This window comes from Thermomonospora echinospora (assembly GCF_900108175.1).
Lineage (GTDB): Bacteria > Actinomycetota > Actinomycetes > Streptosporangiales > Streptosporangiaceae > Thermomonospora > Thermomonospora echinospora.
The window spans coordinates 56,017-113,687 of record NZ_FNVO01000019.1; the positions used below are offsets into that span (position 1 = coordinate 56,017).

General features: G+C 72.2%; 39 protein-coding genes, 1 pseudogene and 1 other annotated feature (2 of these 41 only partly in view). Of the genes and pseudogenes, 13 read left to right on the plus strand and 27 right to left on the minus strand.

The window, feature by feature from the left end; all coding sequences use genetic code 11:
* The 6 genes in view from C4U03_RS30800 to C4U03_RS30825 are tightly spaced (at most 16 nt apart) and all read right to left on the minus strand, a layout consistent with a single transcriptional unit that may run on beyond the window.
* Positions 1-594 carry the 5' portion of a hydroxymethylglutaryl-CoA synthase family protein gene (locus tag C4U03_RS30800; RefSeq protein ID WP_103942819.1) on the minus strand. Its footprint begins 813 nt before the window's first position, so 594 of the gene's 1,407 nt are visible here — the first part of the coding sequence; its start codon is at positions 592-594; the stop codon falls past the left edge of the window.
* Positions 595-610: 16 nt separating this feature from the next.
* Positions 611-1,402: an ATP-binding cassette domain-containing protein gene (locus C4U03_RS30805; RefSeq protein ID WP_103942821.1), complete on the minus strand. Its 792-nt coding sequence runs from the start codon at positions 1,400-1,402 to the stop codon at positions 611-613.
* Positions 1,399-2,301, minus strand: a complete 903-nt coding sequence (locus C4U03_RS30810) for an ABC transporter permease (protein WP_103942823.1) — start codon at positions 2,299-2,301, stop codon at positions 1,399-1,401. The genes C4U03_RS30805 and C4U03_RS30810 overlap by 4 nt, the downstream gene beginning before the upstream one ends.
* Before the next feature lie 7 nt (positions 2,302-2,308).
* Positions 2,309-3,232 (minus strand): ABC transporter permease, encoded by a 924-nt coding sequence (locus tag C4U03_RS30815; protein ID WP_160147145.1) that lies wholly within the window; start codon positions 3,230-3,232, stop codon positions 2,309-2,311.
* Positions 3,229-4,062 carry an ABC transporter ATP-binding protein gene (locus C4U03_RS30820; protein ID WP_103942972.1) on the minus strand — a complete coding sequence of 278 codons (834 nt, stop codon included), beginning with the start codon at positions 4,060-4,062 and terminating at the stop codon, positions 3,229-3,231. The genes C4U03_RS30815 and C4U03_RS30820 overlap by 4 nt, the downstream gene beginning before the upstream one ends.
* An 11-nt stretch (positions 4,063-4,073) precedes the next feature.
* Positions 4,074-5,573 (minus strand): ABC transporter substrate-binding protein, encoded by a 1,500-nt coding sequence (locus tag C4U03_RS30825; protein WP_160147146.1) that lies wholly within the window; start codon positions 5,571-5,573, stop codon positions 4,074-4,076.
* A gap of 221 nt (positions 5,574-5,794) precedes the next feature.
* On the opposite strand from C4U03_RS30825, the gene C4U03_RS30830 reads away from it, so the two are divergent.
* Genes C4U03_RS30830 through C4U03_RS30840 form a run of 3 tightly spaced genes read left to right on the plus strand, consistent with a single transcriptional unit; the run spans position 5,795 to position 7,859 of the window.
* Complete coding sequence (locus C4U03_RS30830) at positions 5,795-6,532, plus strand: enoyl-CoA hydratase/isomerase family protein (protein ID WP_103942827.1); 738 nt, start codon at positions 5,795-5,797, stop codon at positions 6,530-6,532.
* Positions 6,529-7,347 carry a VOC family protein gene (locus C4U03_RS30835; protein ID WP_103942829.1) on the plus strand — a complete coding sequence of 273 codons (819 nt, stop codon included), beginning with the start codon at positions 6,529-6,531 and terminating at the stop codon, positions 7,345-7,347. Before C4U03_RS30830 ends, C4U03_RS30835 begins: the two co-directional genes overlap by 4 nt.
* Entirely contained in the window at positions 7,347-7,859 is a 513-nt protein-coding gene (locus C4U03_RS30840) for a flavin reductase family protein (protein ID WP_268817556.1), read from the plus strand. Before C4U03_RS30835 ends, C4U03_RS30840 begins: the two co-directional genes overlap by 1 nt.
* A gap of 150 nt (positions 7,860-8,009) precedes the next feature.
* Here C4U03_RS30840 and C4U03_RS30845 read toward each other — a convergent pair whose 3' ends face one another.
* From C4U03_RS30845 to C4U03_RS30865, 5 genes are read right to left on the minus strand one after another with little or no spacing between them, the layout of a single operon-like run.
* The gene (locus tag C4U03_RS30845) at positions 8,010-8,717 is read right to left on the minus strand and encodes a TetR/AcrR family transcriptional regulator (protein ID WP_103942832.1); all 708 of its coding nucleotides are present in this window, start codon (positions 8,715-8,717) and stop codon (positions 8,010-8,012) included.
* Positions 8,718-8,738: 21 nt separating this feature from the next.
* Entirely contained in the window at positions 8,739-9,224 is a 486-nt protein-coding gene (locus C4U03_RS30850) for a MaoC family dehydratase (protein WP_103942834.1), read from the minus strand.
* 55 nt (positions 9,225-9,279) lie between these two features.
* The gene (locus C4U03_RS30855) at positions 9,280-10,020 is read right to left on the minus strand and encodes an enoyl-CoA hydratase/isomerase family protein (RefSeq protein WP_103942837.1); all 741 of its coding nucleotides are present in this window, start codon (positions 10,018-10,020) and stop codon (positions 9,280-9,282) included.
* Positions 10,017-10,967 carry a zinc-binding dehydrogenase gene (locus tag C4U03_RS30860; RefSeq protein ID WP_103942839.1) on the minus strand — a complete coding sequence of 317 codons (951 nt, stop codon included), beginning with the start codon at positions 10,965-10,967 and terminating at the stop codon, positions 10,017-10,019. The genes C4U03_RS30855 and C4U03_RS30860 overlap by 4 nt, the downstream gene beginning before the upstream one ends.
* Before the next feature lie 19 nt (positions 10,968-10,986).
* On the minus strand, positions 10,987-11,742 hold the full coding sequence (locus C4U03_RS30865; protein ID WP_103942841.1) for a nitroreductase family protein: 756 nt from the start codon (positions 11,740-11,742) through the stop codon (positions 10,987-10,989).
* A 240-nt stretch (positions 11,743-11,982) separates the two neighbouring features.
* On the opposite strand from C4U03_RS30865, the gene C4U03_RS30870 reads away from it, so the two are divergent.
* Positions 11,983-13,308, plus strand: a complete 1,326-nt coding sequence (locus C4U03_RS30870; RefSeq protein WP_235018251.1) for a lipase/acyltransferase domain-containing protein — start codon at positions 11,983-11,985, stop codon at positions 13,306-13,308.
* A gap of 206 nt (positions 13,309-13,514) precedes the next feature.
* Here the strand turns inward: C4U03_RS30870 and C4U03_RS42160 are convergent.
* A pseudogene (locus C4U03_RS42160) lies at positions 13,515-13,726 on the minus strand (IS3 family transposase); the annotation flags it as partial.
* Positions 13,545-13,658, minus strand: a sequence feature (AL1L pseudoknot). Its footprint overlaps the pseudogene before it by 114 nt.
* Positions 13,727-13,986: 260 nt before the next feature.
* Here C4U03_RS42160 and C4U03_RS30880 point away from each other — a divergent pair.
* From C4U03_RS30880 to C4U03_RS30900, 5 genes are read left to right on the plus strand one after another with little or no spacing between them, the layout of a single operon-like run.
* Positions 13,987-14,637 (plus strand): FAD-dependent oxidoreductase, encoded by a 651-nt coding sequence (locus C4U03_RS30880; RefSeq protein ID WP_103942845.1) that lies wholly within the window; start codon positions 13,987-13,989, stop codon positions 14,635-14,637.
* Complete coding sequence (locus C4U03_RS30885; protein WP_103942847.1) at positions 14,634-15,782, plus strand: methyltransferase; 1,149 nt, start codon at positions 14,634-14,636, stop codon at positions 15,780-15,782. The genes C4U03_RS30880 and C4U03_RS30885 overlap by 4 nt, the downstream gene beginning before the upstream one ends.
* A gap of 19 nt (positions 15,783-15,801) precedes the next feature.
* Positions 15,802-17,793 (plus strand): phosphopantetheine-binding protein, encoded by a 1,992-nt coding sequence (locus C4U03_RS30890; protein ID WP_103942848.1) that lies wholly within the window; start codon positions 15,802-15,804, stop codon positions 17,791-17,793.
* The gene (locus tag C4U03_RS30895; protein WP_103942850.1) at positions 17,790-18,869 is read left to right on the plus strand and encodes a saccharopine dehydrogenase NADP-binding domain-containing protein; all 1,080 of its coding nucleotides are present in this window, start codon (positions 17,790-17,792) and stop codon (positions 18,867-18,869) included. Before C4U03_RS30890 ends, C4U03_RS30895 begins: the two co-directional genes overlap by 4 nt.
* Before the next feature lie 39 nt (positions 18,870-18,908).
* A complete protein-coding gene (locus C4U03_RS30900; protein WP_103942852.1) occupies positions 18,909-19,658 on the plus strand; it encodes a class I SAM-dependent methyltransferase in 750 nt (249 codons plus the stop codon).
* A gap of 2 nt (positions 19,659-19,660) precedes the next feature.
* On the opposite strand, the gene C4U03_RS30905 is transcribed toward C4U03_RS30900, so the two are convergent.
* Entirely contained in the window at positions 19,661-20,416 is a 756-nt protein-coding gene (locus C4U03_RS30905) for a thioesterase II family protein (RefSeq protein ID WP_103942854.1), read from the minus strand.
* A 45-nt stretch (positions 20,417-20,461) separates the two neighbouring features.
* Here C4U03_RS30905 and C4U03_RS30910 point away from each other — a divergent pair, with 45 nt between their 5' ends.
* On the plus strand, positions 20,462-21,421 hold the full coding sequence (locus C4U03_RS30910; protein WP_235018252.1) for an NAD(P)/FAD-dependent oxidoreductase: 960 nt from the start codon (positions 20,462-20,464) through the stop codon (positions 21,419-21,421).
* Between the two features lie 45 nt (positions 21,422-21,466).
* Here C4U03_RS30910 and C4U03_RS30915 read toward each other — a convergent pair whose 3' ends face one another.
* The 6 genes from C4U03_RS30915 to C4U03_RS30945 are packed head-to-tail and all read right to left on the minus strand — an operon-like array spanning position 21,467 to position 39,429.
* Positions 21,467-24,184, minus strand: coding sequence for a class I SAM-dependent methyltransferase (locus tag C4U03_RS30915; protein ID WP_103942856.1), 2,718 nt, complete (start codon positions 24,182-24,184; stop codon positions 21,467-21,469).
* Positions 24,174-26,417: an ATP-binding cassette domain-containing protein gene (locus tag C4U03_RS42165; protein WP_235018253.1), complete on the minus strand. Its 2,244-nt coding sequence runs from the start codon at positions 26,415-26,417 to the stop codon at positions 24,174-24,176. The genes C4U03_RS30915 and C4U03_RS42165 overlap by 11 nt, the downstream gene beginning before the upstream one ends.
* A complete protein-coding gene (locus tag C4U03_RS30930; protein WP_103942858.1) occupies positions 26,414-27,358 on the minus strand; it encodes an ABC transporter permease in 945 nt (314 codons plus the stop codon). Before C4U03_RS30930 ends, C4U03_RS42165 begins: the two co-directional genes overlap by 4 nt.
* Positions 27,358-28,872, minus strand: a complete 1,515-nt coding sequence (locus C4U03_RS30935; RefSeq protein ID WP_200827587.1) for an ABC transporter substrate-binding protein — start codon at positions 28,870-28,872, stop codon at positions 27,358-27,360. The genes C4U03_RS30930 and C4U03_RS30935 overlap by 1 nt, the downstream gene beginning before the upstream one ends.
* Before the next feature lie 28 nt (positions 28,873-28,900).
* Positions 28,901-35,425: a type I polyketide synthase gene (locus tag C4U03_RS30940; protein WP_103942862.1), complete on the minus strand. Its 6,525-nt coding sequence runs from the start codon at positions 35,423-35,425 to the stop codon at positions 28,901-28,903.
* Positions 35,422-39,429: a non-ribosomal peptide synthetase gene (locus C4U03_RS30945; protein ID WP_103942864.1), complete on the minus strand. Its 4,008-nt coding sequence runs from the start codon at positions 39,427-39,429 to the stop codon at positions 35,422-35,424. Before C4U03_RS30945 ends, C4U03_RS30940 begins: the two co-directional genes overlap by 4 nt.
* A 470-nt stretch (positions 39,430-39,899) precedes the next feature.
* Between C4U03_RS30945 and C4U03_RS30950 the strand changes: the two genes are divergently transcribed.
* Positions 39,900-40,895 (plus strand): metal ABC transporter substrate-binding protein, encoded by a 996-nt coding sequence (locus C4U03_RS30950; protein WP_103942867.1) that lies wholly within the window; start codon positions 39,900-39,902, stop codon positions 40,893-40,895.
* Between the two features lie 126 nt (positions 40,896-41,021).
* Positions 41,022-41,606, plus strand: coding sequence for an acyl-CoA dehydrogenase family protein (locus tag C4U03_RS30955; RefSeq protein ID WP_235018254.1), 585 nt, complete (start codon positions 41,022-41,024; stop codon positions 41,604-41,606).
* A 30-nt stretch (positions 41,607-41,636) separates the two neighbouring features.
* Here C4U03_RS30955 and C4U03_RS30960 read toward each other — a convergent pair whose 3' ends face one another.
* The 3 genes from C4U03_RS30960 to C4U03_RS30970 form a co-directional block, all read right to left on the minus strand.
* Positions 41,637-42,071: a hypothetical protein gene (locus C4U03_RS30960; protein WP_103942871.1), complete on the minus strand. Its 435-nt coding sequence runs from the start codon at positions 42,069-42,071 to the stop codon at positions 41,637-41,639.
* Positions 42,072-42,094: 23 nt separating this feature from the next.
* A complete protein-coding gene (locus tag C4U03_RS30965) occupies positions 42,095-42,682 on the minus strand; it encodes an RNA polymerase sigma factor (RefSeq protein ID WP_103942873.1) in 588 nt (195 codons plus the stop codon).
* Between the two features lie 65 nt (positions 42,683-42,747).
* Entirely contained in the window at positions 42,748-44,091 is a 1,344-nt protein-coding gene (locus tag C4U03_RS30970; RefSeq protein ID WP_103942874.1) for a S8 family serine peptidase, read from the minus strand.
* Positions 44,092-44,194: 103 nt separating this feature from the next.
* Between C4U03_RS30970 and C4U03_RS42660 the strand changes: the two genes are divergently transcribed.
* Positions 44,195-46,786, plus strand: coding sequence for a CHAT domain-containing protein (locus tag C4U03_RS42660; protein WP_200827588.1), 2,592 nt, complete (start codon positions 44,195-44,197; stop codon positions 46,784-46,786).
* A 13-nt stretch (positions 46,787-46,799) separates the two neighbouring features.
* On the opposite strand, the gene C4U03_RS30980 is transcribed toward C4U03_RS42660, so the two are convergent.
* The 5 genes from C4U03_RS30980 to C4U03_RS31005 form a co-directional block, all read right to left on the minus strand.
* The gene (locus C4U03_RS30980) at positions 46,800-49,433 is read right to left on the minus strand and encodes a helix-turn-helix transcriptional regulator (RefSeq protein ID WP_160147148.1); all 2,634 of its coding nucleotides are present in this window, start codon (positions 49,431-49,433) and stop codon (positions 46,800-46,802) included.
* Positions 49,434-49,578: 145 nt separating this feature from the next.
* Entirely contained in the window at positions 49,579-50,517 is a 939-nt protein-coding gene (locus C4U03_RS30990; RefSeq protein ID WP_103942881.1) for a hypothetical protein, read from the minus strand.
* Positions 50,514-53,435, minus strand: a complete 2,922-nt coding sequence (locus C4U03_RS30995; RefSeq protein ID WP_103942884.1) for an OmpA family protein — start codon at positions 53,433-53,435, stop codon at positions 50,514-50,516. The genes C4U03_RS30990 and C4U03_RS30995 overlap by 4 nt, the downstream gene beginning before the upstream one ends.
* 15 nt (positions 53,436-53,450) lie before the next feature.
* Positions 53,451-55,673 (minus strand): hypothetical protein, encoded by a 2,223-nt coding sequence (locus C4U03_RS31000; RefSeq protein WP_103942886.1) that lies wholly within the window; start codon positions 55,671-55,673, stop codon positions 53,451-53,453.
* Positions 55,674-55,683: 10 nt separating this feature from the next.
* Positions 55,684-57,671: the 3' portion of a hypothetical protein gene (locus C4U03_RS31005; RefSeq protein ID WP_103942888.1), read on the minus strand. 181 nt of this gene lie beyond the right edge of the window; the window shows 1,988 of its 2,169 coding nt (coding positions 182-2,169); its start codon lies beyond the right edge, outside the window — the gene reads right to left on this strand; its stop codon occupies positions 55,684-55,686.

The following is a 57,671-nucleotide window of genomic DNA, read 5'->3' on the forward strand; positions in this document are numbered from 1 at the left end:
CGCCCGGTGCGCCGCCTCCTTTGCGCTCGCGACCAGGATCTCAGCGGTGAACCGCTCGTCCCAGACGTGGTCGTGCCGCTCTCCGGAGAGCCGCCACCGGTCCAGCACCTCGGTGGTCCGGCCTGCGCGGGACAGCAGGACGGCCGCGGCGTCACCGGCGGTGAACGCGGCGGCGGCGTCGCCCTGCGCGAGTTCGTCGGGCGCGCCGGGCCGGGTCGTGCGAACGTCGGAGAGCGCGACGGCGGCGCCGGCCCGGATCACCAGGTCGAGCGCGGTCGCGCCCGCCCGGTGGCCGCGCAGGTCGGCGGCGGCCACGCCGGGGTCCAGGCCGAGGGCCTCATGCACGATCCCCGCCGAGGTCTTGCCTTCGTAGGGCGCGTTGGTCGTCGCGAGGAGGATCTGGTGACCGGCGGGTGTGTCGGCGGCGATCCCACGGAGCGCCTCGACCGCCATCGTCACGGTGTCCTCATCGAACGCGGCGACGCTGCGCGCCGGACCCCCGGCACGCGGCCCGGCACCGTCGAGACTGTTGCCGGCCAGTACGTATGCGGGCAGGTACGCCGCGTACGCGCCGATGCCGTTCTGTTCGGGCATGAGTGGGTCGTGCCTCCTAGCTCCAGGTAGGGATGGCTCTGAGCAGCCGCTGGGTGTAGTCCTGCCGGGGCCGGTCGAGCACTTCCATGGCGGGGCCCTGCTCGACCACACGGCCGCTGTTCATGACCGCGATGCGGTCGCACAGGTCGCTGGCCAGCATCAGGTCGTGGGTGACGAACAGGAGCCCGATGCCGAGCTCGTCGACAAGGGATCGAAAGAGTTCGACGACCTTGGTCTGAGTGGTCACGTCGAGTGCCGTGGTGCACTCGTCGGCGATGACCAACGACGGTCGGGTGACCACCGCGAGGCCGATGGCGACCCGCTGGCGGAGACCTCCGGACAGCTGGTGCGGGTAGCTGTCGAGGACGCGCTTCGCATCGGTGATCCGCATTTGTTCGAGCACCTCGACCGAGCGGCGCTCGATGTCGTTCCTGCTGATGCCGCGCACATGCCGACGAAGGACCTCCGCGAGGTGGGCCCGCACCTTCATGAGCGGGTTGAGCGAGCGGGACGCGTCCTGGAAGACCATTCCGACGGCGGTGCCGCGGACCCGGCCGGTACGGTCGACGCCCGGCGCGATGATCTGTTCTCCCGCAAGAGAGATCGATCCCCCGTCCACGCGGACGTTCTTCTCAAGGAGCCCTACGACGGACCGGGCCAAGGTGGTCTTGCCGGAGCCGGACTCACCGACGACCCCGACGACCTCACCACGCCCGATATCCAGGTCGACGTCCTCCAGCAGCCGGAGGTCACCATGCGAGAGACGGGCCGTGATGGACAGACCCGAGATGTTGACAAGCTCCGTCATCGGCGTCGCTTTCGTGGGTCGTGGTGGGTGAGCAGTGCATCACCGAGGAGGTTGACCAACAGGACCAGGACGGTGATGGCGAGTCCTGGGAAGAACGCGATCCACCACGCCTGGCTCAGCTCGTCCTGGCCTGACGCGAGCATGGAGCCCCAGCTGGCCTTGGGCGGCACGACACCGAGGCCGAGAAAACTGAGTGCGCTCTCGACGAGAATCGCGGTGCCGACCTGAAGCGTTCCCAGGGCAACGATCGTCCCGGCGAGGTTCGGCAGTACGTGCCGGAACACGATCCGGGCCTCTGAGGCTCCGACGGCGCGCAGCCCGAGGATGAACTGCCGTTCGCGGACGGCCAGGGTCGTGGCGCGCGTCACGCGGGCGCAGGCGGCCCATCCGGTGAGCGCCAGGACGAGGAACAGCACCGGCAGCGAGCTGCCGCGGTTGGAGATGATCGCCAGGGCGATGAGGATGAACGGCAGTGCGAGCTGGGCGTCGATGAGGATGGAGATCACCTTGTCGACCCAGCCGCGGAAGTAGCCCGCGAGAAGACCGATCAGGACCCCGGGGCCGATCGCGACCAGTGCGCCGACCAGGCCGATCATGATCGTCAACCGGCCACTGGTCACCAGTTCCGTGAGGACGTCCTGGCCCCGCTTGTCGGTGCCGAGGGGGTGCTCCCAGGTGCCGCCGGACAGGAACGCAGGTGGCTGTCGTGTCCTCGTGAGATCCTGTCCCTCCTCCGGGAGGAGACCGGTCACCGGGAGGACGAAGACGAGGGCCGCGATCACCAACAGCGGCATGGCCAGCCAGAACACCGAGGTGCGGGCGCGCCGGGGCTTCCGGGCCTTGGGGGCCTTGGGAGCCTCTCCCTTGGACGTACGGGAGTCGAGTTCGAGCCGACTCATCGTGGTCTCACCTCACCCTCGGGTCGACGACGGAGTGGATGACATCGACGAGCAGGTTCAAGAGAACGAAGACGACGGCGCCGAACACCACGATGGCCTGGACCAGCGGAAAGTCGCGGAACTGGATCGCCTGGAGGGCGAGCTGCCCCAGGCCCGGCCACGAGTAGACGTACTCGACCGCAACGGCGCCGGACAGCAGGATCCCGGTCTGCAGGACGACGATGGTCAGCACCGGCATCAGGGCATTCTTGAAGGCGTGCCTCCACACGACGCGCGTCCGGCTGATCCCGCGTGCGCGGGCGGAGTCGATGAACGGCTCGGCGAGTGCCTCGCTCATGGACGCCCGCGTCAGCCGCGCGATGTGCGCCATCGGATACAGCGACATCGTCAGGCTCGGCAGGATGAGGTGGCGTGGGGTTCCGGACTGGCCGGCCGGAAGCCACCCCAGTTTCACGGCGAAGAGGACGACGAGCATCATGCCGAGCCAGAAGACCGGAATGGACTGGCCGAGCAGGGCGACCGTGGACGCCGCCCGGTCCCACCAGGTGCCCTCGCGGGTCGCCGCGAGGACGCCCAGCGGGACACCGATGATGATCGCGATGGCCATGCCGGCCGCGACCAGTTGGAGGGTGTAGGGCACCCGGTCGAAGATCAACGTGGTGTTGGCCTGGTAGAACTGCAGCGATTCGCCCAGATTCCCGGTGAAGACGCCCGTGATGTAGTCGAAGTACTGCGTGAGCAGCGGCCGGTCGAGTCCGAGCTGCTGCCGGAGCGCCTCGCGCTGTTCGGGCGGGGCCGTGGGGCCGAGGATGTTCGCCGTCGGGTCTCCCGAGAGCCTGCCGAGCGCGAACGCCATCGTGAGGGCGATGAACAGCGACGCGAAGAGGGCCCCGACGCGGGCGGCGACGCGCCGAAGACGGGCGGCCTTCATCGGCGGGCCCTCCATCGCCCTCCGGGCATCGCGGCGAGAAGCTCGCGCGTGTAGTCATCGGCGGGGCTCGTGAAAACGGTCTCGCAGGGACCGGACTCCACGACCCGTCCGTGCCGCATGACATGGGCCGTGTCGCAGACGGCCCGGACGACCGCGAGGTCGTGACTGATCATGAGCATGGCGGCTCCTGTGCTCTCCCGTACTTCTCGAAGGAGTTCCAGCACGTCGGCTTGGACGGAGACGTCGAGTCCCGACGTGGGTTCGTCGGCGACGATGAGCCGGGGACGCATGAGCAGGGCGCGCGCGATACAGACCCGTTGCGCCTGGCCACCGCTGAGCTGGTGCGGGTACCGGTCGAGCAGGTCCGGGGAGAGCCGGACGCGTTCGAGGAGCCCGGCATCGTCGATCCATGCGGTGCGCTCCCGCTGCAGCCCGCGCAACTCCCGGAGTCCTGAACGGACGGATTGTCGCGAGTCCAGCGACCCATGCGGATCCTGGAACACGATTTGGACTTCCCGACGCAGTTCCCGGAGCCTGCGCCGACCGATCGCGTCCAGCGAGTGCCCCAGGAGTTCGATCTCGCCGCCGCTGCGGGGCCCCAGCCCCGTGGCAGCCATCGCAAGGGTGGTCTTACCGGAGCCGGACTCACCGACGACGGCGGCGCTCTCTCCCGCACCGATGCGCAGACAGACACCGTCGACGGCCCGGAAGACCTCGCCCGTAGTGCGGTTCCGATGCTCGACCACGAGCCCGTCGACGGCGAGGACCGGTACGTCCTCGGGGATGCCGGGTCCCCGGCCGGCACCGGCCGGGGACCCCCTTTTCAGCATCTCGGCCATCGTCAGCGCGTCGCGTTCGTGAAGTCGACGCTGTTCAGCGGCCCGTAGACGACACCGTCGACTCCGGAACCGAGCCCATAGCTGTAGATCTGCTTGTACAGCGGGATGTAGCAGTGCTTCTGCACGACCCCGATGGTGTTGAGCTCGTCGTAAATGCCCTGCGCCGCTTCGGTGCCCTTCTGCTCCAGCGCCTTGGCCACCAGCTTGTCGATCTCCGGGTCCGGGCAGTTGCCGGTGATCGAGACCGACTTCATGAAACCGCTGGCGAAGAAGTCGGGCACGGCCACGTTCGGAACCGCGCCGAAGATGAACAAGCCGTTGAGCTGGCGGCCGGCCACCTGCTTGACCAGTGTTCCGTAGTCGAGGGGCTGGTACTTCACCTTGAACCCCGCCTGCTCGAGGCTCGCGCCGACGGCCTCGGCGACCTCCTTCATGTTGGTGTACTGGGCGGGAGGGTAGGTGACGTTGATCGCCGGGGCCGACGAGCCGACGAGCTGCTTTGCCTGGTCAAGGTCGGCGGTGACCTTGGCCGTGGGCTGAGTCCCGGGCTTGACGTTGAGCAGGCCGCTGTCAGCGACGGCCTTGCCGCCGAAGATGCCCTGAACGATCTCGTCGCGGTTGATGGCCAGAGCGGCGGCCTCCCGCAGCTTGGCGTTGTCGAAGGGCGGCTTGGTCGTTTCGAGGAATCCGGTGATCTTCATGGCGGACTCGGTGCTGACGACCTTGAACCCGGCCTTCTTCGCCTGGTCCGCCTGGGCCGGTGGCAGGTCGAAGGAGACGTCGACGCTCTTGCTCTGCAGGAGTGCGAGACGCTGGGAGGCCTCGGTCGCCCAGGTGAAGGTCACCCCGGTGTTGGCCGGCTTCTCGCCCCAGTAGTCCGGGTTCGCCTTGACCGAGATCTCCCGGCCGGGCTTCGAACCGGCGAACAGGTACGGTCCGGTGCCGACGGGGGCGGCGGAGAAGCCCTCGGGCCCCTTCTCCTTGTAGTACTTCGGCGGGACCAGGTACACGTTGGTGAGCAGGTTCGGAATGTTGTACTGCGGACGCTTGGTCGTCACCACGACGGTCGTGTCGTCCGGGGCCTCGACCGAGGTGACGTTCGCGAAGTAGGTCTTCAGAATCGAAGTGTCGGCGTCGCGCGTGAGCAGCAGCGTGTCGACGACCGCGGAGGCGTCCGCCGCCTCACCGTTGCTGAACTTGATGCCCGAGCGCATCGTGAACGTCCACTTGGTCGGGGACGTCCGGGTCCAGTCGGTGATGATCCCGGTGCGCTCGGGCTCCAGGTTCGAGTCGGTGTTGATGAGCGGCTCGACCACGGTGGCCCAGACGACCTGCGCCGAGCGCGCGCCGGCGATCGGGTCCAGAGTGGCCGGCTGAGCATTGAGAAGCGCTCGGATGTCGGAAGTGTCCGACGAGCCGGCGCTCGAATCCCCTCCGCAACCGGCGACGCCCACCGCCATCACCGCCGCGGCCGCCACACCCGCCAGTCTCCGAAGAGTCAAGCCATTCTTGATCATTTGGATCCTCCACAGCGTCAGACTGTCCGCAGCGTCGGGCTGACAGCACTCGTGCGTCGCTCAGACCCAAGCCCGTGACGCTCGCCACAAAGTACCGACCAGCCGGTATCAAGTCAATGGCTCCACCAGGGGCATGCCGGATGCACCCGTCCAGGGCTCCAAGGTCAAGGCGTTACTTCATACCGACCGGCATGTATGATTGATTCATGTCGATCACAGTGACGGATGAGCACGGGGGGCGGGTCGCCAGGGTGACCTTCGACAACTCCGCGCGGGGGAACAGCTTCGACCTCCCCCTGTTGCGGGAGTTGACCGAAGCCCTGGAGACCGCAGCCGCGGGCCCATCCCGCGTCCTGATCCGCCTGGACATGGCCGGGAGGCACTTCTGCGGCGGTTGGGACACCTCCTCGTTCGAAGACCTGGCGAACGAGTCCGCAGAGACCGTGGCGAACCGTCTCCGCACCGGCGACGAACTACTCGACCGGATCAGACGCCTGCCCACCCCGGTGGTGGCGGCCGTCCGCGGCCAGGTCATCGGCTTCGGCGTCGGCCTGCTGAGCGCCCTGCATCTTCCCGTGGCGGACGCAGCGACCCGCGTCTCCCTGCCCGAGGCGCGGTTCGGGCTCGCTCCGGCCGGCGTGGGCCACGTGGTGACCCAGGCGTTGCCACGCGCGCAGGCCTACGCACTGCTGAGCGGGCTCACGACGGCGACCGGCCGTCAGCTGTTCTCCTGGGGCCTGGTCGCCCAGGTCGTGGACACGACCGACGACCTCGACGCGGCCGTCGCCAAGATGATCGACGGGCTTCTTGCAGTGCCGGGCGACACACTCCGCGCGGTCGTCGAGGTCGTCGAGTCGAGCCTGGAGACCGGCCTTCCCGACCATGCCTACGAAACGTCCGCGCGGACCATAGTCAGCGCCGGGCAGAAGGGAGACGCGCCGTGACGGATCCCACGTTCCGGCCGGGGGAAGCGGTCTGGGTCGAGTTGTGCACGCCCCGGCCCGAGAAGGCGGAGGACTTCTACCGCGCACTCCTCGGCTGGTCAGTGCGGCATGAACGACTCGGCGACTCGACGTACCGGATGTGCAGCGTCGACGGGCGTGATGTCGCCGGGATCTCCGAGGGGGCCCTTCACGGCGGACGGCCGCGCGGCTGGCTCACCTACTTCGCCATCGACGACGTCCACGGGGCGGCGCACAAGGCGGCCGCCCTAGGCGGCGAGCTGGTGACGGCACCGTGGTACCTGCCGGCGGCCGGGACCGGGGCGACGGTGATAGATCCTTTCGGCGCCGCCTTCGGCCTGTATCAGGGAGAGGCCCGCGCGGGCGTCCAGATGCTCAACCTCCCTGGGGCGCTCTGCTGGAACGAACTGAATACAGGCGAGCCACAGAAGTCGGTGTCGTACTACCAGTCACTGTTCCAATACGGAACCGAATCGCGCAGTGACACACCGACCGGGCAGCCCTACACGGTCCTGACACTCGGCGACGTCCCCGTGGCGGGCGTGCTGGAACTGGACAACAAGTGGCCGAATCTCGTGCCGTCGAAGTGGCTCCCCTATTTCAGTGTCACATCGCTCGACGAGGCGGTCGCCCGGACGAGCGAGCTCGGAGGCGTCCCGACCGTAGGGCCGATCGACGGCCCGAACGGCCGTCTGCACTTGGTGAAGGACCCGGGAGGGCACACGGTGTGCCTGATCCAACTCGAAAACGGCCTGCGACCCGACTACGTCTCTTCCCCCCAGGCGGTGACCCGATGATGACAGAACCGTTGTTCGAATCCACCCAGTTCCGCCGCGTGTGCGGCCAGTTCCCCACCGGCGTGACAGCGGTGACCGCCATGACCGCCGACGGGAGGCTGGCGGCGCTGACGGTGAACTCCTTCACCTCGGTTTCACTCGACCCCGCGAAGGTGCTGTTCTGCCTGGCGAACTCGTCATCGAGCTTCCAGACCCTGACAGAGGCGAAGCGCATCGCGATCCATATCCTGAACCAGGACCAGGAGGACGTCGCCCGGCGGTTCGCGACGTCGGGGCTCACCGGGGCGGAGAGGCTGGACGGTGTCAGGTGGATTCCCGGCCCGGACGGAATCCCCCTACTGCCGGGCACTCCGGCCATCCTCGCCGGACACCGCGACGAGATCATCACGAGCGGCGACCACGCGATCATCCTGGTGAGCGTGGACCACGTACACCTGAAGCCGACCGACACGCCGGCCCTGTCGTTCTACCAGGGCCGCTTCACCACACCGGTCGTCACCACGACAGAGTGACACCGGAACGCCCCGACTCCACCCGCCGCGTCGCCCGATCCCACTCACACCACGCACGCGCGGACCCACTGCCGGACGTATCCACACGGACGCGCCCCAGCCCCAGCGTGTGGTCCCCTTAAGGGTCCCCGCGTGCGGGGACCACCCGCCTCACTCGGTGAGGAGTCCCACGAGGACCAGCTCGCAGAACTGATCCGCGACCTCGTCGATCCCAAGGCTGCCGTCAGGATTGAACCACTGGAAAGCCGAGGCGCACAGGCCGAAGATGCCGAACGTGATGATGCGATCGTTCATCTCCCGGCGGAACGCACCGCCGTCGATGCCGCGCTGAACGGTCTCGTGGAAGATGGCCTCGAGCGTGTCCCGCTTTTCGGTGACCGACCGGAGCCGGTCCCCGGTAAGGTGCCGCCTATCCTGGTAGAAGATCGCGACATGCGCCCGATAGGTGGAGATCCCGGCGAGGCTGAGGCGGATGAGGGCGCGAAGCTGCTCGACGGGATCCAGACCTCTTTCAACGATCTCCCGGGCCGCCTCGATCTGGGTGTCGAGGTACTCATTCTGGATATGCCAGAGCAAGTCCTCCTTGCTCCGGAAGTGATGGTAGAACGCGCCCTTGGTGAGGTTGGCGCCCACAACGATCTGCTTGAGTGTGGTGCGGTCGAAACCTTCCCGCTCGAACAGGTGGAGCGCGCTGTCGATGATCTCCCGGCGGGTTCGCTGCGGATCGTAGCCGTCAGACCATCTCCAGCCGGCGTCAGCGCTCCGGGAGGTCGTGATCTCCTCCGCCGGCGCGTCCGGAGCCTTCTCTCCAGCGGCCGCGTCCTTCTCCGCCGCCGTGACTGCGGCATCTCCTGCCATTCGCACCCCTCACAGTGTCGGTCACGGATAGTAACGGAACAGGATCTCCGCCACACAGCACGTGGTGGCGTCGTTCGCGAACTCCACGACCACGGACGCCTTGGCCTGAACTCCTTCGGATCCGTCGTCTCCGACGGAGATCCGCTCGGCCGAGGTGAGCGTGGCGACACCCTGGATTTCAGTGCCCGGTGGAAGCGGCTTGACGAACCGTACTCGGTCGAGCCCGTAGTTGACGCCCATCGAGAAACTCTCAATGGTGAGAATGTCCTCAAGAAGCCGGGGGACGAGCGCCAGCGTCAGGAAGCCATGGACGATGGTGCCGCCGAAAGGACCGGCCTTGGCCCTCTCGACGTCAACGTGGATCCACTGGTGGTCCCCCGTGACGTCGGCGAACCGATCGATCTCTTCCTGAGTCACCACCCGCACTTCACTGGCACCGAGTTCCCTGCCGACCAGGTCGAGCAGCTCGTGCGGCTCTCGAAGGATGGTTCGCTGGGGCGTCCGCATGGTGGTGGATACTCCATTCCGACTGGTCGTAATGTAATTCTACGGCAGCGACGCCTCAGCGCAGTCGCTGCGCGGCCTCATGGCTTGTGATCTGAGCGGCGATGTGCTCTCGGAGTGTGCCGGTCTCGCGTGCCCAGGCACTGTCGTCGCCGACGGGCCGAGCGACCTTGAGCATCCGAGCGACCGCAGGGGCTTCGAGGGCCGCGATACTCCGCGCGATCGCGGCGACGTGATCGTCGAGTTCGGAGTCGGCGACCACTTCACTGACGAGGCCACGGAGTGCGGCCTCGTCAGCGGACCAGGTTTCACCGGTGATCAGGAGCCTCCGTGCGAGGGCCGGGCCCACGGCCGAGGGCAGCATGGCGCTGGAGCCCCATCCGGGTACCTGGCCGACCGCCACATGGCGATCCCCGAGGCGTGCGCTTCGGGCGGCAACGGCGATGTCACAGGCAAGGAGGAGTTCGAGTCCACCGCCATACGCGGCTCCGTTGACAGCGGCGATGGTGGGCTTCTCGGCCGAGCGGAGCCGCCGGGCGAGGTCTCGTCCACGGTCGAGGAACTCCCACAGCGCGGACGGATTCCCTAGCAGGCTCCTGCCCTCGGTCAGGTCGGCTCCGGCACAGAAACTGCTGCCCGTACCGGTGAGGACGAGGACCCGGACCCCGGGTTCGACGGCCCGGTCGAGCCAGTTCTCAAGGCCGGCCATGACCTCGGAGCTACAGGCGTTGCCGGCCTCGGGGCGATCGATACGGGCCCAGAGCGCCGACTCGCGGCGGTCGATGACGACGGGGCTCATCGGACGACCGCGCAGAGCTTGCCGAAGGCGTCTCCGCCGAGCATTCGCTTCGCCAGGACCCGGATGTCGTCGAGCCCGACAGTGCTGTCGATCGTGGGCCGGATCCGGTGCCGTTCGATGAAGTCGACCAGGGCTGCGAACTCCTCGCGCGTTCCCATGGTCGACCCTTGTACGGTGATCTCACGGGCGAACAACCGGGCGAGGTTCAGCGGCGTGGTGAATCCGGTCGACGCACCGCAGACGACGATCGTGCCGCCGGCCCTGGTGGACATCACCGAGTGGTCGAAGGTGGCCGGGCCAACGGATTCGATGACGATGTCCGCGAGTTCGGGTACGCGTTCTCCCGTCGGGAGAGCGACGTCCGCTCCCACCTCGAGCGCGCGCTCGCGCTTCGCCGCAGAGCGCGAGGTGACGATGACGGAGGCCCCGGCCGCCTTCGCGAGTGCGATGACCGCAGTGGACACTCCCCCTCCGGCACCCTGGACGAGGACGGTCTGGCCAGCCCGGATCCGAGCCTTTGTAAACAACATCCGGTAGGCGGTGAGCCAGGCCGTGGGGATGGCGGCGGCCTCTTCCCACGTCAGGTGGGCAGGCTTCGGCACGACGCCGCCGGCGGGCACGACCGCCTGTTCGGCGAGCAGTCCGTACCCGCGATCGCTGAGGAGAACGGAGTGGGCGAGGCTTCTTCCCTGCGTCGGGAGTACCGGATAGACAAGGACCTCTTGGCCCTCGCAGATGCCGGCTCCATCGCTGCCGATGACGTGAGCCGCTCCGCCGGGAACGGTTGCGACGCCCTGAAGCATCCAGAGGTCGTGCATGTTGAGCGCACCAGCGTAGATGTCGACGCGGGACCAGCCATCGGGCACCTCGGGGAGGTCGAGATCCCCGACTTCGATGGCGTTGACGGGATCTTCGGCCAAGGGAGTGGTGAAGTAGGCGGCTCTCATGCGGCGGTCCTGAACTTCGTCATTGAGACTCCTCCCCGGTGACCCGGTCGAATGGTTTGTCCTCGTAGGGAAACCGCTCTCCCCACCCATCGAGATAGGCGACCTGGTTCACGGGTCTGCGCGACGCGGCCTTGAACCCGGTGCCCTTGGTGTAAGCGACCGGAAGCATGGCGATCTGGAGGACGCCATCGGGGATCCCGAGGATCTCCGCCGCCTGCCGGGCGTGGTGCAGGTGCAGCGTGGTGATCACGGTTCCGAGTCCACGGGCGCGCAGGGCCAGGTTGAACTGCCAGACCGCCGGATAGATCGATCCGTAGAGCGCGGAGCCGGTGCCCGAAGCGCCCTCGGCGGGATCAGGACGTGTGGCGCACGGGATGACGAGGTAGGGAGCCCGGCCGATGGTGCGGGCCAGGTGGTCGGCTCCGCGAAGGATACGCCGGGTGCGATCGCTGACCTGCCCGTCCGCGCCGACTCCGCCGAGGCGGCCCTTGACCTCCTGGGCCTCTGCTCCCGCGGCGCTGTGGAGCGGTTTGCAGACGTACTCCTCGTATGCGGCGAGATAGAGCTCGGCAAGCTCGGCCTTGCGTTCGGTGTCGCCGACCACGACCCAACGCCAGTCCTCCGCGTTTCCCCCCGTGGGCGCCTGGAGGGCGAGTTGGAGGCACTCCCCGATCACGCCGACAGGCACGTGCCTGTCGTAGTCGAGGCGAAGCCTGACTGCCCGCGTGGTGGTGAGGACGTGATTGAGGTCGGTGAACGGAAGCCCGCTGCTCATGTCCCTGGATCTCCGATACACATCACTACCATCTTTTCATACCAGCTGGCCGGAATCTACTGGCCATGGTGACGCTGTGGGTGACGCCGTGGGGGCGGAGGCGGTTGTGACAGGTCACAGTGCGGCCGTGGAGACCGTTGGGAGCCCTTGACCCGAGGGTGAGGTGATCGGAAGCTGATCGGGACTCCGGCCCGGAACCACCCCGACGCTACGCGTCCCGGTCAGAGAGGCCCAGACGTGATGTTCCGACGACTAGCCGCCGCAGTGGCGGCTGTTCTCCTCGTCTCCACCATGGTGGCGGGCGCCGCGCAGGCGGCGCCGCCCCAGCGGCACCGTCCAGTGATCTTCGTCCACGGGTTCAGCGGGTCCGGTGCCCAGTTCGAGACGCAGGCGCGGCGGCTGGCCTCCAACGGCTACCCGGCCGACCTCATCGAGGCCCACGAGTACGACTCGCTGTTCGCGGAGAACACGCGGGAGGAGGTCTACGCGGGGCTTGACGCGCGGATCGCGCGGCTGCGCGCCAAGGCGGGGACGGACAAGGTCGACCTGTTCGCCCACTCGCTCGGCACCACCCTCATGCAGGCGTACCTGCGCAGCTCGCCCGCGCGAGCGGCGACCGTCGCGCACTATGTCAACCTGGACGGCGCGTCCTCGGCCGACCAGCCGGGCGGGGTGCCCACCCTGGCCATTTGGGGCGAAGGGCCCACGACACGGGCGGTCGGCGGGGCACGCAACGTCTACCTCTCCGATCAGGCCCACACCCAGACGGTGACCTCCCCCGAGACCTTCACCGAGGCCTACCGGTTCCTCACCGGGCAGTCGCCGCGCACCACCGCGATCGTCCCGCAGCCTCCGGGGCACACCCGGCTGTCCGGACGCGCCGTGCTGTTCCCCGCCAACGTCGGTGCCGAGGGCGCCAGCCTGGAGGTCTACCGGGTGGACCCGCGTACCGGCCAGCGCAAGACCCGTAAGCCCGAGGCGACCTTCAAGATCGCTGGGGACGGGTCCTGGGGGCCGTTCAAGGCCAATGGGAGCGCCTACTACGAGTTCGCGGTCGTGTGGGGCAATGTGTCCACCCACCACCTGTACTTCCAGCCGTTCCTGCGTTCGGACAACTTCGTCCGGCTGCTGACCAGCCGTCCCGGCGAGGGGCTCGCGTCCCAGGTCGAGACCGGTGACCACCACTCCGCCCTGACGATCAACCGGCAGAAGGAATGGTGGGGCGACCAGGGCGCCGCGGGCGACTCGCTGCGGATCAACGGGCAGGAGGTCCTGAACGCCGCCAACACTCCGCGGACCAAGCGCGCGATCGGCATCTTCGCCTACGACGCCGGGGTGGACGGCGTCACCGACCTGACCGCGCCGATCCCCGTGTTCGCCGCGCAGCCGTTCATCACCGGAATCGACTTCTTCATGCCGGCGAGCACGAAGAGCTCGATCTCCCTGGTGTCCCAGCAGCGCGGGGGCGGTGGCCGCACCGACACGTTGACGGTCCCGGCCTGGCCGTCAAGCCAAGACCGCATCTCGGTGCAGTTCAACGACCACCTCCAAGCGTCACAGGGCTGACCCATCGGTCGTCTTCCAGGACCTGCGGAAGCGCGAGCGCCACGAACACCGGCGGGTCCTGGAAGACGGCGGTGTGCTCGATTTCGGACCTCCCCGGCGATGTCGGAGGCTCAGATCGTTGGTTCTCAGCCGGCCCGGGCCTTCCCACACCTGCCAGATCTCCTTCTTCAACTCTTCGTCACGCACCGCACGAGCCGATGGTTCCAGCCGCGTTTCTTCGCCGCCCAATACGTCGACGGCGCAACATCCAGCACACCGCAGATCGGCTCCACACCGAACCGGTCCCGGTGAGCATCGATGAACTCGACCAGCGCTGCAGTCTCGGGTCGAGTTCCCGGGCAAAATACGCGGACGCCGCTTTCCGGATCTCGTTCGCCCGCCGCAGCACGGCGTTCTCCCGCCGCAGCCGCTTGAGTTCGGCCGACTCCTGACTGGTCGTTCCAGGCCGTGCGCCGGCGTCGACCTCGGCCTTGCGCCCCCGGCTGCGCACCGTCTCGGCGTGACCGATGCCGAGCTTGGCCGCCGGTGGTCCGGGGGCGTCGTTCGCGCGTGTCTCCCGATCCAGGTGGTTCAGTATGGAAATGGTTATCATTAACATCTATCGTGATGGGTGGCGGGACCTCGCGACAGGCGCGTACATGTCCCGTTCGCCGCCTGTGAGCACCGGTGAGGAGCGCCATGAAGCGTGGACGGCATGCGGCCGTGATCGGCTGTGGGATCTCGGGACTGACGGCGGCGGCCGTGTCGGCCAGGTGCTTCGAGCGGGTGACCGTCGTGGAGCGCAACGTCCTTCCCGAGGGGCCCGGTTTCCGGTCCGAGGTGCCCCAGAGCCGCCACCTGCACTCGCTCATGGGAGCGAGGCAGCGGGCGCTGGACGAACTGCTGCCGGGGTTCACCGAGGAGCTGTACGAGGCGGGCGCGGTGCCGCTGCGCACCACGTACGACCACCTGTGGCTGAGCCCGGCGGGCTGGTGCAGCCGGTTCCATCCGCCCTCCCATGTCGTGCCCTCGGCGACCAGGGAACCGATCGAGTGGATCGTGCGGCGCCGCGTCGCCCAGATCCCCCAGGTGAGCCTGCGCGAGGGGCGGCAGGTGCGGGATCTGACGGTCGACTCCGGGCGTACACGCGTAACGGGTGTACGGGCCTCCGCCGGCGGCTCGGAGGAGGAGATCCCGGCGGACCTGGTGGTGGACGCCTCCGGCCGCAGGTCACGCATCCCGCAGTGGCTAGCCGCCATGACGGCCCAGGCCCTGGGGACGCTGCTGGCGGAGCGCGGCGGTGACGTCGAGGACTGCGCCGTGATCTCGACCGGCCCGGCCGACCGATGATGCCCCGGACGCACCCTGGTACCCCCGCCGAGACCGCGCACCGCGCCGGGCTCACGGTGCTCGGTCCCGCCGACCTGACGTCCCTGCCACAGCAGGTCCGGCGGCTTGACCTGGCGGTGCTGACCGGCATCGCCGCCTTCCTGGACGCCGCCACCTCACTGCACAGCCCCGAACCCCTGGCCCCCGAGGACGCCGCCCGCCAGGCCGGGGCCGCCCCACGGCACGCCTGGATCCTCGGTCACTGGCTCCGCGCGCTGGCCGACGAGGGATGGGTCACCCGGTGCGACGACGGCGCCTTCCACAGCCTGCGCAGGTTCCGGCGCGCCGAGCTCGTCGCCGCCCGGGAGGACGTCGACCAGGCACGCCGCTCACTGGGCTACCCGGCCGAGCTGACCCGCTACCTGCTCGACTCGCTACGTCATCTGCCCGGGCTGCTGCGGGACGAGATCAGCGCGCAGGCGCTGCTGTTCCCCGATGGGGACCTCCAAGTCGCGGGCGCCGCCTACCGTCACAACATCATCAACGCCTACCTGAACGCGGCGGCGGTGGAGAGCGTCCACCGGCTGCCGCGAACGGATGCGGCCACCGGCAGAGTGCTGGAGCTGGGGGCGGGCACCGGTTCCCTCACCGCCGACCTGCTGCCCGTGCTGGCCAGGCGCACCACCGAGTACCTGTTCACCGATCTGTCGCCGTTCTTCCTGCATCCAGCCCGCCGACGCTTCGCTGCGCACCCGTTCGTCCGCTACGAGACGCTGGGTCTGGACGACGATCTGACGGCGCGGTACGGGGCGGCGGCGTTCGACCTGGTAATCGCCGTCAATGCGGCGCACAACACCGTCCACGCCGGCGCCCTGCTGGAACGCGTCGCCGGTCTGCTGGCTCCCGGCGGCACGCTGCTGCTCATCGAGACCTGCCACGAGCACCATCAGTCGCTCGTGTCCATGCCGTTCCTGCTGTCGGCCCGTCCAGGCGCCCCGCGCACCGAACGGCTGGATCACCGGGCGGGCACGTCGCGCACCTACCTGACCCGGCAGGAGTGGCTGGACGCGTTCACCACCGCCGGTCTGCGTCCCCTGCTGGACCTGCCGTCCCCCGGCCATCCCCTGGCCGCTTTCTCACAACTTCTGCTCATCGCCCAACGCTGAAGCCCGATCGGAGAAGCCGATGACTCCTTCCTCCTCCAGTCCCGATGTCACCGACTCCATCGAGGCCGAGCTGAGCCGCATCTGGGGTGAACTGCTCGACCTCGATCCCGCCGGCATCCCGCCCGACACCGGCTTCCTGCGCCTGGGCGGTGACTCGGTCCTGGCCGTACGGATGTCGGCGATGGTCCGCAAACGGCTGGCGGTCGAGCTGGCGCTGTCGGACGTGACGGTGGAGATCACCCTCGACCACCTGGCGGACCTGGTCCGGCGGCGGGCGTCCGGCGAAGGGGCGGCCCGCGCGCTGCCGGTGGAGATCGAACGCCGTCCCGACCCGTCCGCGTCGTTCCCTCTCATGCCCCTCCAGCAGGGCTACTTCGTGGGGCAGCACGACGGGTGGGAGCTGTCCTATGACTCGGCGCACTTCTACGGCGACGTCGGTCTCGTCGGCGTGGACGGCGACGAGGCCGCCGACGCGCTGGAGGACGCGCTGACGCGGCTGGCCCTGCACCAGCCCATGCTGCGCGCCCGCATCACCCCGGAGGGAGAGCAGTACGTCCTGCCGCCCGACTCCCCCGGAGCGATCCCCCGGCCCCGCGTGTACGACCTCCGCGAGGCCGCCCCGGACGAGGTGGAGGCTCATCTGCGGGCCGTCCGGAACGAGATGAGGACCACCGGGCCGAATCCACTCGACGGCCCTGGCCTGGACATCCGGCTCAGCCTGCTGCCGGGCGACCGCGGGCGGTTGCACACGGCGATGAGCCTGCTGACGCTGGACGGCTGGTCGGCGACGCTGCTCAACCGGGAGCTGCTCACGCTGGCGGCCGACTGGAACGCCGTGCTGGCCCCCCTGGGCGTGGACTTCGGCGACTATGTGACCTCGCTGGGCCGGTTGCGTGACACCGAGGCGTACGCCGCCGACCGGGACTGGTGGTGGGAGCGGCTCGACGGCGCGCCCGCCCCGCCCGCACTGCCGCTGCACACCGACCCCCGCGACGTGCGGCCCACCACCATGGGGACCCGGGAGGACCGGCTGGCGGCGGAACGCTGGACGGCCCTCCGCGAACGCTGTGCCGCCCATGGGGTCACGCCGTCGGCCGCCATGGTGACGGCCTTCGGCGTGGTGCTCGCCCGCTGGGCCGGGCACCGGCGGATGCTGCTGAACTCCCTGCAGCTCAACAGGCTGCCGCTGCACCCCGACATCCACCGGGTCATCGGGGCGTTCGCCACCACCATGCTGCTGCCGGTGGAGCTGGAGCGGGGCCGCACGTTCACCGAGTTGGCCGGCGACGTGCAGCGGACCTTCACCGAGCATGCCGCCCACAACCTGGTCTCCGGGGTGGAGGTTTCGCGTGAGCTGGCCCGGCGTCGCGGCACCACCCGGCCGATCGGGCCCGTGGTCTTTCAGAGCACCCTCGGCATGGACGCCGCGATGGGTGAGCGGCAGGCCGAGTCCGCGGGACCACTGGGCGAGCTGGTCTTCGACGACTTCCATCACCAGCTGCGCACCCCGCAGGTGGCGCTAGAGGTGCGCTTTTACGAGGTGCGCGAGGAGATGGCGATCGTCTTCTCCCTGGTGGAGGAGCTGTTCGACGCCGACCAGGTGGACGCCGCCTTCACCGACCTGCTGACGCTGATCGGGTCCCTGGCCGATGGCCCGGGCTGGGACCGGGTGGTCGAGTTGCCCGCTGTCGGCGACCCCGAGGGCGCCACCGGTGACCTGTCGCTGGACCGGCTGCCCGAACGCGGCGCCGACCAGCAGGAGGGCCCGCCGGCCGACGAGCTGGAACAGCGGATCTGCGAGCTGTGGGAGGAGATCCTGGGGGTGCCGGTGCTGGACCGTGCCACCGGCTTCTTCTCCCTCGGCGGCGACTCGCTGCTGGCGGTCCGCGCCCTGGCCAGGATCGCCAAGGAGGTCGGCACCGCGCCGAGCGTCCGTGAGTTCCTCGACGCTCCGACGGTGGCCGGGCTGGCGGCGGCGGTCCGCGCCAGGCTGGAGGGTTCGCGGCGATGACCGTGATCGGAGTCCTCGGCGGCTCGGGCACCGTGGGCCGGGTCGTCGTGGACCGGCTGACCGAATACGGGCTGGGCCGGCTGCGCGTCGGCGGGCGCGACCTGGACCGGGCGGCGGCCGTCTGCCGGGCGTTCCCCCAGGCCACGGCGGAGCCCATGCGCGTGGACCTGCATGATCCTCAAAACCTGCGCGAATTCTGCACCGGCTGTGATGTCGTGGTGAACTGCGCCGGCCCGTCCTACCAAGTGCTGGACGCGGTGGCGCGGGTCGCGCTGGCGGCCGGAGCGCACTACGTCGACGCCGCCGGGGACCTGGCGGCCATCGACGCGCTGGAGTCCGCTCCCCCGCCGGAGCTGGATGAACGCGCCGCGGTGTTCTCCGCCGGGCTGATGCCGGGACTGTCCGGGCTACTGCCCCGCCTGCTGGCGACCGGTCCGCTGGCGCGCCTGGACGTCTATGTGGGAGGTGCCGCCCGCATCGGCGAGCTGTCGGCCGTGGACGCGCTGCTCACGCGCGGCCCGCAGTTCGGCACCGCCCTGGCGGTCTGGCGGGACGGCCGGATCGTACCGGGCGCCCTGGCCCCGCTGCGCGCGGTGACCCTGCCCGGGTTCCGGGGACGGGTGCACGCCTGGCCGTTCCTGTCGGTCGAGACGGCCCGGCTGGCCGCCGACCTGGGCGTCGGCGAGTTGCGCAACTACACGGTCTACGTCACCGAGGCCATCCCTCGGGCGCTGGCCGCCGCGTGGGCGGACGGCGGGCCGGCAGAACGCCACGTCCCCGCGGTGGTGGCGGCGGCGGACGCCGACATCGCCGCGACCGGCCCCTACTACACGCTGCTCTTCCAGGCCGTACCCGCTCCCGGGCAGCCGGCCGGGCCTGATCGGCCCCGCCGGCTGCTCCTGCAGACGCCCGACTCCTACGCGCTGAGCGGCGTCGTCGCGGCGATCACCGTGGGCGAGCTGCTGGAGGGCCGGATCAAGCCCGGGGCCCGGGCGGCGGCCGAGTGCCTGGACGCCGCCGACGTGTTCGCCAGGTTGACCGGTGACCCCCTGGTGACCGCGGCCGAACTGCACTGAACGAAACCGCCGGTACGAGACCTCGCTGGAAGGACATCGATGACCACGACCGAAGCCGACCGCGCCGACCAGGGGCTCGGCTATGCCGTCAACGCCCCCTACTACGACCTGATCTTTCCCGAGCAGGTACGGGACTTCCTGGCCGCCGCGCTGCGCCTGCTGCCGGAAGATGCCCGCGCGGTCGCCGAGATCGGCCCGGGCACGGGCCAGTTCACCGAGATCCTGGCGGGGATGCTGGGGCCGGAGGCGGAGATCTTCGCGATCGAGCCGGCCCGGGTGATGCGCGCGGCCCTGGTGACCCGGCTGGCCCGGCTGCCGGAGGCGGCCCGCAAGGTCACCGTGCTGCTCGAGGACGCCTTGACCGCGCAGATGGATGTCCCTTTGGACGGCGTGGTGCTGTTCAACCTGATCATGCACTTCTCCCCGGCCGACCGGCCTGCGCTGTGGAAGAAGTGGGCTGAGGCACTGCGGCCCGGCGGTGTGCTGCTGGTCGAGTCACAGTTCCCCCAGACGGCGGTCGCCGTCCCGCCCTCCGTGGTGCCCGGGCGGAGCCTGGGGCGTCACCGCTACGAGACCCTCTCGCGGGCGGAGACGGTCGGCGAGGACCTGATCCGGTGGGTGATGACCTACCGGACCCTGCGCGGCGACGTGGTGATGAGGGAGGAGACCGCCGAGTTCGACTGCCATGTCGTCTCCGACGAGACGTTGGCGGCCGAGCTGACGGCCGCCGGACTGGAGCCCCATCCGGACGCACCGGAGGGCGTCCAGGTCTGGCGACGCCCTCGGTGAGGTCAGCGGGCGGCGGACCCGTCCAGGACCCGCCGCAGTGTCGCGAGGACCGCATCACGCTGTGGCACCAGGTAGAAGTGGTCTCCGGGAAAGACCCGGACCTCTGCGGGGCCATGGGTGGCCCACCGCCACCGGCCGGCCTCGGCGACGGTCAGATCGGGGTCGCGGTCGCCGAGCAGCACCGTGACCGGGCATGCCAGCGGGGGCCGGCGCCGCGGCCGGTAGGTCTCGATCAGCCCGTAGTCCTCACGCACGTACCGCAGGATCACCGAGCGCAGCCCGGCGTCCCGCAGGACCTCCGGGGCGGTGCCGCCGAGGCGGGCCAGCTCGGCGGCCAGCCCGTCGTCGTCGAGCAGGTGCACCCGCCCGCCCCGTTCGTCGTGCGGAGCCTCCCGGCCGGAGACCAGCAGGTGAACGGGGGCGGGCCTGCCCCGGCCGAGCAGCTCGTGCGCCAGCTCGTAGGCCACTGTCGCGCCCATGCTGTGCCCGAACAGTGCGTAGGGGCGGCCGGTCAGTGGTTCGACGTCGTCGGCGAGTCCGCGGACCAGGTCGTGCAGGTCGCCGGGGAAAGGGTCGCCGAAACGGTCCTCCCTGCCCGGGTACTGAACGGCGACCAGCTCGGCCCAGGCCGGCAGCGCCCCCGCCCAGCCGGCGAAGAAGCTGGCCCCGCCGCCACCGTGGGGCAGGCAGATCAGCCGCAGCGCGGCCTGCGGGCGCGGATCGAAGCGACGCAGCCACGAACCGGAGGAAACCGGCATGGAGAACCCTCCTCAAATAATTGAACGTGATAATCATTTTCACACATGGCGGAACGGATCCGACGGGAGTGGGCGACGATGTACGACATGATCGTGGTGGGCGGCGGGCCCGCCGGCCTGAGCGCGGCGCTGGTCTTCGGGCGGCAGCGGCGCCGGGTGCTGGTGGTCGACGGGGGCAGGGTGCGCAATGCCCCGGCCACCGAGATGCACATGTATCTGAGCCGGGACGGGTTCCCGCCCGCGCGGCTGCTGGAGCTGGGCCGGGCGGAGCTGGCCGCCTACCCGTCCGTGGAGATCCGGCCCGGCACCGCGCGATCGGCGCGGGGCAAGAAGGACGACTTCGAGGTCGAGCTGGACGACGGCACGGTCGAGCGGGCCCGGCGGCTGGTGCTGGCCACCGGGCAGGTGGACGAGCCCTACCCGATCGAGGGACTGCGCGAGCGGTTCGGCCGCGGCGTCTATCACTGCCCCTTCTGCCACGGCTGGGAGACGCGCGACCGCTCCCTGGCCGTGCTCACCCGTGAGCCGATGGAGGCCATGCTCGCCCTGTACGTGGCCGACCGGTTCAGCGACGACGTGGTGCTGTGCACCCACGGGCCACTGGAGTTGCCCGCCGAGATCGCCGCCAAGCTGGACGAACGCGGCGTCCGCGTGATCGACGCCCCGGTGGCCCGGGTGACCGGCGAGCCGGGCGCCCTGGAACTGCACTTCACCGACGGCACCACCCTGGTCCGCCAGGACGTCTACCACCGGGCGCCCACCCGGCAGCACTCGGCGCTGGCCGCCGAGCTCGGCTGCGAGCTCAACGACGACGGCACCGTCCGGGTCAACGAGATGCAGGAGACCACGGTGCCCGGCGTGGCGGCGACCGGGGACACCGCCAAACTGCCGGCCGTCCCGGACGCCGTCACACTCGTCTCGCAGGGCGCCGCCGACGGGGTGCGCGCCGCGGTGTGGATGGAGGGCGACCTGTTCCGCTCCGACCTCGGCCTCTCCCCCTCCTGAGGCCAGGGCGACCGGGACGCCCGGCGGGGCGTCCCGGTCGCAGTCTCAGTCCCGGCGGGCGACGAACAGGTGCAGGCCGGTCGCCACGAGCGGGTGATCGTCACCCGGCAGGGTGGACAGCGGCCGCAGGCCCGCCCGGGTCAGCTCCGTCAGCCATTCGTCCCGGGTGAGGAAGACCCGGTCGTCGGCGTTCCTCAGGTCGGCGGGGTGCAGGCGTCGCTCGCCGGGCCGTGGCGACATGAGGAACTGCATCGAGGCCAGGATGGCGCCCATCTCCCGGCACGTCTCCACGAAGACAAACAGGGCTCCCGGCGCCAGCAGCCCCCGCAGGCCGCAGAGCACGTCCCGGACGTGACGAGCGTTGTGCAGCACGTTCGCCGACAGCACCACGTCCTGGGAGCCGGGTGGCACGCCCTGGGCCGCGGGATCGGCGTTGATGTCGAAGAAGGCGAAACCGACCCCCGGCCGATCACCGAAACGTTCACGGCCCAGCGACAGGAAATAGCGGGACACATCGGTGTAGAGATAGTCGGCGTCGTGGCCGTCCAGGGCCCGCAGCGCTTCCACGGTCGTGCCGCCGACACCGGCCCCCAGTTCCAGCACCCGCAGCCGCCGCCCGGCGCGTTCGGCCGTCCACCGCAGGGTCTCCCCCACGGCGGCGTTGAGGTACCGGTTGACGGTGTTCTCCCGGTATGCGCCGTCGGCCGTGCCCAGGTCGTCGTCGGCGAACAGCAACGCCTGCACCGCCACCTCGTCGCGCAGCAGCTCCGGCAGCCGTGTCGTGGCCGTCAGCAGGAAACGGGTGGTCTCCATCGGATAGCCGATCCGCGCACCGTCGGCCTCCAGTCCCCGGCCGGCGGCGATGACCTCGTTCCGCCGCACCGGGCGCAGCCCGTGGAACCGGCCTGTCGCATCGCGGGCCAGCAGCCCCTCCCGGACGAGCGCGCCGAGCCAGCGGCGCAGGATCCAGCGATGCCGGTCGGCCACGCCCAGCGCGTCGGCCACCTCCTCGCAGGTACGCCCGGTGTCGTCTCCTGTCAGCCCGGCCGGACGCAACGTGACCGCCATCGCCAGCAGTGCGGTCCTGTCCAGCCGGTCCAGGAACTCCGGAATCCGTGCGGCGTCCGCGTCCGCGACCGCCTCGGACGCCCGCTTCCCAACTCGCCCGGTCATCGCTGCGATGTCCTCGGCCTCGGCGTTCTCTCGGCGGCCGTCCGCGATGACGGTTCCTCCGGCGGCGGGCTTTGGCCCGGCCGATCCGTCACCGGCGCGATCTTCTCCGGGAGTGGACCTCGCCGCGTCCCGCTCGCCGTCACCGTGCGGTCCGTCGACAGGACCATGCGCGTCACCGGTCGATGACGACGCGTCGGTCCGGGCGGTGTCCGACCCGGAGGCGTCCTCCGACAGGTCGATCCGGAGGGGAATGTCGCGGGCGGCGGGCAGGGAGCGGCGCAGGACGGCGCGGGCGACCTCCTGAAGCCTGCGGCCGGTGAACGCGATGAACGGGTCGTGCGCCGTTCCGTTCACGGCCGTCATCTCCTCCACCGGGCGGGCCGCCGACTCGGCCGGGATGACGACGCCGAGCATCGCCGGATCACCGGGGTCGGCCACCACGGCGGCGCGGGCACCGGCGACGGCGCACAGCCGGGACGCCGGAACCGCGTCTGGGCTGTCCCCTGCCAGGAGGGCGTTGGGGATGCCGTGGACGTGCACGGGCCCACCGGGCAGCAGGGCCGCCAGCGCGCCCAGACGGTCACCGCCGGGCAGGGAGGTCCAGGCGATCTGCTTCACGGCAGGTGACGGGCCGGCGTCGACGTGCAGCACCGCGTCGAAGCGGTAGCGGGTGAGTTCGGTGTCGCCCGTCATGGTCTTGGGGTGCACGCTCATCCGGACCGTCCGGCTCGACCGGCGGGCGATGCCGTCGGCCAGCCGGGCCAGCAGCGGCGGGTCGAACAGCAGCTCCTCATCCCGGATGGCGCGGTCGGTGGCGCGTCGCTCCAGCTCGGCGTCCCCGGCGGCGGGGTCGGCGGACTTCTCCACCCACCGGGCATAGGAAGCCAGCAGCCGGGAGTCGCGGACGTCACCGATGATCACCGTTCCGCCGGAGGCGACCAGGCCGATCGCGTCCTCCAGCACGGCCCTCAGGTACCCCACACCGGGGAAGCACTGCGTGACCGAGTTCAGCAGCACGCAGTCGGGGCGGCCGTCCGGTGCGCCGACCTCCGCCAGGGCTGCGCGGACCTCCGGTGCCGTCCCCTCGTGCGCCGCCGCCCGCACGAAGGCGGTCCCCGGATGGGCACCGGCTCGCAACGCGGTGACGGCGGCCGCCGCCACGTCGGTCCCCACATACCCCCGGACCCGGTCGCGCAGCCGGTACATCAGCAGCCCGGTGCCGCAGCCGAGCTCCAGGATCCATCGCGGCCCGGTGCTGAGCACCAGTTCGACCGTGTGCTCGATCCATTCGCGCATGTGCTCGACCGGCAGTGGGCGGCCGGTGTCGGAGGCGCGCCACCCCGACAGGTCGAGTTCCGAGTCGTGCCGTGCGTCCGCCCGGGTGTAGGTCCAGTCGTAGACCTCCCCCCAGTGCTCCAGGTACTCGGTGACGAGGCCACCGGGCTCGGACCGGACGGCCAGCGCGGACGGGTCGGGCCGGACCCGCAGTGAGCCGTCGGGATCCGGTGCCGCCGCACCGATCCAGGGATGGGCGGCCAGCCGCCCGGCCGCTTCGGCGAGCAGGGACGGGGTCGGCGGGTCAGTGTGCACGGGTGCGGTCCTCCGTTCGTGCGGGATCCAGGGACGGCTGGTGACCGGCCAGGTGGAGCACCCGGTCGGCGCAGGCCGCGACCCTGCGGTCATGGGTCACCATCAGCACCGCCAGACCGTCGCCGCGCAGTTCCTCCAGCAGGCGCAGCAGCCCGGCGGCAGCGGTGTCGTCCAGTGCGGAGGTGATCTCGTCGGCGAGCAGCACGGTGGGGCCAACCGCCAGCGCCCGGGCGAGCGCCACCCGCTGGCGCTGCCCGCCGGACAGCTCGCCCGGCAGGCGGGCGGCCAGCGCGGGATCGAGCCCCACCCGCCGCAGCAGCCCGGGAACCCGGGCGTGCGCCTGCTCCCGGGACAGCCCGCCCAGCACCTGCGGCGGCCGCGCGAGAGCCGTTCCCACGCGGTGGGCCGGGTTGAGCGCCCCGGCCGGATCCTGGCCGACGAGCTGAGCGTCCCGGAGCGCCTCGCGCGGGCGTTCACCCAGCGGCCAGGCGAGCGGGAGTCCGTGCAGCCACAGCTCGCCCGCCTCGGGCGGGTGCAGTCCCGCCAGGGCGCGCAGCAGCGTGCTCTTACCGGCGCCCGACGGGCCCAGGACGGCCACCAGTTCACCGGGCCGCAGGCTCAGCCCGGCATCCGCGAGCAGCGTTTCGCCGCCCTGGGCCAGCCGCAGTCCCCGCACCCGGAGAACGGGTTCGCCCCGGTCCGCCCCGGTCGCGGCCGGGCCAGGGGCGCCTGGCTCGGCCGGATCCGGCGTGCCGATCGTCAGGACGCGGTCGGCGACACGGACCACGAACCCCTCGTCATGGGAGATCACGAGCGTGACCGACCGGCCGTCGCCCCGGCGGCGTTCGATCGCCCGGACGACCAGGTCGAGGGCGTCGGGATCGAGCCCGCTGGTGGGCTCGTCCAGCACCAGCAGGCCGGGGTCGCCCAGGAGGGTGCGCGCCAGCGCGACCCGCTGCGCCTGCCCTCCCGACAGCTCATGGGGGCGGCGCCGCCACAGCCGGTCGGCGTCCAAGCCGAGGTCCGTCAGCACGGCCCGTGCCTCGGCCGGCGAACGCCGATGCCCTTCCAGAACCAGGGCGCCGACACCGAGCAGCGGGTTCAGGGAGCCGGCGGGGTCCTGGTCCAGCAGGCCGACGTGCGCACGTCGCCATCGCCGCGCGTCCTGGCCGGGACGCACCCGGGTCCCGCGCCAGGCGACGGTGCCGCCTGTCCGGCGCAACCCGGGTCCGAGAACGTCGAGCACCGCCCGGACCGTCGTGGTCTTGCCGCCGCCGGAGGGCCCCACGATCGCGACGACCTCCCCCGGCCAGGCCCGCAGAAAGACGTCCTCGACGATCGCCCACCCGCCGTCGTCGGTGACCGTGAGCCCCGTGACCTTCAGCACGGCCCCGTCACCGGCCCGCGTGTCCACGATGGTCCCGACCGCGGACATGCGGTCGCTCTTACGGGAACGAGGCGGGACGGTGAACGCCGACGACAGCAGCACGGCCGCCAAGGCAAGGACGGTCAGCGCAGTGGCCGGGGCCACCAGTGCGGCGGGGTTGAGGGCCGCTCCGGCGAGGTTCTCCCGGAGCATCAGTCCCCAGTCCGGAGCGGGCGGTTGCGGCCCCTGGCCGAGCATCCCGAAGGCGGCGGACAGCTGCAACGCCAGGACGAACCGCAGCACCATGTCGGCCGACGCCAACCCCGCCAGCGACGGCAGTACCTCCCGCACGACGATGGCGGCAGTCGACTCGCCCCGGCAGCGGGCCGCCTCCACATAGCCCGCACGGCGGGCCTGCCGGACCAGGTCGCGCACCAGCCGCAGCCCGAGCGGAGCTCCGCCGCACACGGTGCCCGCGACCACGGCGGCGGGCGTGGGCAGGGCGACGGCCAGCACCAGCGCCAGCAGCAGGAACGGCAGCGCGAGCAGCAGGTCGGCCGCCGCCGTCAGCCACCGCCCGGTACGGCCGCCCGCCCATCCGGCGGTCAGCCCCCCGGCCAGGCCGGCGAGGCCGGCCACGACGGCGGCGGCCAGCGCGGTCAGGGTGAGGTCCCGGCCACCGGCCAGCACCCGGGACAGCACGTCTCGCCCGGCCGCGTCGGTGCCCAGCGGGGCACCCGCACCGGGCGGCGTCCACGGCGCACCGATCGAGGCGGCCGGATCGTGCGGGGCGAGCGCACCGCCCGCTACCGCCGCGGCCAGGGTCAGGACGACCAGGGCTACTGCGGCCCCTCTGCACCGGTTCACGATCGTCCCCGAGCGTAGGGGTCGGTCAGCGCGCCCAGCGCGTCGGCGACGGCCGTCCCGGCGAGCACCGCCACGGCGGCGAGCACCGCCACCGCCTGCACCACCGGGGTGTCGCGCGTGCCGATTGAGCTGACCAGCAGTTCGCCCAGCCCGGCGTAGCCGAACATCATCTCCACCACGGCGGCGGCCGCCAGCAGCGCGCCCGCCGTCAGGGCCAGCACCCGTGCGGTGGGCGCCAGCAGGAACGGCGCCACATGCCGGGCCGCCACCCGATGCCGCGGCAACCCGCGCGCCACCGCGTCCCGCACGTGCGGTCTGCGCACGGTGTCGGCGACCGCGCCGCCGAGGAGACCTGCGCCGAACGCGGCGGCGGGGGCCGCCAGCGCCAGCGACGGCAGCACCAGTGGCCGGGGGTCGGCCAGCGGCGAGCCCTCGGCCGGCAGCAGCGACACCGGCGGCAGCCAGCCCAGGACCGCGGAGAACACCACCACCAGCCCGGCCGCGAACACCACCTGCGGCACCGCGGCGACACCGGTGGCCAGCGCCGCCAGCGGACCGCGCCACCGCGGTGAGGCCGTGCCGACCAGCCAGGCCGACAGCAGCATCAGCGGAACGGCCACCGCGAGTGCGCAGCCGGTCAGGGTGAGCGTCGCGGGCAGCCGTTCGGCCACCATCGCCGCCACCGGCCGATCGGTGACCAGCGAGGTGCCCGCGTCACCGTGGCATAGCCCCGCCAGCCACGACAGGTAGCGCCGCCAGGCGGGACGGTCCAGCCCGAGCCCCTCCCGCATCTGCGCGAGCTGCTCGGCCGTGGCCCTTCCCCCGGTACGACTCTCGGCCGCGTCCGACGGCAGCAGCTCCGTCGCGCCGAACACCAGTGCCGACACCGCGACGAACAGGAGCAGCGCTCGCAGCATCGCGACCACCAGGGCACGTGCCATCACCCGCCCAGCCGGACCCGCTCGATGAAGGCGCTGTCGAACCCGGGCCCGTCGGGCAACCCGGAAACTTGCGCGGAGGTCAGGTCCAGGCCGTCCCCGACGCCCCACACCACGTACCCGCCCTCGTCGCGCAGCTCGCGCTGCAGCGTGCCAAGGGCCCGCCGCCGTTCTGCCTCGTCCCTGATCGCCATCGCCTTCCAGTGAGCGGCGTCCCAGTCGGGCCGCTTCCAGGCGGTCTCGTTGGTGGGGGCGTCACCGAGCAGGGATACGCGGGCTACGTCGATGAACGGGATGCCACCGAAGAAGCCGGTGTAGAAGTCCCGCTGCGCGAACACCTTCGTCCAGTAGGTGTCCGGCGGTTCGTTGGTCACCCGCACCGTGATCCCGGCCTGGCCGAGCTGCCGGGCGAACAGGGTCGCGGCGGTGTCCATCCCCGGGTAGGAGGTGGTGGTGGCCAGCTTCAGTTCCAGCCCGTCGCCGTGCCCGGCCTGCCTGAGCAGTTCCTTGGCGCGGGCCAGGTCCCTGGTCCGCTGCGGCACGTCGGCGGGGCTGGAGGGGTCGGCGGGGGTCAGCAGGTCGTTGCCGACCTTCCCGTAGCCGAGGAACACCTTGTCGACCAGTTCCCGGCGGTCGGCGGCGAGCTTGATCGCCTCACGAACGCGGGGGTCGTCGAACGGTTCGCGGTCCAGCCGCATGACGAATGGGTACATGGTGACGGCGGGCCGGTGGACGATCTTGAGGTTCCGGTCGCCGGAGACCTGGCGGACCGTGGCGGGATTGACGCTGGAGGCCACGTCGGCCTGCCCGGAGATGACCGCCTGGGCGCGGGCCTGCGGGTCCGGCACGGCGCGGATCTCGATCCGCCGCGTCGGCGGCTTGGCGCCCCACCACCGGTCATTGCGTTCCAGGACGGCGTTCTGGGCGTTGCCGCCGACCATCCGGTACGGGCCCGAGCCGACCACCGGCTTGTCGAAGGCGGTGGTGCCCTCGGGGATCACGAAGGTCATCGACTCCAGCGCGCGCGGCACCTCGGCGTACGGCCGGGTGGTGACGAGTTCGAGGGTGTGGTCGCCGACCACGCGGGCGGCGTCCATGTCGAACATCTGCAGCCGGCCGAAGTTCTCGGCGGCCTTGGCGTGGATGCGGCGCAGCGAGAACAGCGCGTCGGCCGCCCGCACGGGCCGCCCGTCGGTGAAGGTCACGCCCTGGCGCAGCCGGATCGTCCAGGTGGTGAGCTTCTCGTCGGGCTCGAAGGAGGTCGCCAGCCTCGGCTCGGTGACGCCGTTCGGTCCCGGCTTGGCCAGCACGTCGTACAGCAGGGCGAAGCGCGTCAGGTCGGACTGGTTGCCGATGCCGCCGTGCGGGTCGTGAATCGCGGTGGCCGGGGCGCCGACCGCGACGTACCGCAGGGTCTGGCCGGCCGGTGACGCGGCGTCGCCGTCACCGCCGCATCCGGCCGCCAGCAGGACGAGGCCGAGACACAGCGCGCCGAAGCGCACGGGCAGGGGGTTCATGGGGTTCATCCGTTTCTGTCTTCGCCGGTCAGTACCGGGTGAGCAGGTGGTTGATCAGTTCGGCGAGCGGGCGGACGGCGGGCGGGCGCAGCAGGCCGTAGTGGTCGGCATCCAGGCCGTGGACCTCCAGCGGACCGGCCAGATGGCGGCTCCAGTCCAGGTCGGGCCGGCCCGGTGGGGTGTCGTCCACCCCCATCCCCACGCCGGAGTTGCGCGAAGCCCTCCGTTCGGCGCGCACCAGCAAGGTGGCGGTCGTCTCGTCGGCGAGACGGCGGGGAGTGTGCTCCCCCAGGCCGCGCAGGTGGCGGGCGAAGACGGCGACCCGTTCACGCGGGTCCTCACCCCGGCCCAGCAGGCGGTGCTCGCGCATCCGCGCGGCGACCTCCTCCCAGCGCCGGTCGGCGGGCAGTGCGCGCAGGGCGGCACGGCCCTCCTCGGTGCCGACGCCGAGGTCGAGACCCAGGTACGCCTCGAACGCGCCGAGCAGCCGGACGATCGCCTCGGCCTCCTGGTCGTCGGGCAGCGGCCTGATATAGGTCGGGTCGTTGGAGTCCAGCATCAGCAGCAGCCCGGCCGAGGCGCCCTCCTCGTACAGCCGGCAGGCCACCTCCTGGCCGAGACTGCCGCCCATCGACCAGCCGCCGAGCAGATAGGGGCCGTGCGGGCGGTGCCGCCGGATCACCTCCCCGTAAAGGCGGGCCAGGCCGGGCAGGTCTTCGGGTGCCGGCGTCCCGGCCAGACCGGGATCGGTCAACGCCACGATCGAGAACCGCTCGTCCAGCAACCGGGACAGCTCGGCGTAGCACAGCACGTCGCCGCCGGACGGGTGGAGCAGGAACAGCGTCTGCTCGCCCGTCCCCTCCCGCAGCGGGACGAGGACGTCGTCGTGCCCGGTGAACGGGCGGACGGGACCGTTCACCGGCGGTTCGTCCCATGCCCGCGGATCGGTGGCCAGACGGCGCAACCGGTCCGCGTACGCGGCGAACACCTCGTCCACCTCGGTGTCGGGCAGCAGCCCGGCGACGGCGTCCCACTGCACCAGCAGTTCGCCGCGCTGCACCAGCACCTGGTGGTCCAGCCAGGTCTGCGGGGTCTGGCTGACCGCGTGGACCTGTTCTCCGACCCACTGCAGATCGGGCTCGCCGCCCACCAGGTCCTCCAGGCCCAGGGCACTGGTGAACACCACTGGCACCGAACCGACGTGTCCCTGTCCGGTGGCGCGTTCGGCCAGCAGGTCCAGCGCCGAGTAGGCGCGGTGGTCCAGGTCGGTGAACAGCCGGTGCTGCACCCGCCGCACGTGCTCGGCGAACGTGCCGGGCTCGCGCCGGTCGATCTCGTGGACGAGCAGGGAGGTGAAGTCGCCGACGACCTTGTCGACGTCGGGGTGGATCGGCGGGCGGTCGAACAGGGTGAGGGTGATCGAGAAGTGCTCGCCGCCCGACCCGGTCGCCAGGGCTTCGGCGTAGGCGGTCAGCAGGACGGCGGTCGCAGTGACCTTCCGCCGGGCGGCCTGCTGTTTCAGCGCCCGCCACTGCTCTGCCGTCAGCCGGGCGGTGCGGCGCACGAACCGCGGGGCGCCGTCGGGGTCGGTGACCGGCAGCGGCGGCGGACCAGGCAGCGTGTCGAGCCGCCGGCGCCAGTACCCGGCCGCGCGGCGCCAGTCGGCGCCCTGCCGGATCTGTTCTTGGGCCCGCAGACAGGCCGCGAAGTCGATCGCGGGCTCGGGCAGCGTGGAGCCGGGGTGCTCGTAGTAGTGGCGGACCTCCCGGTCGATGATCCAATAACTTCCGGCGTCGCAGATCAGCACGTCGACGCCGATGAACAGCCGCACCCGCCCGCCGGGCAGCCGGGCGGCCCGGATCTGCACCAGGGGCCAGCGGTCGGGCGGGCCTGGGTCACGGGAGATGCGCTCTCGCAGCCGCGCGAGCCGGGCTTGGCGGGTGTCCTCGTCGACCTGGGTCAGGTCGTGCACCCGGATGCGGTACGCGGGCACGTGGTCGAGCACCTTGAGACGGCCCTGCCGGGTGACGATGGCGCGCAGCATCGGATGTCGGGCGATCACCTGCCGCCAGGCCTGCTCGTATCGGGCCAGGTCCAGGTCGGGGCAGTCGTACTCCAGGTAGAAGTGGCAGGCGATCTCGCCCAGCGCATAACCGCCCTCACGGCCGACCCAGTAGGCGTGCTGGACACGGGTCAGCGGGAAGGTCCCGTCCGGCGCCGGTTCGACCGCCGTGACGTCCGCGTCAGGTCCGGTGCTCTGTCCCGCATCGGCCGGCGGGCCGGTCAGCAGCCGGGCGAGCGCGCCGACCGTGGGGTGGGCGATCAGGTCGCGCAGGCGCAGTTCGACGCCATGGGAGTCGCGCAGCGCGCCGAGCATGCGGGTCGCCAGGAGCGAATGCCCGCCGAGGGCGAAGAAGTCGGCGTCGGCCGAGTTCACCGGGACGCCCAGCAGGTCCGACCACATCCCGGCGAGCATCTGCTCGGCAGGCGTGAGCCCGCCGCCGGCGGCCGGGTCTCCGATCTGCCGGACGGGGGCGGTGTAGGCGGCCCGGGCGATGCGTTCCCGCAGGTCCGTGGTCGAGACGGCGACGACGGGCGGGGTGCTCGGGCCGGCCAGGATGCGGTCGAGCGCGTCCATCCCGGTGCGGGCTCCGAGGGCGTACGTCAGCCGTACCGTGCGTTCGGTGCCGACGGGACCGACCTTCCAGGCGTCCCAGACCACGCTCACCCATCGGGTGGCGGACCCCGCGGCGCGGCTCATCTCCTCGGCGAGGGCGTCCAGGTAGCGGTTGGCCGCGCAGTACGGCCCCATGCCGATGCCGCCCACGAGGGTGCCGGCCGAGGACATCAGGATCACCTGGCGGGGCCTGCGCCCGGCGGGCAGTCGGTCGATCGCCTCGCGCAGCGCCGACACCCCGGAGATCTTGGCGTGCATGTGCCCGGTGACCTGGTCCGGCCCGGTTCCCCGCATCGGCTGCAGGTCGGCGGTCGCCACGACCCCGGCCGCGTGCACCACCAGGGCGGGCGGCCCTTGGGCGGACAGTTCCTCCAGCAGCCGGGCGGTCCCCTCGGCGTCGGCGGCGTCCAGCCGCCGGACCTCGACGGGAAGTCCCTCCTCGGCGAGCCTGCGCAGCGACGCCACCCGGTCCCCCGACTCGTCGCCGGGCGGTCCGGTCCGCGAGGTCACCACCACGCGCAGTCCCTTGCGGGCCAGGTGGGCGGCGGTGGTGAGGCCGACGTCGCCGAGCCCTCCGGTGATCAGCGCGACTGGAGCGCCGGTCTCGTCCCCGGACGGCCCCGCCGCGGCTCGGCCCGGCCGCCACGGAACGACTCCCCGCGCCCATCGGGCCCCGCCCCGCACCGCCGCCTCGATGCCGGAGATTCCGGTGGCGATCAGATCGGCCAGCTCGGCGGGCACCGTCTCGGCCGGGTCGGCGTGCTCGTCCAGGTCCAGCACCCGCCAGCGCACGCCCGGCTGTTCCTGGGCGATGACCCTGGGCAGCGCGTGCAGTGCCGCTGCGGCCGTCACGGGACACTCGGAGCCGGTCACCCGCTGGGCCGTGCGGGTGACCTGAAGGAGCAGCCGCGCCGGCCGTTCCCCGGTGAAGAAGTCCCTGGCGAGGCGCGCGTGCGCCAGTACGCCTTCGGTCACGGCCTCGGCGGGGTCACGGCCGGTGCTCTGTCCTCCGGCCAGTACGACCACGCCCGTCCAGTTCGCGTCGGAACGTTCGGCGGCCTGGTCAAGGGGCGCCGCCTCGGCTCCGGCGGCCTTCAGCGACGCGGCCACCTCGGTCACCGCGTCCTCGTCGTCTCCGGCGACGACCCAGCGTCCCTCCAGCGCGGTCGTGGAGTCGAGCGGGGGAACCTGCGTCCAGACGGGAATCTGCAGGGGCTCGTCCTCGTCCGGCCCCTCCGTGAGGGGGCGCGCGGGCTCTTCGGGTGGATCGATCCACAGCCTCCGCCGCTGGAACGCCTGCCCCGGCATCGCGATGCGCCGCCGTGGCCCCTGGTGCATGCGGGAGAAGTCGGGCTCGATGCCGTGTGTCCACAGCCGGCCCGCCGCCTCGCGCAGGGCCGCGAGGTCGCTGTCGCCGTCCTCGGCGGCCAGGGTGGTCAGCGTGGCCCGCAGTTGCGGCAGGCCGTGGGCTCGGGCCAGCGCCGCCAGCGCCCCGCCCGGTCCGACGTGGACGAGGACCACGGGCGCCCCGGCGGTCAGGTCCACGGTCGTGCGCAGCGCCTGGGAGAACCGCACCGGCTCGCGAAGCTGCCGGACCCAGTGGTCGGCCGTGCCCAGTTCCCCGGTCACCGTGCCTCCGGTCAGCGTGCTGACCACGGTCCTCGACGGTGGCGAGGCGGTCAGGCCGGTCGCGGCGGCCCTCAGCCGGGGCAGCGCCGGTTCGACGAGCCGCGAGTGCGCGGCTCCGTCGAACCGCAGCCGGGTCGGCTCGTGCCCGGCGCGCCGCAGTTCCCGTTCCAGCTCGGCAACCGCCTGCCGGGGGCCGGACACCACGCACGAGCCGGGGGCGTTGTGCACGGCCAGATCGACGTCGGGGTGCCCGTGCAGCACCTCGCCGATCCCGTCTGCGCCGAGCGGCACGGCCAGCATGGCGCCGTCGCCTGCAGCGTCGGCCATGGCCTGGGAGCGGACGGCGACCAGCCGGGCGGCGTCGGGGAGTGAGAGTGCTCCGGCGACGACGGCGGCGGTGTACTCGCCGAGGCTGTGCCCGAGGACGGTGTCCGGCCGGATGCCCCATGTTTCCAGCAGCCGCGCGGTGGCCAGGCAGACCGAGAAGAGCGCGGGCAGGCCGTGCACCGGCTCACGGATCCGTTCCTCGTCGCCCCGGATGGCCGTCCGGATGTCGAAGCCCAGGTGGGCGGTGAACAGTTCGGCGCACTCATCCACGCATTCGGCGAACGCCGGCTCGGCGTCGTAGAGGGCCGTGCCCATGCCCGCGCGGGCGCTGCCGCCGCCGGGGAAGGCGAAGACGAGTTTTGGCGGCACGGCGGGGACGGTGACCGGTGCGGCCTTGCGCAGCGCCGACGCCAGTTCCCCGTTCTCGGGGGCGACGCACAGCCGGTGGGCTTGGTGACGGCGTCCCTGCTGCGACGTGTGGGCGATGTCCGCCGCGGACGCCTTGGGCTTGGTCTCCAGCCAGTCGGCCAGGTCCGCGGCGGTCCGTTCCAGCGCCGCCGGGGTGTGCGCCGACAGCACCACCGGGTGCGGCCGGGGGTCGCCGGCCGGGGCCGAGCGTTCGGGCGCGGGCCCCACGATCACGTGGGCGTTGGTGCCGCCGATGCCGAACGAGCTCACCCCGGCCAGCTCCGGGCCGTCCCACGGGCGGGTGCGGGTCACCACCTCGAACGGCGACCCCGCCAGCCCGAGCAGGTCGTTGATCGGCTCGGCGTGCAGCGAGGCCGGCAGGACGCGATGCCGTACGGCCAGCACCGTCTTGATGAACGAGGCGATCCCGGCGGCCGAGTTGGCGTGGCCGAGGTTGCTCTTGACCGAGCCGAGCCCGCACCAGGCGGGGCCGGTGTCGCCGAACACCCGGCGCAGCGCGGCCACCTCGATCGGGTCGCCCAGCCGGGTGCCGGTCCCGTGCGCCTCGACGTAGCCGACCTGCCGGGGCTCGGCGTCGGCGATCGCCAGGGCCTCGGCGATGGCGCGTGCCTGCCCGCGCACCGACGGCGCGGTCAGCCCCGTCTTGTCGGCCCCGTCGTTGTTGACGGCCGACCCGTGGACCACGGCGAGAACGGGGTCGCCGTCGTCGAGGGCGTCCCGCAGGCGTCGCAGGACGACCGCACCGACCCCTTGCGTGTAGACGATCCCGGTGCCGTGGGCGGAGAACGGCCGTGTCCTGCCGTCCTCGGAATAGATGCCGTCCGGGGTGGACAGGTATCCGCGGCCCTGCGGCACGATCAGCGACACTCCCCCGGCCAGCGCGGTGTCGCACTCGCCCGACAGCAGCGACTGCACGGCGATGTGCACCGCGACCAGCGAGGTCGAGCAGGCGGTGTTGACCGAGACCGCCGGGCCGGTCAGGTCCAGCCGGTAGGCGACCTGTGCGGGCAGGTAGTCGGTCTGCGTGGCGATGGCCGTCTGCAGGCTGCCGCCCGGGTCGGGGCCGCCGCCGGTGGGATCCCAGCGGCCGGCCAGGTTGACGGCCTGGTAGGCGCTCTGCGCGGCCCCGGCGAACACGCCCACCGCCCCGGCGCCGCGGCCGCCTCCGTGCCCGGCCTGCTCCAGCGCCCGCCAGCATGTCTCCAGGAACAGCCGCTGCTGCGGGTCCATCAGCGCGGCCTCGCCCTCGGCGATACCGAACGGCTCGGGATCGAACAGCTCCTGGCCGTCGATCAGTCCCGCCACCGGCACGTAGGCGGGATCGCGGCGCAGCCGCCGGGGTACCCGGCGCTCGGCGAGCTGTTCCTCGGTGAGCCGGGTGAGGCCCTCCCGTTCCTCGGCCAGCAGCCGCCACAGCGCGTCGGCGTTGGGGGCTCCGGGAAAGCGGCAGGCCAGTCCCGTCACGGCGATCAGGTCGTCGCGGGCGTTCATCGGACGGCCTCCTTGGCCCTGCGTCGGGCCAGACGCCTGGCGTCGGCGCGCCGCGCCGCGGCGCCCGCCTCGCCTGCGTCACCGTTCACCGAGACGGCGGTCGGCACCGGTGCGGCCGTACGGCCGCCGTTGCGGCGCGCGGCGATGTGGGCCGCGAGCTGCCGGACGGTGGGGCGGGTGAACATGTCGACCACCTCCAGCTCCGGGTCGAGCAGCTCGGCCAGCCTGCCGTGGGCGCGCACCAGGGTCAGCGAGGTGGCCCCGAGCCGGAAGAACGGCAGGGTGGGGTCGATCTCCGCGCCGCCCAGGAACTCGCTCAGTACCTGGCTCACCACCCGCTCGACCTCGGCGTCGGAGGCGCTCTCGGCGCGGGGTTCCGGACGTGCCGGTTCAGGCGCGGTCCGGGCCGGGGCTTCGGCATGGTCGGCTGATGCGGCCGGACCGGTGTGCCAGGGGGCCGCCCGGTCCGGTACGGGGTCCGCGCTGTGCGGATGATCCGTGGTGTGGACGGGAGATGGCGCCAGCTCGATGAGGGCGCCTTCGGCGAGCCGTTCCCCGAGCGTGAGGCCACGACCGGCCGCGGCCGTGCGCAGCCGTCCGGCCCAGTTCCCCGCGGCGGTCAGCGCCCGCGCCGGAGGCAGTGCACCGGCGGTGATCCGCAGGGTGACCTGCAGCCCTTGCTCCCCCGCCTCCCGGATCAGCCGGGCCAGGTCCGTGTCCGGACCTTCCGGCCCGGGCGATGCCACCGGCCCAGGCGATGCCACCGGCCCGGGCGATGCCGCCGGGGCCTCCTGGTCGGCGGGTGCGCCGAGGGGGACGGCGGGTTCGCCGGGCCGCCGGTACGGGTTCGGCAGGGCCTTGTAGTCGATCTTGCCGTTGTCGGTGACGGGGAACGCCTCCAGATGCACGAACCGGCTCGGCACCATGGAGTCGGGCACCCGTTCCCGCAGGTGGGTGATGAGGTCCTCGTCGGCGGGCGGCCGCTTCGGGTCGGCCGCGACCACGTAGCCCACCAGCCGGGGCCGGTCGTCTGGGCCGCGCACCGACAGCGCCACCGAGTGTCGGACGCCCGGGATGCGGTCCAGCGCGGACTCCACCTCGCCGAGTTCGATCCGGTGCCCGCGGATCTTGACCTGGCGGTCCAGCCGGCCCATGAACTCGATGTTGCCGTCGGGACGCCAGCGCCCCACGTCGCCGGTGCGGTACAGGCGTTGTCCCAGGACCGGGTCGGTGACGAAGCGTTCACGGGTCTGCCGCTCGTCCCCGATGTAACCGCGGGCCAGCCCGTCCCCGCCGATGTGCAGCTCACCGGGCCGCCCCACCGGGCACGGCCGCCCGCGTTCGTCCAGGATGTGGAAGCACTGGCCGCGCAAGGCCCGGCCGTAGGGAATGCTGGGCCAGGCCGGGGACACCTCGCCGATCGGAAAGCAGATCGACCAGATCGACGCCTCGGTGGCGCCGCCCAGGCTGACCACCTGCGCGTCCGGGGCCAGGGCGCGGATCCGGTCCGGGAGGGTGACCGGGATCCAGTCGGCCGACAGGAAGACCAGCCGCAGCGACGCCAGCACCGCGCGCGCCCGCTCGGGTTCGATCTCGGCGTACTCGACCAGCATTTCCATCAGTGCCGGGGCGGTGTTCCAGACCGTCACCCGATGGCGTTCCATCAAGTCCAGCCAGTGACCGGGGTCGCGCTGACGACCGGCGTCCGGCAGCACGAGCGCGGCACCGGTGCCCATCACTCCGAAGATGTCGTGCACCGAGAGGTCGAAGCTGAAGGCCGACAGCCCCAGTACCCGGTCGTCGGGGCCGACGGGGAACCTGTCGATCAGGTCGTCGATCGTCGTCCGCGCGGCACGGTGCTCGATGGCCACGCCCTTGGGCCGTCCGGTGGAGCCGGAGGTGAAGATGACGTAGGCCAGCTCGTCCGGATCCGGGCGACGGGCGGGTGCCGTCCGATCCGCCTTCTCCAGGTCGGGCAGCCGGTGCACGGTCACCGTGCGGGGCCAGTGCGACCCGCTGTTCTCGGGCACCAGCGCGTGCCCGATCCCGGCCTGCTCACAGACGTCGGCGATCCTGCTCTGCGGCCACGACGGCTCGACCGGCACGTATCCGGCGCCGCTCGCGCAGACGCCCAGCAGGGCGACCACCTGTTCGACGCCCTTGGGGAACGCCACCGCGATCAGATCGCCGGGGCCGACGCCGAGGGCCGCCAGTGCGGCGCCGATCCGCTCCGTGCGTTCCGCCAGTTCCCCGTGGGTGAGGCCGCCCGCCGCGTCCAAGAGGGCCTGCCTGTCCGGCATCGCCTGGGCCGCACGCCGCAGCGGGTCGGGCAGCAGCGGCCCGGCGTCCCCGAACGGCCGGCGGTCCAGCGATTCGTCGGCCCGGAACGTCGGATCCCAGCCGAGCCCGGGGTCGTTCCAGGCGGCGGGTTCGGCGGCCAGCCTGCGCAGCAGCCTCAGATGCGCGTCGCGCATGCCCGCCATGAAGCCGTCGGGGAAGATCCCCTCGACCGCGTCCCAGCAGATCCGCAGTTGGCCGCCCTCGTCGTGGACGATGTGGTCCAGCGCCACCTGCGGCGTCTGGGAGACGCCGAAGACCTCCTCCCCCAGCCAGTCCGCCGGGTCCCCGTCCTGGCCCGACAGGCCGATGCCGCTGGTAAAGACCACCGGATGGCGGGGGGTGAGGTCGGCGGACGGCCCTGCCTCGCGCAGCACCTCGACGCCGGAGACGGCGCGGTGTTCCATGTCACTCCAGAACCGGCGGTTGATCCCGGCGGCGAAGTCCGCGAACCCGCCCCACCCCCGCAGGTCCGCCCGGGGGAACTCGACGAGGATCGTGGAGGTGAAGTCGCCGACCAAGTGAGCCAGCTCCGGATCGTCGGGGCGGTCGAACAACGTGGTGTTCAGGCAGAACGCCTCATCGGCCCCCCAGCGGGCCAGCACCAGGCCGAAGGCGGCCAGCAGCACGCCGGTCGGGCTCAGCCCCCGCTGCGCGGCCTGGTCCCGCAGCGCCCGCCACTGCTCGGCGTCCAACTCGGCGGAGTCGCGGACGAACCGGTGGGAACGGATCCGGGCCAGGTCCTGCGTCCACGGAAGCCGCGGGCCCGGCGGCAGCGTCTCCGCGCGACTCCTCCAGTACTTCAGGTCGCCTTCCCGGCGCCGTGCCTCGTCCGGATCGGACCGCCTGCGGCGCACCAGCTCGGCGAACGACACCGGCGAGGACTCCAGCCTCGCCTCCGGATCGGCCACCAGGCGGCCCCATTCGTCCAGGATCTGCATCCAGCCCGCCAGATCCAGTGCCAGCACGTCGATGCCCAGGAAGATCCGGGTGCGGCCGTCGGGAAGGAGGGCGGCGCGCACGTCGAACAGCGGCCACCGGTCGGCCGGACGCACCTGGTGGGAGCGCTCGTACCGCAGCCGCCCGAGCCGTTCCCGTACCTCGTCCGGTCCCGCCCGTCGCAGGTCCTCGACGGCGATCTCGTAAGGGTCGGTGACCGGCAGGATGTGCTGTCGGCCCTGCCGGTCGACGGTCATCCGCAGCATCGGGTGGTGCCGCACCAGCCGGTTCCAGGCGTCCGTCAGCCGGACCAGGTCGGCCTCCGGGCCGACGGGACCGGGCCGACGGTCGTACTCCCGGTAGTAGAACGTGGCGACGCCGCCGAGCGGGAAGGCCGGATCCCGGCCGATCCAGTAGGCGCTCTGCAGCGGCGTCAGCGGGAATCCGCCGTCGTCGTCCGCGGGCCCGTCCCCCGTCTCCACCGGATCCACCGCTCCCGCCGCGACCGTCCGGACGGTCGCGGCTCCCAGGAAGGCCGTCATCGGCAGATCCAGCCCCAAATCGCGTAGCCGCCGGCGGAGCCGTACGGCCGTGAACGACTCCAGCCCCAGCACGGTCAGCGGGGTGTCGGTGGCGACCGCCGAGACCGGTAGTCCGAGCACCTCCGCAACCAGTTCCGCAACGTCCTCGGCGGACACGGGCGAGGACGTCAGACGCGCTTCGCGCATGGGTCTCCTTCGATCGGCGCGCACAGGACCGCCTGACCGGCATAAGCCGCCAGACAGACGAACACGATAATCATTATCATTTCGTCTGCCTAGCCCTGTGATCCAGATCTCCGCCCCGCAGTCTCGCCCCCGCCGCATCGACCGGGGTGCCGCGCGCCGACGGGGCCGTCGCATCGAGGTCCACCCACCCTGGACACACCGCACGGCGACTACACCAAGACCTTGACGAACACCGCCCGCCACCCTCGCGATCCCGCCCCGCCTCGGTCGGCCCGCACAGAGAGCCTCAGGGCATCAACCGCCGGCCATACGGGCAACGGCGGCATGGCTCGCCCACCTGGCCGTCCTGGTCTGGACGGACCCGGCCCGCCCTTGCACACCACCACCATGACTCCGCCGGCGGCCTTTGCCGCAGACCCCGCCTTCAGATGACTTTGACAACCGTTTTCATTTTTGTCCACACTTGTGCCATGTTCCCCTTTGGCACCCCTCTTCGCGCGTTCCCCGTGACCACCCTCGCCGTCGCGGGCCTGCTCGGCCTGACCGCCTGCGGAAGCTCCGATGGCACCACCGCGACCCCTGGCGGCGACTCGGGCGGCGGCGACACCAAGGTCATCGCGTCGCTCTATCCCGTGGCGTGGCTGGCGCAGAAGGTCGGCGGACGGGACGTCTCCGTCACCACGCTGACCAGGCCGGGCGCCGAGCCGCACGGCCTGGAACTGACCCCGCGGCAGATCGCCGACATCGGCGCGGCGAAGTTCACCATCTATGTCAAGGGCATGCAGCCCGCCGTGGACGAGGCTGTCGACCAGCATGCCAAGGGCAAGTCTCTGGACGCCGCGTCCGTCGTGAAGACGTTGCCCTCCCCGGCCGGCGCCGATGGGCACGACCACGGCGAGGAAGAGCACGACCACGGCGAAGAGGAGCACGGCCACGAGGACGAGGTCTCCTACGATCCGCATGTCTGGCTGGATCCGAACCGTATGGCCACCATCGCCACCGCCCTCGGCGACAAGTTCGCCGCCACCGACTCTGCGCACGCCACCGGGTACCGGGAACGCGCCAGGTCCGTCGCCGCGGAACTCAACGCGCTCGACCAGTCGTACCGGAACGGTCTCAGGGCCTGTAAGCGCGACACGGTCGTCACCGCGCACGCCGCGTTCCAGTACATGGTGGACCGCTACGGCCTCAAGCAGATCTCCATCGCCGGCATCGACCCCGGCAGTGAGCCCTCACCCGCTCGCCTGGCCGAGCTGACCAAGGAGATCAAGGCAGCGGGCGCCACCACCGTGTTCACCGAAACGCTGGTCAGCCCCAAGGTCGCCGAGACGCTCGCCAAGGAGAGCGGGGTCAGCACCGCCGTGCTCGACCCGGTGGAGGGCGTGCAGGAGGGTGCCAGCGACGATTACATATCGATCATGAGAAAGAACCTCGAGACCCTTCGTCCCGCGCTGGAATGCTCCTGATGCCCCACCGCCCGTCTTCGAGATGACCGGTGGTCGCGTCCGCCGGACCGGACGCGACCACCCTTCGACGGAAGGTGGACCACGATGACGTGAGCCTGGGCACGGGTGCCCCGGTGGTGGTCGGCCGTGCGGACGGCGAGACGGCTGCCAGAACGGCAACTGCCGCCCAGGCGACCGCAGACCAGCGCGGTGGCGCTCGCCGTCGAGAGCGAGATCGAGAGCGAGCAGGCACCGTACGATCTGCTTCAGCTCACTCGGCTGCGACGAGGCGGAACGGTCCGTAGACCGACTGCCAGGGCCCGTGGCAGGGCGGGAGGTCTCGCCACCCACACCAGGCGGCGCACGGCGTCCGGCGCGCCGCTGATCGAGCTGCAGAACACCCGGTTCGAACTGGCCGAGTGCGCCACCCTGGCCCACGCGGGCCGGGTGTTCGCCGACTCGTGCGTCGAGCGGCACCTGCGCGGCGAACTCGACGCGGCCACGGCCGCGATGACCAAGTGGTGGCTGACCGACGTGCAGTGCCAGGTGATCGACCGATGCCTGCAACTGTTCGGAGGCTACGGCTACATGCGGGAGTACCCCATCGCCCGCATGTACGCCGACGCTCGCGCTCAGCGGATCTACGGAGGGACCAACGAGCTCATGAAGGAGATCATCACCAGGTCCCTGTCCAGGGCGGCGGGACGAGCACCGATCGGGTGGAACCCCTGAGCCTGCGGCGTGGGAGACCGCGCCGCAGGCTCAGGGGTTCACCCAGTCGGTGACGACACGGCCGTAGCGGAGGCTGAAGGGGCCGGGGCCGGACAGCGGGGCGGTGAAGCGGCCGAGGGCGTCGACGGTCACCGTGGTGGAGCCGCCGGGGCGGCGGATCCGCACCGGCTCGGCGGTGTCGGCCGGGATCAGCCGACCGACGATCCGCCGGGGCGGGTCGGTGACCTCGACCTCGATGGTGGTCTCACCGGCCCGGAAGGTCAGGAACCGCGGCCCCTGCGCACGGCCCGGACCGCGGACCGGCGCCGCATCGTCCAGCGAGTCGAAGGCCAGTTCGGCCAGCTCGGCGTCGAGCGCGCGGAACACCAGCGCCTCCCGCGCGACCCGCAACGACTCGGGGGGCACGGGATCGAGGAACGCGACGGCCCGGCGCAGCCGCGCCTCCAGCTCGCTGTCCTCGTCCATGGGCCGAATCCCTCGTCTCCGCGTCACGACTGGGCTGCACCGCCTGTTATACCTCGTTCGACGAGGAGCTCCCTGAGCTGGCTCAGGCAGCGGGCCCGGGTGGGGCCGATGCTGCCGACCGGAATCCCCAGCGCCTGCGACACCTCCGCATAGCTGGGCGGCGGTGAGGCCAGCAACATCCGCAGCAGCTCGCGGCACCGCCCAGGCAGTTCCTCCAGCGCCTGCACCAGCTCCCTGTCACGCCGCCGGTCCAGCTCCGCGTCCTCGGCGTCGAGCATCACCTGTTCGGGGGACAGGTCGTCGACGCCGGGCACCAGGGTGTCCAGATCGCTGGTCAGGGCCACCCGGCTGCCGACGCGGACGGCTTTGCGGGATTCGTTGCGGGCGGTGGTGGCCAGCCATGCGCCCGCCTGCTCGGGGGACCGGATCCGGCCGATGTGCTCGGCGAACCGGAACCAGGTGATCTGGAAGACCTCCTCGGCCTCCGCCGCACCGAGCCCGTGGCCCCGGGCCACCGACCACACCAGACCACTGAACCGCGCGACCAGTGACTCCCAGGCCGCCGCGTCCCCTCCTGCGGCGGCCCTGACCAGGGCCCCGACCTCGTCCATACGCCCCCACCCTCCCTGTGAGGCCATGGTAGGTCGGGAGATATCGCCGTATCCGGCGATCCGGGCTAGCGCGCCCAGCCGTATGTGGGCGTCCAGCCGGTCGGCAGCAGCACCCGCCCGGCGCTCTCGACCCGGCCCGCCCCGGACAACAGCGCCGCCGCCGCCTCCCTGGACGATTCCTTGGTCTTGGACATGCGCGCCGCCATCATCCCGGCGACGATCGGCGTGGAGAAGGACGTGCCGCTCCACCGGGCCAGACCGGTGGTGAAATCCACCCGAGTCCCCTTCTCGGGGGCGGTCACGCAGGTGCACCCCTGGTACAGCGGCGGCGAGGGATAGTACCGGCAGTAACCGAACGACGGGTCGCGGTATTCATAGGTTCCGTTGAAGAAGGCGCTCACCAGCCGCTCCCCCGGCGCGTACACGTCAACCCAGGGGCCGTGGTTGCTGAAGCACGCCAGCCCCGCGCCGTCCTCGCGCAGGGCGCCCACGCACACCACACCGGGGGCGTCCGTGCCGCCGGGGTAGTAGGTCCGGTTGACGCCGTGGTTTCCCGCGCAGGCCACCAGAGTGGTGTCCGGGTGCTCGCCGAGGAGGCGGAAGAACTCCTCGAGCCCCGCGAGTGGGACGTCGTCCGCGGTGTGCGCCCCGGCCGACAGGCTGATGATGTCGGGCCAGCCCCTGTGGTCCAGGACGTCCAGGAGAACGGTGCCGAGGGTGTGCTCGTCGAGCGCCCCGGCGTACGTCAGCGCGTTGGAGACGAACACGTCGGCCGCCGGCGCGACGGCCGTGAGCACCCCGGCGATGAAGCTGCCATGTCCCGCGTACTCCCGCATGATGCCGGGCAACTGCGCGTTCTCGGGCACGTCGGCCCTGCCGCTCACGTCCGGGGGCAGCCGGGACGGGAAGCCGGAGACCGGGACCAGGCCGGTGTCGACCACCAGGATCCCGACGCCCTCACCAGCGGCCGGGTCGGGGTTGGACAGGGGGTTGCGGGGATGCCCGGCCGGGGCCGGCTCGTCGGCCGGGCAGGTCCCGGTCGGCGCGATTGAAACCAGATGGTTCAGCGAGGCGCGCCGGCCCGTCCGTTCCCGCATCTCCAACGCGTCGCGTCCCCCGTTGAGCTTGACCAGCATCGGCCGGCCGCGCCGCCCCGGCAGCCCGCGCGGCGGCGGGACCTGGTTGGGCGGCCCCTGCATCCGGCTCGGTGCCTCCTGCGCCTGCGGGACCGCGTCCAGGACGTGGCCCAGGTCGTCCGGGTCGATCAGCAGCTCGTCGTCGATGTAGACCGACAGCGGGGCGTTGCTGGAGTCGTACAGGACCGCGGGAGTCAGCCCCGTGCCCTCGTAGGCCTGCCGTATCGCCTCGAACTGGGTCAGGAACTTGGGATCGCCATGGACTGGCGGCATCGTGCCTCCTTTCGCCGGGAGCGATGTTCGCCTTATGTAGAGCGCCAGTGCGGATTCCTGATACCTCGTGCGCCCGCCGATCGCCGCCTTCTACGATCGGGCCGTGGCCGGCGACCCCCTCCAGTTGCTTCCGCTGGCCCTTTCCCGGCCCAGGGAGGCCATGGTCCGCGCCCGGGCGCTGCTGGCGCAGTCGCCGTCGCCGCTGGCCGCCTCCATCGCCCACCAGGCCAGGGGCGTGGTGCTGCGCGACTTCGGGGACACCGCGGCGGCGTTGCGGGAGTTGCGCACGGCCGTACGGCTGGCGCGGCGGGCCGGTGATCCGGCCCGCGAAGCGGACGTGCTGGCCACTTTGGGCGTGGCGCTCGTTCACGCCGGCCGGACACGGCCGGGGCTGACCGCGCTGGACCGGGCGGTCGCCCGGTCGCGAGGGGAGGCGGCGGCCAGGGTCCGCTTCCGGCGGGCGGTCGTGTTCAACGTGCTGGGCCGCCATGAGGACGCCCTCGCCGACCTGCGCCGGGTCATCCCCGCACTGCGGCGCGCCGACGACACGTTGTGGAGCGCGCGGGCCTACACCGCGCGGGGCGTCGCGCATTTGGGGCTCGGCTCCCCCGACCGGGCGGACACCGACTTCCGGATCGCAGAGATGCTCTACGGAGGCACCGACCAGGAGGTGGAGTCGGTCTTCGCGCTGCACAACCGAGGGCTGACCGCGTTCCGGCTGGGCGACCTGCCGGCCGCGCTGGCCCGGCTGGACGAAGCGGGGCGCCGGTATGTGGAGCTGGGCGTTCCGATGCCGGAGCTGAACATCGACCGGTGCTCGGTCCTGCTGTCGGCCGGGTTGCCCGCCGACGCCCTGGCCGAGGCCGACCTCGGAATCCGGCAGCTCGAGCGGATCCGCGGGCAGGCCACCCGGCGCTCGGAGCTGCTGCTGATGGCGGCGCGGGCGGCCCTTGCGACGGGCGACCCGCAGGCCGCGGTGGACCGGGCCCGCACGGCGTCCGCGCTGTTCTCCGCGCAGCGACGCCGGTGGTGGAGCGCGCATGCCCGGCTCGTTCTGCTTCAGGCACGGCTGGCTGCCGAGGGGCCCTCCGCTCGGCTGCTCCACCAGGCCGTGGGCACGGCGCGGCGGCTCGCCGAGCTGAGGTCCGCCGACGAGGCCCAGGCGCATCTGCTGGCCGGCAGGGTTGCGCTCGCCCTGGGGCGGGCCGCCGAGGCGGACGCCCACCTGGCCACCGCCGCCCGGTCCCGGCGCGGCGGCCCCGCGCAGGCCCGTAGCAGCGGATGGCTGGCCGAGGCGTTGCGCGCCGAGGCGGCCGGGCGGCATCGCGGGCTGCTGGGTGCATGCCGTCACGGTCTGGCGCTGCTGGAGGAGCACCGGCTCAGCCTCGGCGCCTCCGAGCTGCGGGCGCAGGCCACCGCGCAGGGCGCCGAGCTGGCCGCCCTCGCCCAGCGCGCCGCGCTGCGGGCCGGACGGCCCCGGGAACTGCTGGTCTGGAGCGAACGCTGGCGGGCCACCGCACTGGCGGTCCCGGCCGTCCACCCGGTGGACGACCAGGGGCTGCAAGCCGGGCTGACCGCCTTCCGGGAGGTCAGCAGCAGGCTGGAGCGGGCCCGGGCGCAGGGCTCCGCGCCGCTCGCGCTGGAGCGTGAGCAGCGTCGGCTGGAGCGCGACATCCGCAGCCGGACGATGCATGCGCCGGGTGCCAGCCGGACAGACGGGCGCCGTTTCGATGTCGGGAGCCTGCTGGACGCGCTGGGTGACGCCCGGATGGTCGAGATCGTCGACGTGGACGGCGCACTGCACATCCTGGTCTGCGGTGCGGGCCAGGTGCGACGGTACGCGGCGGGCCGGACCGAGAGGGCCGCCGCCGAGGTCGAATTCGCCCGCTCGGCGCTGGGGCGGCTGGCGTTCGGGGGCGGCGACGGCGATCTGACGGCGCTGGCGGACGCCGGGGCCAGGCTCCAGTGCGAGCTGCTCGGCACCGCCGTCCGGCGGCTGGGGGACGGGCCGGTGGTCGTCGTCCCGCCGGGCATCCTGCACGGGGTGCCGTGGGCGCTGCTGCCGGCGTTGCGGGACCGGGAGCTGAACGTGGCCCCGTCGGCGAGCGCGTGGCTGAAGGCACGAACGGCCGTCCCGGCGGAAGGCGGCGTGGTGCTGGTACGGGGTCCAGGGCTGCACACGGGAGGCGGCGAGGTCGCGCTGCTGGCGGAGCAGTACGGCGACGCCACGGTCCTGCAAGGCGGGACGGCCTCGGCCGCGCGCGTCCTGGAGGCCGTCGATGGGTGCGGTATCGCGCACATCGCGGCCCATGGCGCATTCCGTGCCGACAGCCCGTTGTTCTCCTCCCTCCGGATGGAGGACGGGCCGCTGACCGTGTACGACTTCGAACGGCTGCGCCGGGCGCCGTACCGGCTGGTGCTGTCGAGCTGTGACTCCGGGCGGATGGCGGCGGCCGGCGCGGACGAACTACTCGGCCTGGTCTCAGCGCTGCTGCCGCTCGGTACGGCGGGCGTCGTGGCCAGCCTGGTCGCGGTGAACGACGAGGCCACCGTACCGCTGATGCTGGCGCTGCACGACGCGCTGCGCGCCGGGGAGGGCCTGGCGCGGGCGTTGCTGCGGGCCCGCGCCGCGGTGCCCGCCGATCCCGTCCACCAGGCGACCGCCCTGTCGTTCGTGGCGTTGGGGGCGGGCTAGCCGGCCCCGTGAGTCAGCAGTTGAGGGGTCGGGTGTCCAGCCGGGCAAGCAGAGCGGCCAGGCCCTCACGGTCGTTGACACCGAGCCGCCCGTACACCGCGCACAGGTGGTTGGCGGCGGTGCGGACCGAGATGGTCAGCCGGTCGGCGATCTGCCGATTGGTCAGCCCGGCGGCGGCCAGCCAGGCGATCTCCCGCTGCCGCGCGGTCAGTGCGGGCGCCGCCAGCACGGCCAGCGCCGGGGTACGGGCCCCCTGGCAGTCCACGGCCAGTGCCCACGCCTCGGTCGCCGCCGTGCGGGCCCGGCGCGGGTCGTCCAGCCGCCGGTAGGCGGTGGCGGCGTGCGCCTGCGCCTCGGCCGCGTGCAACAGCAGCCCGAACTGCCCGAACTGCTTGGCCACCGCCTCCAGCTCCGCCGGGTCCCCGGCCGCCAGTGCCGCCGCGTGCCGGGCCAGTGCCGGGGCCAGCGGCCCGTCGACCCGGTCGGCCAGCCGGGCCAGCCGCTCGACCACCGGCTCGGCCCTGCCCAGCCTGACCACGTCGTGCAGGGCGAACAGTTCCTGGCCCGGCAGGCCGCGGCGGGCGGCCCGGGCGGCGGCGGCCAGCGCGGCCCGCACCGCCCCGCGCAGGTCGCCGGCGGCAGCCAGCACCCAGGGCAGAGCCGTTCCGGCGGCTTCACCGACGGCCCGGAACGCGGGCACCGACTGTCGCCGGGCACGGGCCAGCGCCCAGCGCGCGGTGGCGGTGTCGCCGGTCAGCGCCGCCGCGTGGGCCAGCTCACCCAGGCACAGCCCGGCGAAGGCGGCCGGACCGCCGCGCAGCCGCAGCGCCCCCTCCCGGCTCCAGCGGAGCGCGTCCTCGACCTCGCCGCGCAGCCGGCAGATCTGGGCGCGGTGCCCGTACAGGCAGGCCAGTCCGCAGTCCCAGGCGGCGTTCTCCCCGAGCAGGCGTTCTCCGGTGGCCACGCAGGCCCAGGCGTGATCCAGGTCGCCGCGGTGCAGGCAGGCGATGAGCCGGGCGGTGGTCAGCGGCAGCGGCAGGGCCGGGTCCTCCCGGTGCCAGCCGGTCCGGCCGGACAGCGTCTCGGCGGCCACCGCGAGGCTGCGCCGCCCTTGGCCGCGCTGTGCCAGCATGAGCGCCTCGGCGGTGGCCAGGCGTGCGGCGACCACGTCCGCGGCCGGGGCCAGCGCGCGGATCCGGGCGAGCCGCTCGCCGGCGGCCGTGCCGTGATACGCCTCCAGCAGCACCGCGACGCCGAGGACGTGCTGCCGCCAGGCCGGAGCGGTGATCCGCTCGGCGGCCTCGGCCAGGATCCGGCGGGCCCGGCCCGCGGCGCCGTCGGCCCCGAACGTGGCGGCGTAGGCGCGCGAGACGGCGTACTCGGCCTGTTCCCGGTCGCTGGTGAGCGCCGCCGACAGCCGGGTGAGCAGGGCGTCCAGTTCCGGTGGCCACCCGGTGAGGCTGAGCGCCGTGCCGAGCGCCAGCATCGCCGAGGGCCCGCCGTCGGCGGCCAGCGCGGCCCGGCCGAGCCGTTCGGCCAGTGCGGTGTCATAGGAGGCCCAGGCCAGCCGGCACGCCTCGACCAGCACCGCGGGATCCACCCGGTCCCCGTTGTCCAGCCGCCATACCGCCACCCGCAGCGTCTCCTCGCCGCTCGGCTGGAGCGCGTCCGCCAGCCGGCGTGTGATCCGCCGTGCCCGCAGCCTTCCGCAGGAGTCGCGCATCGCCTGCCCGTGCAGCGGGTTCACCGGCCTGACCCGCAGACGTTCCCTGCCGCCGGCGGTGTCGCGTTCACAGGTGATGAGGTGCCGGGCCTCCAGCCGCTCGACCGCCCCGGCCCCGGCCAGCTCGAGCAGCGGCTCGGCGGCCAGGGGCGCGCCGAACGCGACCAGTTCCAGGGCCTGGCGCTCCTCCTCGTCCAGGGCTCCGATGGCGGCCTCGACCCGTTCCCGGACGCGACCGGTCACCGGGAGACCGCCCCGCCACCGCCACACCTCGTCGGTCCGGAGCAACGCGCCGCCCGCCAGCCCGGCCGTCACCAGTTCGCGCAGCAGCAGCAGGTCGCCCCGCACCGCCTCGGCCAGCCGCCGGACGGTCAGGGCCTCCACATGGCCGTCCAGCGCCTCGGCCAGCACACGGGCGACCTCCGGCTCGCCGAAGGGGCGCAGATCGATGCGGGGAAGCAGACCGTCCTTCCCCAGGACGGCGACCGCGTCGGGCGTCGCCGTTCCGGTGCGGACGGTGAGGAGCATCCTGGTGCCGCTGTTGCGCACCAGGTGGTGGACGAGTGCGGCCGATGCGGAGTCGAGCAGGTGCGCGTCGTCCACGACGAGCACCGTGGGCCGCCGGAGGCACACCGCCTCGGCCGCCCGGCGCAGCGGTGACACCGAGGCGGCGACCGCGGGCCCGGCGGGCAGCAGATGGGCGAAGGCTCCGAACGGAAGGGTGGCGGTGGCGCCGGTCCCGGTCACCCAGACGGTCCCGGCGATCCCCGCCACGGCCTGCGCGGCCAGCCGGGTCCTGCCCGTCCCGGCCTCACCGGACACCAGCACGCCCCGCCCGCGCCGGCCCCGCAGGAACCGGGCGACCGCCTCCAGTTCCGCTTCCCGTCCCGTGAACGGCCAAGCCGTCCGGTCCCCTTGCGCCATGCCGCCCATCGGACTCTCCGCTCTCTGCCGAAGGGTTCCCCGTCCCCTTATCCAGAGTCCGCGTCTGTTCCGCTGATACATCGGCCGCCCGGCTCTTCACCGGACGCCCTGATCCGCCGGACGGCGGGCCGGCGCCCGTTCCGCGCTACCTCGGCCCCGTGCGGCGCCCAAGGCCGCTGGTGCGGGGTGACAGTGCCAGCGCCGTGGAAAGGGTGCGGCCGGTGGGGTCCAGCCGGAGCGTGACGCTGCCGAGCCGCCGTCCCTCCAGAGCGGGCATGCGGGGGACGAGCGGGCCGAGCAGCTCGGGAGCTCCCGGGAACAGCGTCCGGGCGGTCACGAACAGGCACAGCTCAAGGTCGGCCGTGTCCGGCGTCCATGCGACGCTCACGCCCAGCCGGCGGCCGGCCAGCCGGTCCAGTCCGCCGGGCAGCCGATCCCGTACCCCGTTCAGCGCCCGCAGATGGCCCGCCGCGTGCAGGAACGGCATCAGGTCGAGTGGATCGGTGATCGGCAGCCGGGCGTAGAGCTCGCTCTTGCCCGTCGCGGGTTCGATCCCGAACATGCGCGGCACCGTTCCTGCGGGCAGCGCCCTCCAGGCGTCCAGTACGGGCCGCGCGAGCAGTTCCTCGGGTAGACCGGCCAGTTCCGCGTAGAGCTTGAGGCGGGCCGGGGCGGCCCCGCGCACGTCCTCACGTCCTCCGACCCAAGCACCGAACCGAAGGTCGGCGCCGTGCTGGAGCGCGGCCAGCGATCGGACGACCTCGGCCGCCGGGGCCTGGCCCGCCTCGGCGAGCACCGTCACCGTCCGCCGCAGCCGGTCGGCCTCCGGTGCTTGCGGGCCGCAGACTTCCGCCGCCCAGTACAGCCGGCTGCCGCCGGTCGGGTCGGTGGCCAGCTCGACCGGGCAGCCGGACGGGGTGAGGCGGCTCCATGTCCAGGCCACCTCGGGCCAGGGGCCGGCCTCGACGCGGTCGAGCGCGGCGTCCAGGTGCGGGGGCATCGTGCCCGCAGCGGTGCCGGTCAGGGCCGCGGCCAGGCGTTCGACGGCCCGCCGCCCGGCGGTGGACGTGTGCGCCGCGGTCATGGCGCGATGCCGATCAGGGTCTCCTCACCGGTCACCGAGGGATGCTGGACGAGCCGCCCGTCCGTGGTGACGAGGGTGACCCGGTAGGTGAAGGTCCGCCGGCTCCCGTCCAGCAACGCGATCCGCAGCGGCGTCCGGGCGGGGGCGTGGCCGGGGATCTCCAGCCGCTCCCGGCGGTGGTAGTCCGCCGCCGGGTCGTCGTAGGTGACGTCGAGGAACGCGGTGTCGATCAGGCCCGGCGCGAACAGCGGCACGGCCACGATGTCGAGCGCGTCCACGAACGGGTCGTGGACGGGCAGGAAGGAGGCGTCGCCCTCGATCGGGGGCGAGGTGCGCCGGGTGCCGTTCCTGAGATGGTGGGTGAGGTGCGCGGTCCAGGAACGCCGTTCCGGCCGGGTCAGCCGCAGCCGCCAGAACCGGGAGCCGTCGCCGGGGCGTATCCGGAACACGTCCCGCCGCTGGAAGGACGCCCCGTCGTCATAGCGCATCTCCACGTCGATCGCGTCCACGATCCCGGCGTCGATCCGGCCGGGGAAGATCTCCACCTGGAGGAATCCCAGGTCGTCGTGCGGGTCGACCTTCAGCGTGCGGTCGGTGCTGGGCCGGGGCGCGATGTCGTAGCTGAGCCGTTCCCCCTGCCAGCCGGAGTCGGCCCGGAAGTGGTGCTGTACGGCGACCGTGTACCCCAGGTCGCGGTCCTGGTTGAGGAAGGTGGTGAAGACCTTGGGCCCCGGGTCGGCGGCGGTCAGCCGGAACTCGGCGTGAGCGTGTCCCGCCGCGTCCGCCGGGTCGCCGTAGTCGATCGCCACGTCGGTGGCGAACAGCCCGATGGCCGCGAAGTCGGCCGGGGCCGCGACCTCGACCGCGAGCCTGCTGAAGAACGGGTCGGCGAGGCTGACGCGGGTGAAGTAGGAGCGCTTGTCGGCGAGCCCGTCCAGCAGCAGGCCGACGAAGCCCTGCGGCGAGTAGGCCCGCCTGACCGCCTTGCGGCGTTCGTAGACGAACGTCAGCGTCTTGCGCTCCTCCTGGCGGATGAACCTGAGCCGGAACGAGAGCAGCGCGGCGGTCCCGCCGTCGCCGCCCGGGGACGAGGGCACCCGCGGCGTGGTGGGCGTCGTGGGAGTCGTGGGCGTCGTGGGAGTCGTGGGAGTCGTGGGCGTGGTGGGCGTGGTGGGCGTCGTCGGGCGGGGCGCGCGGGCCAGGCGGGCGGTGAGGGTCACCGGCGGGGTGCCGCCGGCCACGTTCCCGGCGATCTCGACCACCCGGTCATCGGCCAGGTCGCCGGGCAGGCCGGCCAGCACCCGCTGCCGGGAGCGGGTGAAGCCCCGGGCGACCGCCGAGGTGATCACGGCCCGGTTGGCGATGATGCCGCGTGCGACGGCCAGGCGCCGTTCCGACAGGCGCTGGTTGAGCGCCGCCATCCCGGGGGTGTCGGTGCCCTCGAAGCTGCAGTGCGCCTCCAGGGCGACCTGCCTGGGCTCGGCCAGACGGTCCAGCCAGTCCCGCAGGGCGGCGGCGCCGGAGGGCGGCGGGGTGCGGCCCGGTGCGGTGCTCAGGCTGAACCTGTCGTCGGGCGGCAGTGGTGAGCCGAGAAGGTAGGAGGTGTAGACCGGGTTGCCGGGATCGGCGGAGAAGCCCTCCTCGCGCGGCTGCTGGAAGGTGAAGAACAGCCTGAACGTCTCCTTCACCGGGGTCACCGCGGGCCACTCGACCCTGACGTCCCGGCCGCCCCCGGCCGGGACGTCCACGGTGAGCAGCCCGGTGGCGTCCAGCGGCCGGGGCTCGCCGTCCACGGTGACGACCGCCCCGGCGGGACGCTCCACCCTGAGGGTCTCCGTGGTCGCCGTCGAGCCGGGCATCAGCGAGATCCCGAACCCCGGGGGCGGTGGGGAGGGGATCGTCTCCTGGACGGTGAGCGTCGCGGGGGGCAGCGGACCGGCGGTCCCACCGGCCGGCGCGGGGGTCCTGCCTCCGCCGGAAGGACCTCCTGACGGGCCTCCGCCCGGGGCTCCCCCGCTCGGCGCGCCGCCCGTGGACGGGGGGCGCAGTCTCTTGAGCCGTTCGAGCACCGCGTCGAGTCCCTCGGGCTGCTGCTCCCCCTTGAGCCGGCCCAGGTCCAGTGACGGCTCGAACCACTGGGCGAGCAGGTCCTCCTTGAAGAAGTCCAGCGCCCACCTCTCCTTGGCCTGCTGGTCGGCCTCCCCGGTGAAGTCGATGACCTTGATCCGGATGGCCCCGTTCTGCACCAGCGTTTCCAGGCCCACGTCGATCGCCGCGCGCACCCAGTAGATCTGCGCCTCCAGCCCGGCGGAGAAGTGCCGGTAGACCCGCTCCATGTCGGCGGTGATCTCCACGTGCAGGTCGGGGGTGAGGCCGGTGTACTCCAGGTCGTAGATCACCCCGACCGGGGTGAGCCCGTTGTCGAAGGCCTGTTCCAGGATGGTCGCCCCGGCCTGGTCCAGGACGAGGGAGAAGGCGGCGGTCTGCTCGCCGGTCAGCGACGGCCGGGTGGCCCCTAGGATCCTGGTCACCGCGGTGAACGCTCCGGGCGGCGGAACGGCGGCCACGGTGCCCCCGCCGCCCTCCAGGTTCAGCGCCAGGCAGCGCACCGACCCGCTCTCGATCGGCGCGGGCGCCAGCCGGGGCGCCCCCGCCGACCCGGCGAGCCGGGCCATGATCCTGTTGCGGGTCGCGGCGGGCAGCACCACCACGGCCTCGAACATCAGGAACCCGCCGCCCGGCACCCCCGCGTCGGCGACCTCCGGCCGGTACTTGATCATGCTGAACGCGGCCCGTCCGTCCGGCCGCCGCCGCAGCGCCACCTCGGTGGCCAGGTACCAGAACTGGTCGGGGTCGGCATGGTCGCGGAAGACGGTCACCCCGTCGATCTCGAACGTGCCCGGGCCGAGTTGCAGCATCGATCCTCCTCGCGTTCAGACGGTGACGACGTCGGCGTCGAAGGGCCGCCAGTCGCGCACCGAGGTGAGGCCGTTGGTGAAGAATCGCTGGACCCGCAGTTCGAAGGCGTCGGCGGCCGGGTCGGCGAAGTCGAACTCGAAGACCCCGCTCGCGCCCGGCGCGGTGAACTCGAAGTCCTCGGCGAACGACAGCCCGGCCAGCGGATCGGCGGCGCGGGCCTGCACCCGGACGCGAGCCAGGCCGGGCCCGGCGAAGTCGGCCGGGGCCCGCAGCGTCGCCGAGCGGTGGCCGCGTATCCGGGTCTGGACGATGATCCGGCGTCCCAGCGTGCTGGACTGCGGGCCCTCGATGATGGTGGTGTCCCGCATCAGTAGGGTGATCCGGTACCGCACGAGGCTGACCGACGGGTCGACCCGGTCGGCGAGGAAGGGCCGGACCGGCTGCCCTTGCGCCAGTTCGACGGAGTCCTCCACGTGGATGCCGTTCGGCGGGTCGTCGTAGAACAGGTCCACGAAGGCCCGCTCCACCATGTTCCAGTCCAGCGCGGGCACCACGTCCACCTTCAGCCGCATGGGGAACGGGTCTGACACGTCCACCTGCGGGCGCAGCACCGGGGCCGGTGCCGTGACGTGGTCGCGGTGGTCGACGGCGCGGTAGGTGATCCGCGCGGTGGCGGGCGCGACGGGCGCGCCGACCACGAAGCGCTCCCAGGTCCCGTCGGGCTGCTGCTGGGTCAGCCGGACGATGTCGTGCTGGCGGACCTGGTGGCCGGGGTCGTCGTAACGCAGTTCCACCTCCACCACGGGGTAGCGCTCCCAGGGGAAGCCGGGGAGCGTCAGCACGGGGACGGTCTCCCGGGTGAACAGGGCGCGCGGCTGGAGGGCGCTGATCTCACCGAGCACCTCCTCGGTGCCGGAGTGCAGAGTGGTCGGCCGCTCGCCGTCCGGGGACGGCTGGAGGTCGACGCTGAACTTCAGCGCGACCGGCTTGACGGGCTGCCCGCCGGCCACCGCGATCGGCCAGGTGACCTCGCCCTCGAGGTGGTCCTTGTCGAGATGGACGGTGCGGATGTCGCCCTGGTAGGTCAGCGTGGCGGTCATGGAGCGGATCGGGTCGGCCTCGAAGTCGGCGTTGGAGACGACCTTCACCCGGCGCCGCCTGAACCACAGGTCGTTGCCGTCGATCACCTTGACGTGCCGCCCCCGGTCGAACCCGTTCACCGCCCCGAACAGGCCGTCCAGGTGGCCCTGCGGATAGATGGTGCGGCGCACGGTGATCCGCTCGCTGAAGTCCACGTCCAGCCGTTTGGCGTCCACCCGGGTGTAGTGGGTCTTGTTGTAGGTGAAGACGCCCGACGGTGTGCTGCGCTGTGGGGACAGCGACCGGATCACCTCGCGGGCCCGGTCCCAGCCGTCGGGCTCGCGGCGCAGCGGATCCAGCGAGCTCTCGAAGAACGCGTCGGTGATCATGTCGCGGACCCGGGCCACGGCGGCGTCGCGGCGGGCCCGCAGGGTGCCGGTGGTCTCGTCGGCGGGATCCTCCGGGACGGTGGTATCCACCTCCAGCACGACCGCCCGCTGTTCCACCAGCCGCTCGACGACGTCCTCGATCTGCAGGGAGGTGAACAGGCCCTCGTGGCCGAAGGAACTGTCCATGATCTCCTGGGTGCGGTCCCAGTCGATGCCGAGCCGCACGTGGTAGGCCGGCCGCAGCGCCAGGTAGTCCAGGCTGTAGACCACCCCGATGGGGGAGATCACCAGGTCCATCGCGGCGTCCAGGACCGACACCCCGACCTCGTCCAGCTCGACGGAGAACGCGGCGACGTTGTCGCCGAACAGAGCCGGTCTGGCCGGGTGCCGGATCGCCCGGACGAAGCCGCCGCCCCCGGCGTCCCCGCTGCGCTCGCCGAACAGCATCAGCGTCACCGAGCCGTCGACCACCGGCAGCGGGGCCAGTCTCGGCTCCTCTTCCAGCCGGGCCAGCCGGGCCAGCTCGCCGCGCACGTCCGCCAGCGCCCGCGGCGTCATCCCCAGGTGCACGTCGAAGTCGGCGAACCCGCCGGCCCGCTCGTCGAAGTGCCACTTGAGCAGGGAGAACCGCGGGACCTCACGGCCGCCCTCGGGCCGGGTCACCAGTGACGGCCGCAGCGGCAGATAGTAGAACTGCAGCGGGTCGGCGTGGTCCCGCATGATCGTCACGCCGTCGATCAGGTAGTACGGCGGGGCCTCGATCAGCATCGCCGGTCCCTCAGCCGGCTTCCGGCAGGACGATCTGCTCGCGGTCCACCGGACCGTCGGAGCCGAGATCACTGCGGGAGCCGTCGGCCATGAAGTACGTCGCCTGCCAGGTGTACTCCTTGCGGGCGTCGCCGATCGCCAGCTCGTAGAGCACCTCGGCGGAGCCCCTGCGGAAGGTGAACGCCTCGCGTTCGTCGACGGCACCACCGGTCGGGTGGAGTTCGAAGGTGACCAGCCGGACCCTCTCCCAGTCCACCAGATCCGGGATGATCCTCACCTGGAGGGTCTGGGCCTGTTCCCCGACCTGCAGCGTCCGGCCCTCGACCGGCCTGACGCCGCTGTCGGCGGTGCGGCCGTCGCGGTAGAGGATGGTCGCCTGGTAGGTGAACGTCCCGGCGTTCTCGTCGATGACCGGGAAGGAGATCTCGCGGAACCGCTCGTCCTGGGTGAGGGCCACCGACGGCGTCTGGCGGTACCGGTTGGCCTCGTCCACGTAGGAGAAGTCCACGATGATCGAGTCGATCCGCCGCGCGAAGTCGCCCCGGCCCACCACCCGGACCTGCTTGATCCCCGAGAACGGGTCGTCGACGGGAAAGACGTTCGCGGTCAGGTCGTGCAGGTCCCGGACGAGCTCGCGGCCGTCCTTCATGACGTACCTGATCGAGCCGCCGTAGGGCTGGGCGGGCTGGAGCAGCACCTCGCGCACCCGCAGGTTCTCCGGGTGCCGGACGGTCTCCTGGTCGATCCGCAGCGTCCGCGGAGACGGCACCCCGGGGGCCACCGTGGGGTGCTCCAGGGTGAGCACGGCATGGTCGACCTGCTCGAAGTCCAGGTCGCCCAGCTCGACATCGACCGCCCACAGGCCCAGCGCATCGATGTTGATCTTCAGGTCGTCGCCCTCGCCGTCCTTCCAGCCGCTGTCCATGGTGCGGCTGTGGCCCTTGTAGTTGACGACGTAGCGGTAGCGGTACTTGTTGGGCCGGCCGTCGCGGAACTTGGTGAACTTGTGCAGGGTGTCGGTGTCGCGGAAGGTGAACGTCTCGATCGGGTCGGGCGCGTAGTCGATGCTCACGTCCACGCTGAAGATCGGGAGCTTGTCGAACTCGGCATTGACCTGGACAGGCAGGACGAACTGCTGGAAGAACGCGTCCTCGGTGTCGATCTCGGTGGCGTACTCCGTCCACGTGAAGCCCTGGCTGGTCAGCGACGGGATGTTGGCCTGGGGCAGCGCCGGGACGGCGGTCACCATGTTCTGGGTGAACCGGATGGTGACGTCGGAGGACTTGTTGACCATGACCTCGCGGCGGATGTTCTCGAAGTCGTCGTCGCGGATCTTGGAGAAGTCCCGGCTCTCCGGCGGGATCGCCTCCAGCAGGTTGCGTTTGACCGCCTCGTCCAGTTGCCGGGTGACCGTGTCGGTGATCAGGTCGAGCAGCTTGCGGTCCTGCTCGTCGCCGCTGTCCAGATGGCCGGAGTCGATCGTCACCTCGCGGGACTCGGAGTTGTGGAAGATCTCGCTGATCTTCTCGGTGAAGTCGTCCTCGGTGTAGAAGTTCTCCTCGAAGTCGACCTCCTGGACGAAGCTGTAGAACTTGGTCGCCCGCCAGGTCCCGACCGCCGACACCGGCGGCAGTTTGGCCAGGAAGGTCAGGTCGTAGACCACCCGTACCCCGCCCGGCCCCTGGCCCTGCATGGCGGCCTCGAACACCGTGGCGCCGAGCTGGGTCAGCTCCGCCGACACCGCCACCACGTTGTCGCCGAATCCCGACGGCCTGCCCGCGTGGTTGACCCGCTGGACGAGGGTCTGGCTGTCGGCCAGGATCTCCACCGTCACCGCGGCGGACTCCAGCGTCGGGCGGGCCAGTTCCAGCGCCGCCGGGTCGACCGGGGCCGCGCCCGGGCCCCGGCGAGTCTGGACGAGCCGGGCGAGCTGCTGGCGCACCGCGTCCTGCTGCTGGGCGGTCAGGGACAGGGCGATGTCCATGAACACCAGCCCCG

Excerpts from the sequence above, each read along its gene's own strand:
- C4U03_RS30815 (WP_160147145.1), bottom strand. The coding sequence starts at position 3,232 with ATGAAGGCCGCCCGTCTTCGGCGCGTCGCCGCCCGCGTCGGGGCCCTC.
- C4U03_RS30830 (WP_103942827.1), top strand. The coding sequence starts at position 5,795 with ATGTCGATCACAGTGACGGATGAGCACGGGGGGCGGGTCGCCAGGGTG.
- C4U03_RS30895 (WP_103942850.1), top strand. The coding sequence starts at position 17,790 with ATGACCGTGATCGGAGTCCTCGGCGGCTCGGGCACCGTGGGCCGGGTC.
- C4U03_RS30960 (WP_103942871.1), bottom strand. The coding sequence starts at position 42,071 with ATGGACGAGGACAGCGAGCTGGAGGCGCGGCTGCGCCGGGCCGTCGCG.
- C4U03_RS30930 (WP_103942858.1), bottom strand. The coding sequence starts at position 27,358 with ATGGCACGTGCCCTGGTGGTCGCGATGCTGCGAGCGCTGCTCCTGTTC.
- C4U03_RS30935 (WP_200827587.1), bottom strand. The coding sequence starts at position 28,872 with ATGAACCCCCTGCCCGTGCGCTTCGGCGCGCTGTGTCTCGGCCTCGTC.
- C4U03_RS30990 (WP_103942881.1), bottom strand. The coding sequence starts at position 50,517 with ATGACCGCGGCGCACACGTCCACCGCCGGGCGGCGGGCCGTCGAACGC.
- C4U03_RS30995 (WP_103942884.1), bottom strand. The coding sequence starts at position 53,435 with ATGCTGCAACTCGGCCCGGGCACGTTCGAGATCGACGGGGTGACCGTC.
- C4U03_RS30910 (WP_235018252.1), top strand. The coding sequence starts at position 20,462 with ATGGCGGAACGGATCCGACGGGAGTGGGCGACGATGTACGACATGATC.
- C4U03_RS30945 (WP_103942864.1), bottom strand. The coding sequence starts at position 39,429 with ATGCGCGAAGCGCGTCTGACGTCCTCGCCCGTGTCCGCCGAGGACGTT.
- C4U03_RS30860 (WP_103942839.1), bottom strand. The coding sequence starts at position 10,967 with ATGAGAGCCGCCTACTTCACCACTCCCTTGGCCGAAGATCCCGTCAAC.
- C4U03_RS30820 (WP_103942972.1), bottom strand. The coding sequence starts at position 4,062 with ATGCTGAAAAGGGGGTCCCCGGCCGGTGCCGGCCGGGGACCCGGCATC.
- C4U03_RS30850 (WP_103942834.1), bottom strand. The coding sequence starts at position 9,224 with ATGCGGACGCCCCAGCGAACCATCCTTCGAGAGCCGCACGAGCTGCTC.
- C4U03_RS30805 (WP_103942821.1), bottom strand. The coding sequence starts at position 1,402 with ATGACGGAGCTTGTCAACATCTCGGGTCTGTCCATCACGGCCCGTCTC.
- C4U03_RS30940 (WP_103942862.1), bottom strand. The coding sequence starts at position 35,425 with ATGAACGCCCGCGACGACCTGATCGCCGTGACGGGACTGGCCTGCCGC.
- C4U03_RS30855 (WP_103942837.1), bottom strand. The coding sequence starts at position 10,020 with ATGAGCCCCGTCGTCATCGACCGCCGCGAGTCGGCGCTCTGGGCCCGT.
- C4U03_RS30900 (WP_103942852.1), top strand. The coding sequence starts at position 18,909 with ATGACCACGACCGAAGCCGACCGCGCCGACCAGGGGCTCGGCTATGCC.
- C4U03_RS30965 (WP_103942873.1), bottom strand. The coding sequence starts at position 42,682 with ATGGACGAGGTCGGGGCCCTGGTCAGGGCCGCCGCAGGAGGGGACGCG.
- C4U03_RS31000 (WP_103942886.1), bottom strand. The coding sequence starts at position 55,673 with ATGCTGATCGAGGCCCCGCCGTACTACCTGATCGACGGCGTGACGATC.
- C4U03_RS30870 (WP_235018251.1), top strand. The coding sequence starts at position 11,983 with ATGTTCCGACGACTAGCCGCCGCAGTGGCGGCTGTTCTCCTCGTCTCC.
- C4U03_RS30845 (WP_103942832.1), bottom strand. The coding sequence starts at position 8,717 with ATGGCAGGAGATGCCGCAGTCACGGCGGCGGAGAAGGACGCGGCCGCT.
- C4U03_RS30885 (WP_103942847.1), top strand. The coding sequence starts at position 14,634 with ATGATGCCCCGGACGCACCCTGGTACCCCCGCCGAGACCGCGCACCGC.
- C4U03_RS30970 (WP_103942874.1), bottom strand. The coding sequence starts at position 44,091 with ATGCCGCCAGTCCATGGCGATCCCAAGTTCCTGACCCAGTTCGAGGCG.
- C4U03_RS30880 (WP_103942845.1), top strand. The coding sequence starts at position 13,987 with ATGAAGCGTGGACGGCATGCGGCCGTGATCGGCTGTGGGATCTCGGGA.
- C4U03_RS30950 (WP_103942867.1), top strand. The coding sequence starts at position 39,900 with ATGTTCCCCTTTGGCACCCCTCTTCGCGCGTTCCCCGTGACCACCCTC.
- C4U03_RS30865 (WP_103942841.1), bottom strand. The coding sequence starts at position 11,742 with ATGAGCAGCGGGCTTCCGTTCACCGACCTCAATCACGTCCTCACCACC.
- C4U03_RS30890 (WP_103942848.1), top strand. The coding sequence starts at position 15,802 with ATGACTCCTTCCTCCTCCAGTCCCGATGTCACCGACTCCATCGAGGCC.
- C4U03_RS30905 (WP_103942854.1), bottom strand. The coding sequence starts at position 20,416 with ATGCCGGTTTCCTCCGGTTCGTGGCTGCGTCGCTTCGATCCGCGCCCG.
- C4U03_RS30840 (WP_268817556.1), top strand. The coding sequence starts at position 7,347 with ATGACAGAACCGTTGTTCGAATCCACCCAGTTCCGCCGCGTGTGCGGC.
- C4U03_RS30810 (WP_103942823.1), bottom strand. The coding sequence starts at position 2,301 with ATGAGTCGGCTCGAACTCGACTCCCGTACGTCCAAGGGAGAGGCTCCC.
- C4U03_RS30980 (WP_160147148.1), bottom strand. The coding sequence starts at position 49,433 with ATGGCGCAAGGGGACCGGACGGCTTGGCCGTTCACGGGACGGGAAGCG.